55 protein-coding genes and 15 tRNA genes (1 of these 70 cut by a window edge) are annotated in these 57,671 nt (G+C 38.3%); 17 read left to right on the top strand and 53 right to left on the bottom strand.

Annotation, left to right across the window (positions count from 1 at the left end; translation table 11 throughout):
* The first annotated feature begins 21 nt into the window (after positions 1–21).
* Positions 22–1,614 (top strand): PucR family transcriptional regulator, encoded by a 1,593-nt coding sequence (locus IGJ90_RS01445; RefSeq protein WP_002355248.1) that lies wholly within the window; start codon positions 22–24, stop codon positions 1,612–1,614.
* Positions 1,589–2,401: an alpha/beta hydrolase gene (locus IGJ90_RS01440; protein WP_010707872.1), complete on the top strand. Its 813-nt coding sequence runs from the start codon at positions 1,589–1,591 to the stop codon at positions 2,399–2,401. The genes IGJ90_RS01445 and IGJ90_RS01440 overlap by 26 nt, the downstream gene beginning before the upstream one ends.
* 39 nt (positions 2,402–2,440) lie before the next feature.
* On the opposite strand, the gene IGJ90_RS01435 is transcribed toward IGJ90_RS01440, so the two are convergent.
* From IGJ90_RS01435 to IGJ90_RS01415, 5 genes are all read right to left on the bottom strand, one after another.
* A complete protein-coding gene (locus IGJ90_RS01435) occupies positions 2,441–3,652 on the bottom strand; it encodes an amidohydrolase family protein (protein ID WP_002392486.1) in 1,212 nt (403 codons plus the stop codon).
* Positions 3,653–3,703: 51 nt separating this feature from the next.
* The gene (locus tag IGJ90_RS01430) at positions 3,704–4,507 is read right to left on the bottom strand and encodes an ankyrin repeat domain-containing protein (protein ID WP_002366078.1); all 804 of its coding nucleotides are present in this window, start codon (positions 4,505–4,507) and stop codon (positions 3,704–3,706) included.
* 173 nt (positions 4,508–4,680) lie between these two features.
* Positions 4,681–5,727 carry a DUF4822 domain-containing protein gene (locus IGJ90_RS01425; RefSeq protein ID WP_438767448.1) on the bottom strand — a complete coding sequence of 349 codons (1,047 nt, stop codon included), beginning with the start codon at positions 5,725–5,727 and terminating at the stop codon, positions 4,681–4,683.
* Between the two features lie 218 nt (positions 5,728–5,945).
* Positions 5,946–6,911 carry a DUF4822 domain-containing protein gene (locus IGJ90_RS01420; RefSeq protein ID WP_438767446.1) on the bottom strand — a complete coding sequence of 322 codons (966 nt, stop codon included), beginning with the start codon at positions 6,909–6,911 and terminating at the stop codon, positions 5,946–5,948.
* Positions 6,912–7,095: 184 nt separating this feature from the next.
* Positions 7,096–8,073 (bottom strand): DUF4822 domain-containing protein, encoded by a 978-nt coding sequence (locus tag IGJ90_RS01415; protein WP_002373189.1) that lies wholly within the window; start codon positions 8,071–8,073, stop codon positions 7,096–7,098.
* Positions 8,074–8,397: 324 nt separating this feature from the next.
* Between IGJ90_RS01415 and IGJ90_RS01410 the strand changes: the two genes are divergently transcribed.
* Entirely contained in the window at positions 8,398–9,741 is a 1,344-nt protein-coding gene (locus IGJ90_RS01410; RefSeq protein ID WP_002385380.1) for a sensor histidine kinase, read from the top strand.
* Positions 9,738–10,430 carry a response regulator transcription factor gene (locus IGJ90_RS01405; RefSeq protein WP_002355236.1) on the top strand — a complete coding sequence of 231 codons (693 nt, stop codon included), beginning with the start codon at positions 9,738–9,740 and terminating at the stop codon, positions 10,428–10,430. The genes IGJ90_RS01410 and IGJ90_RS01405 overlap by 4 nt, the downstream gene beginning before the upstream one ends.
* 51 nt (positions 10,431–10,481) lie before the next feature.
* On the opposite strand, the gene IGJ90_RS01400 is transcribed toward IGJ90_RS01405, so the two are convergent.
* The 3 genes from IGJ90_RS01400 to IGJ90_RS01390 all read right to left on the bottom strand — a co-directional run bounded on the left by IGJ90_RS01400 (position 10,482) and on the right by IGJ90_RS01390 (position 14,362).
* Positions 10,482–11,627 carry a cysteine desulfurase family protein gene (locus IGJ90_RS01400; protein WP_002355234.1) on the bottom strand — a complete coding sequence of 382 codons (1,146 nt, stop codon included), beginning with the start codon at positions 11,625–11,627 and terminating at the stop codon, positions 10,482–10,484.
* Positions 11,628–11,753: 126 nt separating this feature from the next.
* Positions 11,754–13,490 (bottom strand): septation ring formation regulator EzrA, encoded by a 1,737-nt coding sequence (gene ezrA / locus IGJ90_RS01395; protein ID WP_002355233.1) that lies wholly within the window; start codon positions 13,488–13,490, stop codon positions 11,754–11,756.
* 185 nt (positions 13,491–13,675) lie between these two features.
* On the bottom strand, positions 13,676–14,362 hold the full coding sequence (locus tag IGJ90_RS01390; RefSeq protein WP_002355232.1) for an HAD family hydrolase: 687 nt from the start codon (positions 14,360–14,362) through the stop codon (positions 13,676–13,678).
* Positions 14,363–14,548: 186 nt separating this feature from the next.
* On the opposite strand from IGJ90_RS01390, the gene IGJ90_RS01385 reads away from it, so the two are divergent.
* Entirely contained in the window at positions 14,549–15,901 is a 1,353-nt protein-coding gene (locus tag IGJ90_RS01385) for an aspartate kinase (RefSeq protein ID WP_010713599.1), read from the top strand.
* Positions 15,902–15,923: 22 nt separating this feature from the next.
* On the opposite strand, the gene IGJ90_RS01380 is transcribed toward IGJ90_RS01385, so the two are convergent.
* From IGJ90_RS01380 to IGJ90_RS01370, 3 genes are read right to left on the bottom strand one after another with little or no spacing between them, the layout of a single operon-like run.
* Entirely contained in the window at positions 15,924–16,460 is a 537-nt protein-coding gene (locus IGJ90_RS01380) for a haloacid dehalogenase (protein ID WP_002358362.1), read from the bottom strand.
* A 16-nt stretch (positions 16,461–16,476) separates the two neighbouring features.
* A complete protein-coding gene (locus IGJ90_RS01375; RefSeq protein WP_002358361.1) occupies positions 16,477–17,310 on the bottom strand; it encodes a DUF72 domain-containing protein in 834 nt (277 codons plus the stop codon).
* 49 nt (positions 17,311–17,359) lie between these two features.
* Positions 17,360–18,094, bottom strand: a complete 735-nt coding sequence (locus IGJ90_RS01370) for an acyl-ACP thioesterase domain-containing protein (RefSeq protein ID WP_002355227.1) — start codon at positions 18,092–18,094, stop codon at positions 17,360–17,362.
* Positions 18,095–18,368: 274 nt separating this feature from the next.
* Between IGJ90_RS01370 and IGJ90_RS01365 the strand changes: the two genes are divergently transcribed.
* The gene (locus IGJ90_RS01365; protein WP_002355225.1) at positions 18,369–18,953 is read left to right on the top strand and encodes a lytic polysaccharide monooxygenase; all 585 of its coding nucleotides are present in this window, start codon (positions 18,369–18,371) and stop codon (positions 18,951–18,953) included.
* Between the two features lie 42 nt (positions 18,954–18,995).
* Positions 18,996–20,042, top strand: coding sequence for a chitinase (locus IGJ90_RS01360; RefSeq protein ID WP_010713600.1), 1,047 nt, complete (start codon positions 18,996–18,998; stop codon positions 20,040–20,042).
* 95 nt (positions 20,043–20,137) lie between these two features.
* Here IGJ90_RS01360 and IGJ90_RS01355 read toward each other — a convergent pair whose 3' ends face one another.
* Both IGJ90_RS01355 and IGJ90_RS01350 read right to left on the bottom strand, forming a co-directional pair.
* Positions 20,138–20,449: a DMT family transporter gene (locus tag IGJ90_RS01355; protein WP_002355223.1), complete on the bottom strand. Its 312-nt coding sequence runs from the start codon at positions 20,447–20,449 to the stop codon at positions 20,138–20,140.
* Positions 20,446–20,802 (bottom strand): DMT family transporter, encoded by a 357-nt coding sequence (locus IGJ90_RS01350; protein WP_002386054.1) that lies wholly within the window; start codon positions 20,800–20,802, stop codon positions 20,446–20,448. The genes IGJ90_RS01355 and IGJ90_RS01350 overlap by 4 nt, the downstream gene beginning before the upstream one ends.
* A gap of 265 nt (positions 20,803–21,067) precedes the next feature.
* Here IGJ90_RS01350 and IGJ90_RS01345 point away from each other — a divergent pair, with 265 nt between their 5' ends.
* Both IGJ90_RS01345 and IGJ90_RS01340 read left to right on the top strand, forming a co-directional pair.
* Positions 21,068–22,042, top strand: a complete 975-nt coding sequence (locus IGJ90_RS01345) for a ring-cleaving dioxygenase (protein WP_438767443.1) — start codon at positions 21,068–21,070, stop codon at positions 22,040–22,042.
* 21 nt (positions 22,043–22,063) lie between these two features.
* A complete protein-coding gene (locus IGJ90_RS01340) occupies positions 22,064–22,684 on the top strand; it encodes a flavin reductase family protein (RefSeq protein ID WP_002373181.1) in 621 nt (206 codons plus the stop codon).
* A gap of 42 nt (positions 22,685–22,726) precedes the next feature.
* Here the strand turns inward: IGJ90_RS01340 and IGJ90_RS01335 are convergent, their stop codons facing one another.
* Complete coding sequence (locus IGJ90_RS01335; RefSeq protein WP_002358357.1) at positions 22,727–24,055, bottom strand: aminopeptidase C; 1,329 nt, start codon at positions 24,053–24,055, stop codon at positions 22,727–22,729.
* Between the two features lie 149 nt (positions 24,056–24,204).
* On the opposite strand from IGJ90_RS01335, the gene IGJ90_RS01330 reads away from it, so the two are divergent.
* Both IGJ90_RS01330 and IGJ90_RS01325 read left to right on the top strand, forming a co-directional pair.
* Positions 24,205–24,594: a GntR family transcriptional regulator gene (locus IGJ90_RS01330; protein ID WP_002362949.1), complete on the top strand. Its 390-nt coding sequence runs from the start codon at positions 24,205–24,207 to the stop codon at positions 24,592–24,594.
* The gene (locus tag IGJ90_RS01325; RefSeq protein WP_002366064.1) at positions 24,594–25,964 is read left to right on the top strand and encodes a DUF5808 domain-containing protein; all 1,371 of its coding nucleotides are present in this window, start codon (positions 24,594–24,596) and stop codon (positions 25,962–25,964) included. The genes IGJ90_RS01330 and IGJ90_RS01325 overlap by 1 nt, the downstream gene beginning before the upstream one ends.
* Before the next feature lie 43 nt (positions 25,965–26,007).
* Here IGJ90_RS01325 and IGJ90_RS01320 read toward each other — a convergent pair whose 3' ends face one another.
* From IGJ90_RS01320 to IGJ90_RS01295, 6 genes are all read right to left on the bottom strand, one after another.
* Positions 26,008–26,214, bottom strand: a complete 207-nt coding sequence (locus IGJ90_RS01320; protein WP_002355215.1) for a heavy-metal-associated domain-containing protein — start codon at positions 26,212–26,214, stop codon at positions 26,008–26,010.
* Between the two features lie 21 nt (positions 26,215–26,235).
* Positions 26,236–28,722 (bottom strand): heavy metal translocating P-type ATPase, encoded by a 2,487-nt coding sequence (locus IGJ90_RS01315; RefSeq protein WP_104659648.1) that lies wholly within the window; start codon positions 28,720–28,722, stop codon positions 26,236–26,238.
* Positions 28,723–28,737: 15 nt separating this feature from the next.
* Complete coding sequence (locus IGJ90_RS01310; RefSeq protein WP_002358353.1) at positions 28,738–29,178, bottom strand: CopY/TcrY family copper transport repressor; 441 nt, start codon at positions 29,176–29,178, stop codon at positions 28,738–28,740.
* A 128-nt stretch (positions 29,179–29,306) separates the two neighbouring features.
* Entirely contained in the window at positions 29,307–30,470 is a 1,164-nt protein-coding gene (locus IGJ90_RS01305) for a cation:proton antiporter (protein WP_002355211.1), read from the bottom strand.
* A 20-nt stretch (positions 30,471–30,490) separates the two neighbouring features.
* On the bottom strand, positions 30,491–31,858 hold the full coding sequence (locus tag IGJ90_RS01300; protein WP_078126881.1) for a TrkH family potassium uptake protein: 1,368 nt from the start codon (positions 31,856–31,858) through the stop codon (positions 30,491–30,493).
* A 131-nt stretch (positions 31,859–31,989) separates the two neighbouring features.
* On the bottom strand, positions 31,990–32,580 hold the full coding sequence (locus IGJ90_RS01295; protein ID WP_002386047.1) for a dihydrofolate reductase family protein: 591 nt from the start codon (positions 32,578–32,580) through the stop codon (positions 31,990–31,992).
* Positions 32,581–32,778: 198 nt separating this feature from the next.
* Here IGJ90_RS01295 and genR point away from each other — a divergent pair, with 198 nt between their 5' ends.
* The 3 genes from genR (at position 32,779) to genA (ending at position 36,505) form a co-directional block, all read left to right on the top strand.
* Positions 32,779–33,540, top strand: coding sequence for a transcriptional regulator GenR (gene genR / locus IGJ90_RS01290; protein ID WP_002366060.1), 762 nt, complete (start codon positions 32,779–32,781; stop codon positions 33,538–33,540).
* A 173-nt stretch (positions 33,541–33,713) separates the two neighbouring features.
* Positions 33,714–35,048: a PTS sugar transporter subunit IIC gene (gene genB, locus IGJ90_RS01285; RefSeq protein WP_002355207.1), complete on the top strand. Its 1,335-nt coding sequence runs from the start codon at positions 33,714–33,716 to the stop codon at positions 35,046–35,048.
* A gap of 26 nt (positions 35,049–35,074) precedes the next feature.
* Positions 35,075–36,505, top strand: a complete 1,431-nt coding sequence (gene genA, locus IGJ90_RS01280; protein ID WP_002366059.1) for a 6-phospho-beta-glucosidase GenA — start codon at positions 35,075–35,077, stop codon at positions 36,503–36,505.
* A 36-nt stretch (positions 36,506–36,541) separates the two neighbouring features.
* Here the strand turns inward: genA and IGJ90_RS01275 are convergent, their stop codons facing one another.
* The 4 genes from IGJ90_RS01275 to efp all read right to left on the bottom strand — a co-directional run bounded on the left by IGJ90_RS01275 (position 36,542) and on the right by efp (position 39,565).
* Entirely contained in the window at positions 36,542–37,678 is a 1,137-nt protein-coding gene (locus IGJ90_RS01275; RefSeq protein WP_002366058.1) for a cystathionine gamma-synthase, read from the bottom strand.
* A 13-nt stretch (positions 37,679–37,691) separates the two neighbouring features.
* Positions 37,692–38,609 (bottom strand): PLP-dependent cysteine synthase family protein, encoded by a 918-nt coding sequence (locus tag IGJ90_RS01270; RefSeq protein WP_002361143.1) that lies wholly within the window; start codon positions 38,607–38,609, stop codon positions 37,692–37,694.
* Positions 38,610–38,698: 89 nt separating this feature from the next.
* The gene (locus IGJ90_RS01265; protein WP_002355203.1) at positions 38,699–38,836 is read right to left on the bottom strand and encodes a hypothetical protein; all 138 of its coding nucleotides are present in this window, start codon (positions 38,834–38,836) and stop codon (positions 38,699–38,701) included.
* Between the two features lie 168 nt (positions 38,837–39,004).
* Positions 39,005–39,565 carry an elongation factor P gene (efp, locus tag IGJ90_RS01260; protein WP_002355202.1) on the bottom strand — a complete coding sequence of 187 codons (561 nt, stop codon included), beginning with the start codon at positions 39,563–39,565 and terminating at the stop codon, positions 39,005–39,007.
* 354 nt (positions 39,566–39,919) lie between these two features.
* Between efp and IGJ90_RS01255 the strand changes: the two genes are divergently transcribed.
* Positions 39,920–40,567 (top strand): FusB/FusC family EF-G-binding protein, encoded by a 648-nt coding sequence (locus tag IGJ90_RS01255; RefSeq protein WP_002361142.1) that lies wholly within the window; start codon positions 39,920–39,922, stop codon positions 40,565–40,567.
* Positions 40,568–40,606: 39 nt separating this feature from the next.
* On the opposite strand, the gene IGJ90_RS01250 is transcribed toward IGJ90_RS01255, so the two are convergent.
* From IGJ90_RS01250 to fabF, 3 genes are all read right to left on the bottom strand, one after another.
* Entirely contained in the window at positions 40,607–41,575 is a 969-nt protein-coding gene (locus tag IGJ90_RS01250; protein WP_438767439.1) for a dihydroorotate oxidase, read from the bottom strand.
* A gap of 144 nt (positions 41,576–41,719) precedes the next feature.
* On the bottom strand, positions 41,720–42,154 hold the full coding sequence (gene fabZ, locus IGJ90_RS01245) for a 3-hydroxyacyl-ACP dehydratase FabZ (RefSeq protein ID WP_002355197.1): 435 nt from the start codon (positions 42,152–42,154) through the stop codon (positions 41,720–41,722).
* A 1-nt stretch (position 42,155) separates the two neighbouring features.
* On the bottom strand, positions 42,156–43,394 hold the full coding sequence (gene fabF, locus IGJ90_RS01240) for a beta-ketoacyl-ACP synthase II (protein ID WP_002373165.1): 1,239 nt from the start codon (positions 43,392–43,394) through the stop codon (positions 42,156–42,158).
* Between the two features lie 297 nt (positions 43,395–43,691).
* Here fabF and fabI point away from each other — a divergent pair, with 297 nt between their 5' ends.
* Positions 43,692–44,444: an enoyl-ACP reductase FabI gene (fabI, locus tag IGJ90_RS01235; protein ID WP_002358338.1), complete on the top strand. Its 753-nt coding sequence runs from the start codon at positions 43,692–43,694 to the stop codon at positions 44,442–44,444.
* Between the two features lie 98 nt (positions 44,445–44,542).
* Here fabI and IGJ90_RS01230 read toward each other — a convergent pair whose 3' ends face one another.
* The 5 genes from IGJ90_RS01230 to IGJ90_RS01210 all read right to left on the bottom strand — a co-directional run bounded on the left by IGJ90_RS01230 (position 44,543) and on the right by IGJ90_RS01210 (position 47,767).
* Entirely contained in the window at positions 44,543–44,956 is a 414-nt protein-coding gene (locus IGJ90_RS01230; RefSeq protein ID WP_197081597.1) for a DUF4809 family protein, read from the bottom strand.
* 29 nt (positions 44,957–44,985) lie between these two features.
* On the bottom strand, positions 44,986–45,921 hold the full coding sequence (locus tag IGJ90_RS01225; protein ID WP_002355191.1) for a cation diffusion facilitator family transporter: 936 nt from the start codon (positions 45,919–45,921) through the stop codon (positions 44,986–44,988).
* Between the two features lie 142 nt (positions 45,922–46,063).
* Entirely contained in the window at positions 46,064–46,738 is a 675-nt protein-coding gene (locus tag IGJ90_RS01220; protein ID WP_192177133.1) for an HD domain-containing protein, read from the bottom strand.
* Positions 46,739–46,750: 12 nt separating this feature from the next.
* On the bottom strand, positions 46,751–47,263 hold the full coding sequence (locus tag IGJ90_RS01215) for a DNA-3-methyladenine glycosylase I (RefSeq protein ID WP_002355189.1): 513 nt from the start codon (positions 47,261–47,263) through the stop codon (positions 46,751–46,753).
* A gap of 12 nt (positions 47,264–47,275) precedes the next feature.
* Entirely contained in the window at positions 47,276–47,767 is a 492-nt protein-coding gene (locus IGJ90_RS01210; protein WP_438767436.1) for a methylated-DNA--[protein]-cysteine S-methyltransferase, read from the bottom strand.
* Between the two features lie 111 nt (positions 47,768–47,878).
* On the opposite strand from IGJ90_RS01210, the gene IGJ90_RS01205 reads away from it, so the two are divergent.
* A complete protein-coding gene (locus tag IGJ90_RS01205; RefSeq protein WP_016627741.1) occupies positions 47,879–48,472 on the top strand; it encodes a bifunctional transcriptional activator/DNA repair enzyme AdaA in 594 nt (197 codons plus the stop codon).
* A 17-nt stretch (positions 48,473–48,489) separates the two neighbouring features.
* On the opposite strand, the gene IGJ90_RS01200 is transcribed toward IGJ90_RS01205, so the two are convergent.
* The 21 genes from IGJ90_RS01200 to IGJ90_RS01100 all read right to left on the bottom strand — a co-directional run.
* Positions 48,490–49,233: an alpha/beta hydrolase gene (locus tag IGJ90_RS01200; protein ID WP_438767434.1), complete on the bottom strand. Its 744-nt coding sequence runs from the start codon at positions 49,231–49,233 to the stop codon at positions 48,490–48,492.
* Between the two features lie 137 nt (positions 49,234–49,370).
* On the bottom strand, positions 49,371–50,189 hold the full coding sequence (locus IGJ90_RS01195; protein ID WP_002358330.1) for a histidine phosphatase family protein: 819 nt from the start codon (positions 50,187–50,189) through the stop codon (positions 49,371–49,373).
* Positions 50,190–50,209: 20 nt separating this feature from the next.
* Complete coding sequence (locus IGJ90_RS01190; RefSeq protein ID WP_002366048.1) at positions 50,210–51,676, bottom strand: glycoside hydrolase family 1 protein; 1,467 nt, start codon at positions 51,674–51,676, stop codon at positions 50,210–50,212.
* Between the two features lie 122 nt (positions 51,677–51,798).
* Positions 51,799–53,229, bottom strand: coding sequence for a 6-phospho-beta-glucosidase (locus IGJ90_RS01185; protein ID WP_002355183.1), 1,431 nt, complete (start codon positions 53,227–53,229; stop codon positions 51,799–51,801).
* A 23-nt stretch (positions 53,230–53,252) separates the two neighbouring features.
* Positions 53,253–55,151 carry a beta-glucoside-specific PTS transporter subunit IIABC gene (locus IGJ90_RS01180; RefSeq protein WP_002361131.1) on the bottom strand — a complete coding sequence of 633 codons (1,899 nt, stop codon included), beginning with the start codon at positions 55,149–55,151 and terminating at the stop codon, positions 53,253–53,255.
* Between the two features lie 73 nt (positions 55,152–55,224).
* Complete coding sequence (gene licT, locus IGJ90_RS01175) at positions 55,225–56,067, bottom strand: BglG family transcription antiterminator LicT (protein ID WP_002355181.1); 843 nt, start codon at positions 56,065–56,067, stop codon at positions 55,225–55,227.
* Between the two features lie 242 nt (positions 56,068–56,309).
* Positions 56,310–56,381: transfer RNA gene (locus IGJ90_RS01170), tRNA-Glu, on the bottom strand.
* 15 nt (positions 56,382–56,396) lie between these two features.
* Positions 56,397–56,484 (bottom strand) — tRNA-Ser (locus tag IGJ90_RS01165).
* Positions 56,485–56,494: 10 nt separating this feature from the next.
* Positions 56,495–56,568 (bottom strand) — tRNA-Ile (locus IGJ90_RS01160).
* Between the two features lie 13 nt (positions 56,569–56,581).
* Positions 56,582–56,652, bottom strand: a tRNA-Gly gene (locus tag IGJ90_RS01155).
* A 14-nt stretch (positions 56,653–56,666) separates the two neighbouring features.
* Positions 56,667–56,739: transfer RNA gene (locus tag IGJ90_RS01150), tRNA-Phe, on the bottom strand.
* A 5-nt stretch (positions 56,740–56,744) separates the two neighbouring features.
* A tRNA-Asp gene (locus IGJ90_RS01145) sits at positions 56,745–56,818 on the bottom strand.
* Positions 56,819–56,866: 48 nt separating this feature from the next.
* Positions 56,867–56,940: transfer RNA gene (locus tag IGJ90_RS01140), tRNA-Met, on the bottom strand.
* A 33-nt stretch (positions 56,941–56,973) separates the two neighbouring features.
* Positions 56,974–57,063 (bottom strand) — tRNA-Ser (locus tag IGJ90_RS01135).
* 12 nt (positions 57,064–57,075) lie between these two features.
* Positions 57,076–57,147: transfer RNA gene (locus IGJ90_RS01130), tRNA-Glu, on the bottom strand.
* A gap of 14 nt (positions 57,148–57,161) precedes the next feature.
* Positions 57,162–57,235, bottom strand: a tRNA-Ile gene (locus IGJ90_RS01125).
* 9 nt (positions 57,236–57,244) lie between these two features.
* A tRNA-Gly gene (locus tag IGJ90_RS01120) sits at positions 57,245–57,315 on the bottom strand.
* A 1-nt stretch (position 57,316) separates the two neighbouring features.
* Positions 57,317–57,393, bottom strand: a tRNA-Asp gene (locus tag IGJ90_RS01115).
* 38 nt (positions 57,394–57,431) lie between these two features.
* Positions 57,432–57,505, bottom strand: a tRNA-Met gene (locus IGJ90_RS01110).
* 33 nt (positions 57,506–57,538) lie between these two features.
* A tRNA-Ser gene (locus IGJ90_RS01105) sits at positions 57,539–57,628 on the bottom strand.
* A 33-nt stretch (positions 57,629–57,661) separates the two neighbouring features.
* Positions 57,662–57,671 (bottom strand) — tRNA-Ile (locus IGJ90_RS01100) (it continues 64 nt past the right edge of the window).

Here is a 57,671-nt window from a genome sequence, read left to right as displayed (position 1 = left end):
AGAGGAAAAAAGGAGAAAACGATGAAATTAAGAGAGTTATTATCGATAGGTGACTTAAAAAAAGGTAAAATTTTGACGAAAGAGATTGGTTTAGACAATGAAGTTGATTCGGCAATGGTCTTAGAAGCGATTGATATCGAGAACTGGAGTAGAAAGAATCAGTTAATTTTGACTTCTTTCTACGCATTGCATGATTTACCAGAAAAAGAGTTGGAAAATTTTTTCGTAAAGATGCGCCGAATTGGCATCAGCGGCTTAATTTTGAAAACAGATCGATTCATTAAAATGATTCCAGAGTGGTTTATCGAATTATGTTTCAATTATGAAATTCCTTTAATTAAAATCACACAAGACATTAGCTATGAAAAAATTCTATTTACGATTTACGAGCCTTTGTTGAATTATCAGTCGCATGTCTTACGTACGTATTACGATGTGCGCCAACGTTTCACCAAATTAGAGCGCCACTACCCAACGGTTGAGACGATTATGCAAGAATTTTATGACATCATTAAATTACCCTTCGCTTTAAAAATGTTGGATAAACATCTGGAAATTAGCGATGGCGACTTACCCCATGATGCGATTGTGCTCTCAAGAGAAAAACTAAAAAACAGTGAGTTCACTAAAAATGATTACTCTCTTTTAACACTTTATTCTCATGCCAACCCCAAAAAACAGTTGGCACTAGAAGTTTCTATTTTCAATAGTTATTCCACTAATTGTTTACTTCTGGTTTATTTACAAGATGAAAAGGTTAAAGAAACGGATTTAGTGATTATCGAAAATGCGATTGATGTCTTACAAGAAAAATTCAATACCGAAAATTTGTTAAAAAAAGAACGGTATACTCGTTTGAACAACTTAGCAGATGCTATTTTACAAAATACACCGCAAAATCCTGACGAGCTAAACAGTTTGCTTCGTGAAGTGCAAATGCAAGAGCTAGATTCTTACCAAGCGATTGCTTTTTCTACCAAAGACACCAATACACAACTCATGAAAGAACGAATTATTGCCTTACTTCGTACCCTGCGTGTGAAATCCATCTTCTTTGATCAGCTAAATTATTCGGCGGTCCTTTTTAACTTCAATGAAAGTGATGGAAAAATTACAAAGCTGCAATTAAGTCGTTTATTAGCTGAACTTTTAGAAGAAAACGACACGCTTACCGTTGCCGTCAGCAGTTTAAAATCACGAGAAGGGATTAAAGAGCTACTGATTGAATGTCTGGACATTCTGCGCTTTAATGAAACTTTTTATAACGGACCAATTGTCACCTTAGCCGATATTGGGGTATTTAAAAATTTTATCCGCGAAGACCAATTGGAAAATTTAGACGAATTAATTCCTCGCGCACTTTATCAATTAGCCGAAAACAACTACGATTTATTTGAAACTTTGTACAGTTTTTTCCAAAATAACCGCAACTATAAACAGACCTCTGAAGCGATGTTCCTCCATTCAAAAACGATTCGTTATCGTTTAAACAAAGTGGAACAACTTCTTGATATTGACTTAGCCAATCCCTTGCAATTGTTAAATTATGAAATTGCCACATACATTATAAAGATGAGGAGACGTGCACTTGAAAAACAATCAAACACTCGCTAATGGCGCAACAGTTACTATCTACCCCACTACGACTGAACCAACGAACTATGTCGTCTATTTACACGGTGGCGGGATGATTTATGGAACCAAAAGTGATTTACCAGAAGAACTGAAGGAGCTGTTTACAAGCAATGGCTATACCGTTTTAGCACTGGACTATTTGTTGGCTCCAAATACAAAAATCGATCACATCTTAGGGACGCTAACAGAAACCTTCCAATTGCTAAACGAAGAGATTATTCAAAACCAGCCCTTTGGTTTGTGCGGGCGTTCCGCTGGCGGTTATTTAATGTTACAGTTAACCAAACAATTACAAACACTAAATTTGACGCCACAATTTTTAGTCAATTTTTACGGCTATACAGATTTAGAATTTATTAAAGAGCCACGAAAATTATTAAAGCAAGCCATTTCCGCTAAAGAAATAGCTACCATTGACCAAACAAAGCCTGTTTGGGATGATCCTTTTCTTTCTCGCTATCTGCTGTATCATTACAGTATTCAGCAAGGGCTATTGCCGCACTTTTACGGATTACCAGAAAATGGCGACTGGTCTGCTTACGCACTGTCAGACGAAACATTAAAAACTTTTCCCCCTTGTTTCAGTACAGCTAGCAGCTCAGACGAAGAAGTGCCGTTCCGCTATAGCAAAAAAATCGGACGGACCATTCCTGAGAGTACCTTTAAAGCGGTTTACTATTTAGAACATGATTTTTTAAAACAAACCAAAGATCCTTCGGTCATCACTTTATTTGAGCAATTGGATAGCTGGTTGAAGGAACGATAAGCATAACAAAAAAGAAGCGAGAAATCTCGCTTCTTTTTGTTATTTTTGATAAAGTGTGGTTCCTTTTACCACACTGATTTCCACCGGTGTCTGACGAGCGACAAAAGCCGCCGCACATTCTGCTTCAGTGAGTAAGTAAGTTGCTTCAGCACCAACTTGCGGCCAATTTGCTTGCCCTTGTTCGTCTAAAGTTGTGACACCATCTGTCACTAAGCCCAATAATTGGGTTAAAGCATCTTGATCTTTCACATTAAAAAGTTCACCTAAACGAGCCAATTTTTCTTGTAATGAGCCATCACCATAAGGAGACCAGCAATCGTAGATATTGTCACAACCAAGATGGACATTGACTCCATGACGTAACAATTCCATAATTGGCGGAATCGTGTTAGGTGTGATTGGCACGCTGGAATTAATATGAATTTTTTCTGCTGCTAAAGCATCATAAACTTCATCACGTTCTTCACCAATGAAATCATTTAACCCGAAGGCATGGCTGATAAATACTTTGTCTTGTAGGCCATATTCTTTCGTTAAACGGATAATTTCTTTAATCGTTGTTGTCCCAGCTTCGTGACGGTCATGTAAATGAATATCTACACCGACACCATGTTTATCTGCTAAGCGGAATGTTTCAGCCAATGATTTTTTGTAATCACCATCTAGTGAATAAGGATCCACGCCACCAATAAAATCGGCACCTTTTGCCAATGCTTGATCAACTAATTCAACGGAATCTGAACGTAGTAAGCCGTGCTGTGGAAAGACGACAATTTCTACCGCAAATGGTTTCGTTTGGGCCAATGCTTGGACTTCATCAAAATAACGTAAGTCTGTCATCGGTTCCACGTCGACATGTGTTCTGAAGGCTGTCGCGCCATGTGGTAATTCTAAGTCAATTAAATGGTTGGCGCGTTCTGTTAAAGAAAGTTCTAAACTATCTAAATAAGGGATTTCTGCTTCGACACGTTCCACAATTGACTTCGCTGGCGTCACCGGATACCACGGAACACCTAGTTTACTTTTATCAAAGTGACAATGTTTTTCAATCAAACCTGGTAAAATCAATTGATGGTGACCATCAATAATTGTCAACCCAGGTTCTTCTACCAATTCTTCATTGGGGATGATTTTCGTAAATACTCCATCTGTTACTTCAATTGCCACTTCTTTGGTTACTGTCCCAGATAACCAGTCACCTTCTTTTTGATACCCTGTTTCAATTCGAACATTTTTTAACCAATAATTCATGCTTTCCTTCACTCCTACCTGTATTTATTCCTTCCCGAAAGGACACAATACTTAGTTGTACTGTGCTAAAATTTTACTAATTTCCGTATAACCTTTTTGATTGGCATAGTCCATTGCTGTTCGACCAGAATTGTCTTTAATGGATTGATCCGCACCATTTTCCATTAACAATTTTACAATACCTTGGTAAAGTTGGTTCCCTTCACGTAACCCCACTGCCTCAATCAATGCGGTATAGCCAAAGTCATTTTGGAAATCTATGTCTTCTCGTCCATCTTCTAACAAGAGCTTCACATTGTCAATATGTCCTTTTTCAGCTGCCGGAATTAACGCATTGCCACCGTAACGGTTATGCTTATTTAAATCTGGGGTCGCATTTTTTAACATATACGCTAAAATCTCCGTACGTCCTTGCGCTCCCGCATAAAGATAGGGACTATCACTAATGCTATTTTGCAGATTAATATCGGCACCCCGATCAATCAACGCTTTTGCAATCTCAATGTCATTATTGTGAACAGCGATATTGAGCGGTGTGTTGCCTTCTGTGTCGACTTCATCCACTTGATAAGTAGTATCTTGTAAAATTTCCTTGACCTTCTTCGTATCTCGTTGATTGGCTGCTTCTAAAAGCGCACCCACTTCATAGGTCTTCATCGGTTCTTTCACTTCCTCTTTTGATGTTGTTTGAGCTACCGAACGGGTTGTACTGGTGCTTTCAGTTTTTGCACTACTTTGAGTAGTCACCGTTTGACTATTTTTTGACGCTGCGGAGGGTGTTTCTCCTCCTTGACACGCAGCAAGTAATGGAATGGTCACGACACTTAATAGCCCCATTAAAATTTTTTTGTTCATTGTGCTCAACTTCCTTTCCTCGAGAGAAATATGAGATTTTTCTCCAGTGGTTCTAATCTAACGAATCTTTTTTTATTTGTCGATTAAAACGCTTTCTCTGTTTTTCTATTTTAAAAAGAGAGAAACCAAAAGAAGTCGAAACTTTTTTTGGTTTCCATTCGTATGTTTTGTTCTTAAAAGGTAAATTCAGGATCAAAAGTTCCTTGGTATGGTTCATGTTCCACATAGACTTGGATATCGTTTCCTTCGTTATCTTTACCCATTCGTGTGTACGTAAAACGATTATCATTCAATTCTGTTAATTCTAAGACAGCGCCATAGCGATTGGTTCCAATGGACACATGGGCACGGAATTTATTTTGATTTCCTACTTTAAAGTAGCCATAGTCGCCACGGGTTTCACCCGTTTGTAAATTGAAAAATTCATATTTGCTGCTGTCTTGGTCAAATTTCGCTAAGCTAATGAAGTTTTGATTAGCCGATGTTACATCATTGCCATCTTTATCCACTACTTTCGTGCCGTTCCATAAGCGCTCAGGCGTACCATACAACCAAGATGTTTTTCCAAGAATCTCATCACCAGGTCGATTAATATCGATTGCCCCTGTTTGTTCTGTCATGGCACGGCGTCCATTCGTGAATTCTAGTGTTCTGGGACGATTATTGGGGTATGGCTGCGGACGACCATAAACTGGTCCTGAGGTTGCTTTGTTTTCTACGAAAACTTCAATATCATTTCCGTTTTTATCTTTCCCCATCTGTCTATACGTAAAAGTATCTTGGTATAAAGTTCTAAGTGGGTATACACCTTGATAATTTTTGGTTTCAGAAATAATTACAAGACGGGAAACATCTGTAATACCAGCGGTCATAAAGAAGGTTCCTTCATCTCCTGTTGATTCTCCAGTCTCTTTATCAAAAAATTCATAGAAACTAGTGGTTGCATCAAATTTGATTGCATGTAATAGGTTTTGATTTTCATCTGTTAAGTCATTCCCGTTTCGATCATAAACGCGTGTTCCAGCCCAATCTTTTTCTGATAATCCTTCATCTTGTCTAATACCAACTGAACGTAAATACTCAGGTAAATCCCCTAAATTATTGGGATTGTCTACGCTTTGAGGAACGTATGCTTCTGCCGTCAAAGCCCCTCCTGCTCCACCAACTAATAACGCACTTAAAGCCAACAACGTAATTGTACCAACGATTTTTTTCTTCATAAACGACTACTCCCTTTCCTTTTGATAATTTAAGGATAGCAAGTAGTTATTAACTCCACCTGTCCATAATATGAACAAATTATTAAATAATAATCATTATAATTATCTTAATAATAATATTTAATTATAACTAATAACAATTTATTTATAGAGGAAGAGAAAACAAAAGAACGTTGGGGGACGTTCTTTTGTTAAATAAGAGAGAAGACAAGAGACTTTTAGAAAGTAAAGGCTGGATGATATGTGCCTTGGTAAGGTTCATGTTCCACGAACACTTGAATATCATTCCCAGCATTATCTTTACCCATTCGAGTATACGTAAATCGATCATTGTTTAGTTCCGTTAATTCTAGCGCTACACCGTAGCGATTCGTACCAATAGATACATGAGCCCGGATCTTGTTATTGTCCACCACTTGGAAGTACCCAAAGTCGCCGCGGGTTTCACTCGTTTGTAAATTGAAAAATTCATATTTACTTGTGGTTGGATCAAATTTCGCTAAACTAATGAAATTTTGATTGGCCGCTGTCACATCATTACCGTTTTTATCTACGACTTTTGTGCCATTCCACAAGGTTGTTCCTAAAATTTTATCCCCTGATTTATTTGTCACAATTTTGCCAGTTTGATTGGTTAATGCTTCACGTCCATTTGTAAAAGCTAATTTTTTCCCATGATAAGGGATGTGTTCCACGTAAACTTCAACATCATTCCCCAGTTTATCTTTCCCTAAACGCTTGTAAGTAAATTTGTCTTTACTCACTTCGGTTAAATCCACTACGGCTTGATAATTTTGTGTCCGCGAAATTAAAATTCGTTTTGTGCCATCACCTGTCACAAAAAATGTTCCTTCGTCACCACGGGTTTCCCCAGTGTTTTTGTCGAAAAACTCATAAAAACCGGTTTCACCATCATATTTTGCTAAACCAATAAAATTAGCATTTTCTGCCGTTAAATCATTACCTGCAGCATCATAAACTCGGGTTCCTTGCCAGTCCGTGCCAGATAAAATCTTAGTCGCCTTATCGCCTCTTGTTTGGCCATTGTTTTGATGTTTGCCTAAATTTGCTGTAGCACTATTTGGATTGGCTGCATGACCTGCAAATGCTGGACTTGCATAACCTGCTATAAGTAACGTACTTAATGTTACTAAAGTAATCGAACTTAATACTTTCTTTTTCATAAAGCATCGCTCCTTTTCTTTGATAAACCAATCTTAACAAACGATTCTAAACTACCACTGTCAGAAAAATGAACAATTTATAAACGATTAAAAACAACTATAAACTATTTTTTTGTTAAAAATGAAGCGGTCAAAAGAATCCTTTACTTCCTTTTGACCGCTTCATCCACTCGTGATTGACTAATTAGAACGTGAAGTCTGGCGTAAAGTCGCCTTCATACGGTTCATGTTCCACAAAAACTTTAATTTCTTTGCCGTTATTGTCTTTACCCATTCGTGTATACGTAAAACGTTTATCATTTAATTCTGTTAATTCTAATGCAGCTCCATATTTATTGTCACCAATTGAAACGTGAGCACGGATTTTGTTATTATCAATTACTTGGAAGTAACCAAAATCTCCACGTGTTTTACCCGTTTCTAAATCAAAGAATTCATATTTACTTGTTTTATTATCAAATTTCGCTAAACTAATAAACATTTTATTTGCTTCAGTAACATCGTTACCGTCTTCATCTAAAACTTTCGTGCCATTCCATAATGTGGCCCCTAAAATGTCATCCCCAGGTTCATTGGTAACAATTTTGCCAGTTTCTGTTTCTAAATCTTTACGACCGTTCGTAAAGGTTAACTTTTTATCAGAATAAGGGACATGCTCTACAAAGACTTCTACATCTTTCCCATCTTTATCTTTCCCCATTCGCTTATAGGTAAATTTATCTTTCGTTACTTCCGTTAAATCAACCACTGCTTGATAGTTTTGTGTATCCGAAATTAAGATACGCTTTTCGCCATCATCTGTCACAAAGAATGTGCCTTCATCGCCACGGGTTTCACCTGTTTCTTTGTCGAAAAATTCATAAAAACCTGTTTCACCATCATATTTTGCTAAACCAATAAAATTAGCATTTTCTGCTGTTAAATCATTATTATTTTTGTCGTAAACTTTTGTGCCTTGCCAATCAGTACTGGATAAAATTTCTGTTAATTCTTGTCCTTTTGATTGCTCTTTAGCTGCTTCTGCTGAACTAGAGACTGCAGTGCTTGAGCTAGCTGCACTTGATTTATCTGTTGCAGAGTTGGCTCCGCCAGCACAGCCTGCGATCAACAACGTACTAAAGGTTAATAAGGTAATCGTACTAAAAACTTTTTTCTTTTTCATAGTTGGTAATCCCCTTTTTTCTTTTTGATATACCTAGAATAGCAAAGCCTTATAAACTCCTACTTGCCGAAAAATGAACAAATTATAAACAAATGAAAAAAAGTTAATAACAATACTAGCTTTTTTTTGTTTACTTGTAATACACTATAAGTAAGAAATAGATTAAAACCACTAGGAGGGACGCTTTTGACCATTAAACGCCGCTTTTTTATTTCTTATATTAGTGCCATCATTATTACTTTAGCCTCTGTTTTAGCTGTTTTATCCTTAGCTTCTTACATCACATTAGGAACTGTCCCCAGTTTGCCCCAAGCTTACCGAATGATGAATAAGCAACGACCATTGACCGCTAACGAAGAAGAAAGTTATTTAGCCTTAGATCAATTGTTAAAAAAGTCACCGAAATTACTAGATACGCCTTTAAGTAAAGAATTAAAGGAAACGATTCAAACAATTGAGGCAAAAGGATTAAGTGTGATTATTCGAAAGAATGCACGGTTTCCTTATTATTCGGATAATTTAGTAGAAAAATCTTTGTCTGTACATATTCCAAACTACGAAATGAATAATATTATGCCAACTGGCACACTGGATAATGCAGGGCGTCTATATCATTATGTCAAATCCGATTTTCATTATTTAGATGGTTCTAACGGGAGCTTTATTGTCTTGAAACGCGAAAGCAGCCTTTTTGAATTCTTCACACGCTGGATTATCTGGATGATTTTGTTAATTATCCTTGTAGCAATTGCGGCAGCTTGGCTCATTAATAAGCGCTTAACCAAAACCACTATCGAGCCATTAGAAGCATTAGAAAAAGCGACTAAAACATTGGGTAAGGATGCCCAAAAAGAAAATCCATTTACACCAACTAGCCACCAAACCGTCTCAACAGAAGTCAAACAGCTCCAACTTAGTTTTGAACAAATGTGGCAAGATTTAGAAGAAGCCAATGCGGAACGCGAAAAATATGAAGCTAATCGGAAAGAATTAATTGCAAATATTTCTCATGACTTAAAAACACCAATTACTTCTATTATTGGTTACGTTGAAGGTTTGATGGATGGTGTTGCCAATACTGAAGAAAAAAAACAGCGCTATTTAACGGTCATTCATGAAAAAAGTTTAGGCCTCAATGATTTAATTGAAGAATTATTTTTGTATTCTAAATTAGACCTAGACCGTGCTGTCTTTACAATGGAAAAGACCAATTTCACTCGTTTTATTGCACATATTCTTGAAGAATACCGTTTGGAACAAGAACTCGTGATTACTTCTGTACTTCCCACCGAAGCTTTATACGTTCAAATGGATCCCACGCAGATGAATCGCGTGATTACCAATCTAATTCAAAATAGCATTAAATTTGCGGATCCCACTAAAGAACAACTAGCCTTTACGATTTCTTTAACGCATAATCAAACAGACTTAGTTTTAACCATTACAGATAACGGCATTGGTATCGATAAAAAAGAATTACCTTATTTATTCGAACGCTTCTATCGTGTAGACAAATCTCGAACCCCAACAGTTAAAGGAAGCGGCTTGGGATTAAGTATTGTCAAACAAATTATTGACTATCATCAGGGAACAATCACTGTCACAAGTAAAAAAGGAGACGGCACCAACGTGATAATTACGCTGCCGTTGTTGGAGGATGAAAAATGAAACCACATGTATTAATTATTGAAGATGATCCAAGCATTGCTGATTTGCAAAAAGATTATTTAGAAATTAACGATATGACTGTCACAATTGAACATGATGGAAAAAAAGGATTGGAAGCAGCTTTAAATGAGCCCTTTGATTTAATTATTTTAGATGTGATGCTGCCAACTATGGATGGTTTTGAAATCTGTCGTGCAATTCGGAAAAAAAAGCAAACGCCGATCATGATTGTTTCGGCTAAAAAAGAAGATATTGATAAAATTCGTGGGCTTGGCTTAGGTGCGGATGATTATATAATCAAGCCGTTTAGTCCCAATGAATTAGTCGCTCGAGCAAAAGCCCATATGAACCGTTATCAATTGTTAAGCAAAGCAGAACAACCACCACAATTACTAAAAATCAATGAAATCGCTGTCGACACTGCCGCCCACAAAGTGTTTGTTTTAGAAAATGAAGTTATTTTTACAAGCAAAGAATACAAATTGTTGGTTTTCTTGATGGAACATCCTAACCGTGTGTGGAATAAAGAAGAACTTTTTGAAAGTGTCTGGGGGTTTGATGCCTTAGATACTGAGGTTTCGACTGTCGTTGTTCACATTAAACGGATTCGGGAAAAATTAAAAAAAGCCAATCTTTCTGACTCTCCAATTGAAACACTCTGGGGAAGTGGCTACCGCTTCAATCGATAAAGAGAGCAAAAATAAGTCGGAGCCTATTTCTAGGCTCCGACTTATTTTTTATTAATTTACACGAGAAAATTTTTGATAAAGTTGGTTGAAAACAATCATAAATTGTTCAATTTCTGCCATTGTATTGCTTTCATCTAAACTAATGCGCACAGCGGAAGTCGCTAATTCCCCTGGCACATGCATGGCATACAAGGTGCTGCTAGCCATTTTTTTCCGGCTAGAACAAGCACTCGTAGTCGAAATATAAATCTGTTTTTCTTCCAATGCATGGACCAGCACTTCGCCACGAATCCCTTTCAAAGCAAAACATAAAATGTGTGGCGCAAAATGTTCATTATCTTGTGAAAAAACAGTCACATTTTGAAATTCTTCTAGCGCCTTTAATAAATAACTCCTTAATGTCGCCACATGTTGCGGCCGTTGTTGTTCGTTCTCTAAATGCAAGCGTAACGCTTTGGCCATTGCCACAATTGCTGGTACGTTTTCTGTCCCACTGCGTTGGTTGTTTTCTTGCCCACCTCCTGTTAAAAGCGGCGCTAAACGTTTCCCTTGTTTCCAATACATAAAACCAATGCCTCGTGGTCCATGAAATTTATGTGCAGAAAACGTTGCAAAATCCACCCGATCCGTTAACCACTCTGAGTAATTAACTTTTCCAATTGCTTGAACCGCGTCTACATGAAAATGAATTTTAGGAAACTCCGCTAAAACCTCGCTGATTTCTTTAATTGGTTGAATCGTTCCCACTTCATTGTTGACTGCCATAACAGAAACCAAAATCGTTTCTTTTCTAATTAATTTCTGTAATTCCTCGACTTTTACACGACCTTCTTTATCCACTGGCGCATAAGAAAGTTCAAAACCTAGTTCGACTAATTGTTCCGCTGTTTCTGTAACTGCTGGATGTTCCACTGCAGAAATAATAATATGATTACCAAATTCTCGTTTTTCGATTGCCGTTCCTTTTAAAACCCAATTATCTCCTTCAGTTCCGCCACTTGTAAAATAGATTTCATTTGCTGAAACATTGATTAGCTCCGCAATCTGCTTCCGTGCTTGTTGTAAGAGCCGATTCGCTTGGTTGCCTAAGTCATGCAGACTAGACGGATTGCCAATAATCCGCTGACTGGTTTTTACATATGTATCTAAAGCCTGGGGGTAAATCGGTGTAGTTGCACTATTATCAAAATAAATCATTTGTCACCCTTCTTTTTTAAAATTCTTTCCCATTATATACTTTCTAAAGTATCACTTCAAGTCACCACCACGCCATAAAAAACAGAGGCTTGTCTGTCGACAAACCTCTGTTTAGTGATTGTTTAATTAAATTGCTGTTAAATTAGGGTTATTGATATTTTTAAAATAAAAATCTTCGATTCGTTTGAACGCCCCTGGCTCAACAGCTTCCAATGCCGTTCCAATTTCATCTAATGCATCTTGATAACGGAATTCTGTCGAGAATAAATACATGCTTTTATCTAAAGCCGCTCGGATGTTCTCGTGAGTATGACGATAGCGGTTTGCATATTGCATCATTTGTTCTGTCAGAGCTGCTGCATTGACTAAATCTTTTGTTTTCTTATCTAATAACTCTAAATCATCTTCGCATAAGTCACATAAACGATTGATTTCATCCATGTTAATGCGCATTTTATTTAAGGCTCGGCTTAAATCTTCAATTCGATCCGTTGCCACATAGAAAAATTCTAAGTAATCAGCAGACAAACCTGGTAATCGTTGCTTTTCAACATACCGTTTGATACTCCGTAAACGGAATTCGTATTCGTCAACTTTTTCTTGGGCGACTTTTTCGCCTTTTCTTAGTTCTTTCAATGAAGCATCGATTTCTAATTGTTGATTTTCAATATCATCTAAAATCTTATAGCATTCTTTATAGAACGCTTGAATTTCAGAGTAAGGAACGGTATGTTCTTTCATTCGAGGTTCCAAGTCTTTTTGACGGCGGATAATTTCTTCAATTTCCGTTTGGAAACCACGACTACGTCCTAACTCGTTGTTGTTTAAGGTGTAGCTTTGTGATACATGGTCCAATTCAATCATTAATTGACGGTTATTTTTTAAGGAATGAGAAATATAATCGTCAATAATTTTTTGATTGGTTACGACATATTTCTTCGCTTCAATTTCACGTTCCATCACTTCATATAATGCATCAATCGCCGTTGCTGTGTCGCGATTTGCGACCTCTACTGCAGCAATCTCTGTTTTCTCTAAATCAGCCATTGAATTCTCGACACGTTTTTTCGCATGTTGAATTTCTTCAGCAAAGTTTTGTTCAGGGAACACGTAATCGTCAGCTAATAATTGGTTGTAGCCTTCTTCGATTTCTTTTAATTGATCTGGGAAAGTTTCATTTAATTCTTCATACATTGGTGGAATCCGTTTCATTAAGTCTTCCAATTCATACGTATGACGTTCCGCATCTTCTAGGACTTCTCGAGCCTCGATTGGGTCCCCCGATGTATTTAGTGTGACAAATTGTGTGAATTCAATTTCGACGTTTCTTAATTGTTTTTGGATTTCGGAGTAAGCTGGACCAAAGCTAGCTTTATCATCTTTTAGTGATTTACTTAATTCTTCATAGACATCCAAAGCTTTTTGAACTTCCAATGAATTGCGCTCTTCACTTTCACGTAATTCTTTCAAGCCATTACGAATGACTTCCACTTCGGCTTCCATTTCGGTCATCGTTTCATTCGCTTCCACGACTGCTTTCTTCGCTTTCATGAAACGGAAAATTTCATTTTGATTTTCGACTTCATAAATTTGACTCTCTAGTTCGGCGAAAGAACGCGTCGATAGTTCTACCCAGCGTTGATTCCATTCACGGAAACTATTTTGACTCTGTCCAACTAGATGCATTTTTTTAATGTCATCGATTTCTTCAAAGACTGGCAAGTCAAACAGGGCTTCTTTACGAACTTCTAATTCATCTAATTGTTCTTGATTTTTTTTGCGCATAAAATAACCAATTAAGTATAGCACCGCAGCAATAATAACGATTACTAGTACTAAAATGATAATCCAATTATTCTTCATTTTGGCTCCTCCGATAATTTTTCTATAATAAAAGAAAGGTTGTTTGTTCTCTTCACACGGTTATCTATTGTTCCTGACCCTTGAAAAAGGGCATTCTTGCAGAAATACCTATAGAAAATTATAGCACAAACTGTATATTCATTCACTAGTTATAACAAACTTTTTTAAGAAAACCCGCGATCTTCTTACGAAGGGGTTGATTCACTGCTTTCATCGATCCGATTTTCACTAATTTTTTTACAAATATCACTTAGTTGTGTTAAGAAGGCATCCGCTTGACTTTGATCCATCCCAAAGTGTTCATCGCGCATCGCCCAAACTTCTAGCCCAGCTTCTTTGGCAGAGGCAATGCCTTTTTCTGAATCTTCAATGGCTATACATTCCTGTGGCGCAACAGCTAATTCTTGTAACGTGTGCAGATAAATATCCGGCGCCGGTTTACTTTCTTCGAAATCTTCCCCACTCACGACCGCATCAAAATAACTACTTAATTGCCCCACTGTCAAAACCTCTTCAATTGCGTCTTTTGTGGAAGAAGAAGCTAATCCGATTTTATAGCCTTGTCTTTTTAAAAATTGTAAAACACGTTTCGCATTTTCATCAAGCACAGCTAAATAATCTATCGGATGCGCTTTTTTATAGGCTATGTATTGTTCATTTAAAAAAGCAATATCTAGCTCTTTTTTGTTGACTTGTTCAATCTTTTGCCATAATGAACGCATATCCGCACCGACTAATTCTGGCAAGGTTAGGCCCTCAATAGTCAAATCAAATTCCGCTAAAAATGCTTTACGTCGCTCATAATAATAAGCTTCGCTATCTACTAGGACACCGTCCATATCAAAAATAATGGCAGTTTTGGATTCTGTCATACTATTTAACTCCTTCGTTACGACTCATATCTTTACAGTTTAACAAAATTTTAAGGAAAAATGAAGAACAAATATTTTCATGATTTCCTAACTTTCTGAAAATAAGTGGTTGCTTTTCTAAATGTTTTTCGGTATCCTTTTACTAATCTACAAATGAGAAAATAATTAAAAACAGGAGTGATAAACGTGAACGTAGTTAAATTCGGCGGTAGCTCGCTAGCATCAGCACCACAGTTACAGAAAGTCTTACAAATCGTCAAGGAAGAGCCGCGCCGAACGTTTGTCGTTGTATCCGCTCCTGGAAAGCGAACCCCGCAAGATATTAAAGTGACTGATTTATTGATTCAATACTATCAGCGCTACTTAAATAATGAGGAAATTGAATCGACAATCTCTGCCATCATTCGTCGTTATGAAGATCTTTTTGATGAATTACACTTGGATAAAGCAGTTTTAGCTGATATTGCTATTTCGATTCGCCAATTAGCCACTTTACCAAAAGAAAACAATGCTTTTTTATTTGACTATTTTTTAGCTAGTGGCGAGGACAATAATGCAAAAGTTGTTGCCAGTTTTTTCAATCAGAATGGCTTAGATGCTCGCTACATTAGTCCAAAAGAATTAGGTCTCCTGGTGACACCTGAACCAGGCAATGCTCGCATTTTACCAAAAGCTTTAGAGAAAATTAGTGCCTATCGTGAGACTCAACAAATCTTGGTTATTCCAGGTTTCTTTGGTTATACAGAAGCCGGCGAAATTTGTACTTTTTCTCGTGGCGGTTCCGATATCACAGGGTCCATTGTTGCCGCAGGTGTTCAAGCAGATTTGTATGAAAACTTTACCGATGTGGACGGAATTTATGTCGCCCATCCTGGAATTATTGAACAGCCTCAAACGATTCAAGAATTGACCTACAGAGAAATGCGGGAGTTAGCTTATGCAGGATTTGCCGTCCTCCACGACGAAGCTTTAATGCCTGCCTATCGCGCAAATATTCCAGTCGTTATCAAAAATACTAACAACCCACATCATCCTGGCACCCTAATTACCACTTCTCGCAAAGTGAAGCATGCCCCTGTTGTAGGAATTGCTAGTGATCAAGGGTTCGCAAGTATTTACATTAGTAAGTATTTAATGAATAGAGAGTTAGGTTTTGGGCGACGGCTCTTAGAAGTACTAGAAAAATTAGCCTTGAGCTATGAGCATATGCCCTCAGGAATTGATGACATCACGATTGTTTTAAGAGAAGACCAGTTAACAACTGAAATTGAAAATCAACTGATGGCCCAACTCCAAGAAGTTTTAGCGCCTGATGAGTTACGCATCACGCATCACCTTTCCATGATTATGATTGTCGGGGAAGGCATGCGCCAACGAATTGGGGTTACTGCTGAAAGTACAATGGCGTTAGCCAAAGAAAAAATCAACTTAGAAATGATTAACCAAGGATCTTCGGAAGTAAGTATTATGTTTGGTATCAAAAAAGAACAAGAGGAAAAAGCCATCAAAGCCTTATATCGGACGTTCTTCCATGATTAATGAAAAAGACGAATGAGTTTTCTCATTCGTCTTTTTCATTGGTTTCAGTAATTTTCAATTGGCGTTGAATTTCCGCTTTAATTTTAGCTTCTGGCGCAAAATCTTGTTCCCAATTTTCAGGTTTTAATACTTTATTTGTTTCCGGATCATAATGTGGCTGCCCATCTGGAAATAATTTCCCCATATTGGCTTGATGAACGATTTCAATAATTTTTGTTGGATTGACGCCCATTAAGCAAAACGAACCATAAGTAAAATACAATAAATCGACTAGTGCATCCACTTCCTCCACTAAAGGATCAGATACTGGTTTGCCTTTCGCCAAGACTTTCTGCTCTGCTTTATCGACAGATTTTTTTAATCCGTCGACCAATTGTTGAAAAAGCACTTGGTCATTATTAGCAGCACTATATAAAAATTCCACAAGTTCTTCGACTTTAAACTCTGCTCGTCGACTGGCTAGCTCTGGCGAAAAAGCAGTTGGTTGCTCTGGTTGTTGTGGATTAAAAACCTCGTGGAAGGCACAAGCCATTTCATAAGGGGATTGCTTTTCAGACATTCAGCTACCTTCTTTCTCAAAATAAATCTAATTGTTTTGGATTCAAATCATCGTAACTCAAATTCAAGACTTTTTGCATCTGTAGAGCGTTTTCTGCGGCATCGCCGCCAGAATTATTATTAAAAATTACGCCCACTTCTTTAGCTTCTTGCGACATTTTTAAAACAGCTTCGCTTAAATCAGCGATTTCCTGCGTATTATAATGATAAAGGGTTCTTTTTTTTCGCCACTCTGCATCATTGGCTAACCAGCCAGCCGCATTACGTCCGTGAAACCGGAAGAGCACGAGATTAGGATTCGTTACATACGGATAAAAGGGCACTGGATTCGTAGGAATCTGCGGTTCATCTACAATCACAAGTGAAAATTGATTTTCTTTCATAAATTGCAACATTTGTTTTACAAAGTTTGGTTGATACCATGAATTATTTCGTAATTCAATGGCGATGGGTAGGTCTTTAAACCAGTGACGAATTTTTTGCAAGTAAGCGACATTTTCTTTCGTACAACCAAATGTTCCTGAAAATTGTACCAGAAAGGCAAATAATTTTTTACTTTCAATTAATGGGGCCATACTTTCTAAAAAAGCGGTGATCATTTCTTCTTCACTTGCATAATAGGTCTGCCACTCACCTTGACAACTGATTCCACTATAAACTTTCATGACAAAGCGAAAGTTTTCGGGAACTGCTTTGACCCATTCAGCTACTCGTTCTTTGGGAGGAATCCCGTAATACGCCGTGTCCATTTCAACTAGCGGTAAATGACTGGCATATTCATAAAGCGTGGCCCGTTTTTTTCCAGTTAAATAGTCGTGTTCACTAAAAGATGTTAATCCTAAGCGAATCATGTCCTCCCTCCTCTGCGTAACTTTTTATTTTCTAAATCGTCATCTTAACTTAATTTGTCCAATCGATATTCGCTTCACAATAGGTTTGACCATCAATCCGAATCTCATGGCGTGTTTTCAACTGATTTTCTTGTTCGACAATTTCGTAATGACTTTCGACTTCTTGGCCATATTCTACTTCTTTATCAAATTTCACAAGAATTTTTTTCGGTTGATGCGTTGTTAAAAAGTCATACCCTAACACATCCAATAACCAATTAAAATAAATCGCATTATTAACATGTTGATTGCCATCAATATCAAAAAAACGCACACGATAAGGTAAAAAGTTCCCCTCTGTGACCTTTTCAATTTTTTCATGGCGATAAATTTTAGTGATTTTTTCAGAATCAAAAGGTGCAATAATTTCTGGTAATACACTACTGATTTTCCGATTTTTTTGATCCATTAAGACAAAGGTTGATTTCACAAAGACACATTCATTGCCTTCTTCATCATGAACCCAAAAGTTACGATAACAAAAATATTTGTTATAACTCATAGCTTGCGTTGTAATTGCTACTTTTTCACCAACTTTTGGTAAGCGGTGAATCTCTATTTCATAGTTGGTGATGACCCAGCCTAGGCCAAATTGGGCGACATAAGCCGCATCTCTTCCTAGTAATTCTGTTTGTTCTTCTGATACTTTAATGACAACCGCTAACAAAGCCGGTATCTTCATTGCACCAGTAAAATCGCCGTCATAGTAGGCAACTTCATAAGAGGATGTATGTTTTTTTCCCACGAAATAATCTCCTTTTTCCAATGGCTACTTTCGTGTCATTGTTTCTTCTTAAAAGTATACCACGTGATTTCTTCAATTGCGATTCCGAATGAAAAATTAACAAAACTTTGAAAAACACTATTATTTATATTATTTAAAAACATTCTTAATATTACTTAAAAAATATTGTTTTATTTTTAAAAATAACATTTCTTATTATTTGTATCCAAAAGATTATTATGTTATATTCCTATCTGTAAGCGCATACAAAATAATTTTTTAGGAGGTTTTTTTCGTGAAAAAGAGTTTATTAACAATCGTCCTGGCTTTTAGTTTTGTTTTAGGTGGCGCTGCATTGGCCCCTACTGTTTCGGAGGCTCATGGTTACGTAGCAAGTCCTGGAAGTCGTGCTTTCTTTGGTAGTTCTGCTGGTGGTAACTTAAATACAAATGTTGGTCGTGCACAATGGGAACCTCAAAGTATCGAAGCGCCCAAAAATACGTTTATTACTGGTAAATTAGCCAGTGCAGGTGTCTCAGGTTTTGAACCTTTGGATGAACAAACAGCTACTCGTTGGCACAAAACAAACATTACCACAGGTCCCCTTGACATCACTTGGAACTTAACTGCCCAACATAGAACTGCTTCTTGGGATTACTATATTACTAAAAATGGCTGGAATCCCAATCAACCATTAGACATTAAAAACTTCGACAAAATTGCTTCAATCGACGGCAAACAAGAAGTTCCTAATAAAGTTGTTAAACAAACAATTAATATTCCGACAGACCGCAAAGGTTATCATGTCATTTACGCTGTTTGGGGCATTGGTGATACGGTGAACGCCTTTTACCAAGCGATTGATGTGAACATTCAGTAAAAACACTCACATCTTAAACTAAATTAAAGGAGTTCTCAAAAAATGAAGCTAAAAAAAATAATTCCTGCTTTTCTGCTTCTTTCAACCGTTACAGTTGGCTTGTGGTTAACGCCTACTCAAGCTTCTGCAGATGCTGCGGATACGATGGTAGATATCTCTGGCAAAAAAGTGTTGGTTGGATATTGGCATAACTGGGCCTCAAAAGGACGCGATGGTTACAAACAAGGAACATCAGCATCACTGAACCTTTCAGAAGTAAATCAAGCCTACAATGTCGTACCGGTTTCCTTCATGAAAAGCGATGGCACGATACGGATTCCTACGTTCAAGCCTTATAACCAAACGGACACTGCCTTCCGACAAGAAGTCGCACAATTAAATAGTCAAGGTCGCGCAGTTTTATTGGCACTTGGTGGAGCAGATGCACATATTCAATTAGTCAAAGGCGATGAACAAGCCTTTGCGAATGAAATCATTCGTCAAGTGGAAACATACGGCTTTGATGGTTTAGACATCGACTTAGAGCAATTGGCGATTACTGCTGGCGACAACCAAACCGTTATCCCTGCTGCGTTGAAAATAGTCAAAGACCATTATCGAGCACAAGGAAAAAATTTCATCATTACGATGGCGCCAGAATTCCCTTATTTAAAACCTGGTGCCGCTTATGAAACATACATTACTTCCCTAAATGGTTATTATGATTACATTGCCCCACAATTATATAACCAAGGCGGCGACGGTGTCTGGGTTGATGAAATTATGACTTGGGTTGCTCAAAGCAACGATGCTCTAAAATACGAGTTCCTCTATTATATGTCTGATTCATTAATCCATGGCACACGCGGCTATCTACAGATACCAAACGATAAATTAGTCCTTGGTTTACCAGCAAATCGGGATGCTGCTGGTAGTGGCTATGTTGTTGAGGCTACCCCTGTAGCCAAAACTTTTGATCAGTTAGCAAAAGACGGTAATCCTATCCGTGGCTTAATGACTTGGTCTGCAAATTGGGACGTTGGTCAAGATGTCAACGGCAAGTCCTACAACAATGAATTTGCGACACGTTATAGTAACCTCGTAAAATAAAAGCTATTTTGAGACAGAACACCGCATTTGGTTCTGTCTCTTTTTAAATTTTACTCACCGGTCTTTCAATAATCCAAACAATGTTCTCTCGCTTTCTAACCAATTAATTTTAAACCAATCACAGAAACAATGATTAAAAAAATAAAAAATATCCGGCGTAGGTCTTTTGATTCACCTAAGAGCATTCCTAAAATAGCGCCTCCTGCTGTACCAATTCCTGTCCAAACTGCATAAGAAACGCCCATCGGCAATTGTCTCATCCCTAAATATAAGAATAAGAAACTACCACTAAACGCTAGAATTAAAATTAACAATGAACGTAAGTCTTTTTTTGTTGTAAATAATTTAATTGAACCTACGCCAAAGATTTCAAAACAGCCTGCAATGACTAAGTATAACCAACTCATCTTGTTTCCTCCTCTTTATTTCCAGTTACCATTTTTAAGCCAATTACACCTATTAATAACAGCAACAAAAAAAGAACTTTTCCTATGCCCAATGGTGTGTGGAATAAAAAATGATCTGTTACAATAGTTCCAGCACTACCTAAGCCGACAAATACAGCATAGGCTGTGCCGACTGGCAATTCCTCTCCTGCTTTAATCAGCGCATAAAAACTGATAAAGATTGCGATTACTGTCCCTAAAATCTCCCACCATGTTGTACTATGCTTCATGCCAATGACCCAAATCACTTCACAAAAAGCGCCAAAAATAACTTTTAACCAAGCTTTACTCATCTTGTTTTCCTTCCCTTCCAAACAAAAAAAGTGCCAACAAACAGTTCAGCTATGGCCTAAGAACTGTTCATTAACACTTTAGTCGCAAGCATCCGGCGATGTTTACGAAAGTTTATGTATTAAAATATCTCAGGCTATTATATTCTTATTTTTTTTAAAAATCAACTAAAAAATAATAGTTCGAATTCGAGACATTTCTTTTGCATTTTTAGGACTAATCATTTAAACTTACTTTTAGTAAGTTAATTAATCAAAAAATTATTTTTCTTTTAGGAGGATTTTTATTATGAATACACAAATTTTAGGTTTACACCACGTCACTGCCATGACTTCAAGTGCCGAAAAAATTTATCACTTTTTCACCGATATTTTAGGTCTACGTTTAATTAAAAAGACTGTTAACCAAGACGATATTGAAACATATCATTTATTTTTTGCTGATGATGCCGGCTCTCCCGGAACAGATATGACTTTCTTTGACTTTCCAGGCTTACCTAAAGGAACCAAAGGAACCAATACAATTTCTCGTACTTCCTTCCGTGTAAAAGATGATGCTGCTTTGGACTACTGGGTATCTCGCTTTAATGAATATGCAATTGATCATGGAGAAATTCAAGAGCGTTTTGGTAAAAAGTATTTAGAATTTGAAGATTTTGACAATCAACGTTACCAACTTATTTCTGATGAAAAGAACCAAGGTGTTGCAGCTGGCACGCCTTGGAAAAAATCTAACGTCCCTAGTGAACATGCTTTAATCGGCTTAGGTCCAGCCTTTGTAACTGTCGAAAATTACGAACATCTGCAACTAGTTTTAACTGAAGTTTTAGGGTTCAAATTGATTGATGCTGAAGGTAGTTTCCATTTATTTGAAGTTGGCGAATGTGGGAATGGTGCCAGCATTATCGTAGAGCATCGAGAAGATTTGCCAGCGGCCCAAGAAGGCTACGGCAATGTCCATCACTTAGCCTTGCGCGTTGCCGATGAGGAAGCACTACGTTTCTGGATTGAAAAAATTAATCGTTTGGAATTTCCTAATTCTGGCTTTGTGGAACGTTTTTACTTTAAATCTGAATATTTCTTGGCAGCAACACATGTTTTATTTGAACTGGCAACCGATGGTCCTGGATTTTTAGAGGATGAAACCTATGAACACGCTGGCGAAAAATTATCATTACCGCCATTTTTAGAACCAAAACGGGCAGGGATTGAAGAATTTGTGCGTCCTTTCGATACTTCAGATGCGAATGTTCAAAGAAATTAGTATTTTTTCTAGGAGGCTCCTATGATTCATTACAATAGTAACGAGTTATCTGCAAAAACAGCGTATAAATTTTTATCAGGAAGCATTATTCCTCGACCAATCGCTTGGGTTACGACACAAGATACAGCCACAGGTATCGTCAACGCTGCCCCCTTTAGTTTCTTTAATGCAGCGGCAGCTGAAATTCCTTTAGCAACGTTGTCCATTTTACGACCAGACAAAGAGCCTAAAGATACGGCACGAAATATCTTGGCTACTAAAGAGCTTGTCATCCATTTCGTTAACGAAGAAGTTCTTACTCAAATGAATCAGACTTCGGCGTCTTTAGCACCAGAAATCAGTGAAATTGACACATTTGGTATTGAAACCATTGCCAGCCAGACTGTTGCTGTTCCAGCAATCAAAGCCGCGCCAATTCGGATGGAAGCTCGCTTACATCAATATGTACCTATTGCTAACCATGAAGGTCAAATTATTACGGATTTATTCATTGTAGAAATTACCGATTTCTATTTTGATTCAGCCGTTTTCGATGAAGAACATCAGTACATTTTACCTGAAAAACTCCAACCGATTGCTCGTTTAGCAGGCAATGATTATACAACATTGGGCGAAATCCGTGAAGTTCGCCGCCCAACGTAAAAAGAAGGCCCCGCCATGACGGCGGGGCCTTCTTTTTCTGTTTTATGCTAATGCTCCCATTGGATCCCAAGGTGCCAAAACAGTTGGCGCTTGTTCCCAAGCTTTTTTCTGTTCATCAGTTAATAAATCTTTGTGCACAACGATTTGATAAGTGTATTCGTCCATCCACGCATCGCTCATAACGAAGAAGCCATTTTCACCGACTTTTTCGCCCCAGCTATTTTCCACTTTCCATTTTGTTGTTTGACCATCAACGATATCAACACCTGTTAAAACCATGGCGTGTGTCATTAAGCTTTCACCAAAGTCTAAACGTTCTGCTTTAGTCATCGTAAAATCAATATCAAAAAGATCGTTCATATCGTAAACGTCTAATGCCATAATTCCTGTGTCACGTGTTGAAGATTGTCCGACATCACAACCAAACCAAACAGATTCGCCTTGTTCCAATTGTGCAGCAGCTAATTTTTTGAAAGCAGCCATTTCTACATTTAAATATTTAACTTCTTTGCCGCCGACAACATTCCCTAACATTTCAACAGTGTATGTTTTGTTGAAGGGTTTATCTTCTGTAGGAGCATTAATAATACTTACATAATCATGTAAATTAACGCCAACGTATTTTTCAAAGAATGTTTGCGGTGTTAGATTTTGATCCAAATGATAATTTTTTTCTTCGTCACGGTATTCAAAATCAAAGGTTTCTGGCGGTGTTCCTAAAGAGATTGCTAAGAAATTATAAATTTCTTGTAACATTGCTTCTTTGTTTTTTTGGACTTCTTCAGCAGAAGCGCCTTTTTCAATTAAACTACGTAAAATTGTTGCATCTTTGCGTAATTTTTTATTTAAATAGTTGTTTAAATCACGTGAATTGGAACTGTTGCTGCTTTCAGGCATTGCCGTTTTAGGCACTACGCCATATTTATCAAAAATTGAAACGATCATATCCCATTGCCCACCATCTTGTTGTGGTGTCGCTAATAAAAAGGCCACTTTACGACTAGTCAACGGTTGATCGGCTGTTGCAATAATATTTTCATAGAAATAGTTTGATTTTTCATATTTATCCCAGAAAAATGTATAGTTTTGTGATAATTCAAAATCTTTTAATTGAAACGCATTTAACATTCTATGTCTAAATGTATTTAATGCCGCAAACATCCAGCAGCGACCGCTTTGTTTTTGATTGGCCACTTTTCCAGTAGCTAAGTCGACTGAAAAGACGGGTACGTTATTCACGGCTCCTTGTACAGATTCACCTGAAGCGCTGATACCATTTTTTACTACACTACGTTGTAAGGCATTTTGTTTATTATTGTTCAAGAAATCTTGATGGAATTTCTCTGTTAATTTTGGTTCAATTGCTGTCATATTTTCATCGTCCTTTCATTTTACGTTCTTCTTCATTATATGCTTCTCTTTAAACAGAAACAACCATTTACTCTAAATTCCTTGCTTTCCAACTCTTTTTGTATTAGTATATATAATACAAATAACACAAATAAGACAGGAGTGATTCGATGCTTTTAGAAATAGATGAACAAAGCGAACAGCCCATCTATCAGCAACTCATTGATCAAATCATTGTAGGCATTGCCAAAGGTGAACTGGTTCCCAGTGAAAGTTTGCCTTCTATCCGACAATTGGCGGACGAAATCGGGGTCAATATGATGACTGTTTCAAAAGCTTATAATAAGTTAAAGCAATCAGGTTATATTGTGACTGACCGTCGTAACGGCACCAAAATTGCCGCAAAGTTACCTGCTACCGCTGTTTGGCAACAGCAATTGCATGAGCGTTTAGAACTTCTGTTGGCTGAAAGTTTTTTACATCAGCAATCCGAAGCAGAAATCCAAGCACTTATTCAGAAAATTTATCAAAATTTTGATTCGAAAGGGCGTGCATTATAATGGCGGTATTCTTTTATTTCATCCTAGTTTCTGTCGCTTTTTTTATGGCATTTACTATGGGGATTTATGCAAATCCTCACAAAAATATTATTTTGGAAAACACTTTACCAGAAGATAAACTACAAGATCCCAGCGTTCAAGCAATCCGGAAACGTTATAAAAAACGCTTGGTTCAACTAGCAGCCGTTTTTAGTGTTCTTAGTTTACCTTTGTTATTTATTCCTTATGATTCGATTTTATTGTTCCTTTTTCTGTTACTTTTATTTAGTTTTATTGGCAGTGGCTACTATCTGCAAATCGTTTATATTCGCAAAATGGCCGCTTTAAAAATGCAAAACGGCTGGTTGCTACCTAAGCGTCCTCTCTTAATCGATACGCAATTAGTTTTAAATAAAAACCAGAAACTTATTTCATTTTGGTGGTTTTTACCTGCAATTATTCTTACTTTTGCTGGGGGCTTTTATTCCTTGCAAACGGCGATTGGTTCCTGGATTCTTTTCTTAATTACTGTTTTGATGTTAAGTTTGTTCATTGGCGGCTATTATTTTATTGCGCGCTTACCTGTCAAACCGCTAACTAGTGACTCAAAAATTAATCAGCAAATCAATGATTTATTTCGGCATCATTGGTCTGTTTTAATGGTTTTATCCGCCTTAGTTTTTGCACCGCTAACCATTTTACCAACTTTCACAATTGTAATTGATTATACGGTTGCGATGGCCCTTACTTTTTGTTATTTTATTCTTTTGTTTGTTTATGTAGGCTTTCTCTTCTACTACCTATTTTCAATGCGCAAAAAACAAGATCAATTCGTTTTACAGGCTGGCGATTATCGCTATGGGGATGATGATCAATATTGGCGGTATGGGATTTATATCAATCCAAAGGACCCCAAAATCATGGTTCCTGATCGCATTGGTATGAATTTATCTATTAACCTAGGACGGCCTGCTGGGAAAATTATTCTAGCCGCTACTGGTATTTTAACGATTGCGGTGCTGTTCTTTGCCACAGTGCCGATGTTTATAAATGATTTTTCTAGTCATGCCTTTCAAGCAACTATTGAAAATAAACAAATTGAGTTATCTGCCCCATTAGCAAAAACAAGGTCAATTCCTTTTAACCAAATCACTGTTGTTTCTTTGATTGATGACTTACCTCAAGAACGCATCCGCACAATGGGTGCTGCGACAGATAGTTACTTAACAGGAGAATTTAAAGTCGCTGGAAAACCTGCTTATTTACTAATTTATACAAAAAGTCATCCGATTCTGAAAATAGAAACGCGGGAAAAAGTTTATTATTATACTGCGCGTGATGGTCAAGAAACGACTAAGATTTATCAGGAAATCAAAGCCAAACTTCCATAACAAAAAAACAGGGCCTACTCATGATGGTAGGCCCTGTTTTTTGTTATTCGCTGACAACCTTGAATTTTGTATCTGCCAACGTGGTATTCAGTTCATCTTGGCTTACTTCACGATCTGCTGTCACAACGGCTGTTTGATCTGCCAAGTGAACCGCAACATTCGTTACGCCGTCAATTCCACTAAATTTTTCAGTGACCGCTTGAACACAGCCATCACATTTCATCCCATCAATTTTTACTGTTTTTTCCATTTCACTTCATCCTTTTCAATTTTATTTTTGACTTCCACTAGTTCTTTTCACCGCCGAAGGTTTAAATCCTTTTAAGCGTAAGGCGTTTAGTAAGACAGAGACTGAACTAAAACTCATAGCTGCTGCTGCAATCATCGGACTTAACAAAGGTCCACCAAATAAGTGTAACACACCCATAGCCACTGGAATACCTAATGTATTATAGGCAAATGCCCAGAAAAGATTTTCTTTGATGTTTTTGATGGTCGCTTTACTTAATTCAACTGCTGTAGGCACATCCATTAAATCACTACGCATTAGCACAATGTCGGCCGATTCCATTGCAACATCTGTGCCTGAACCAATAGCAATCCCCACATCTGCTTGGGCAAGTGCTGGTGCATCATTAATACCGTCACCCACCATCGCTACTTTTTTGCCTTCTGCTTGTAGTTTTTTCACTTCTAACGCTTTATCTTCTGGTAAAACTTCACTTAAGACACGATCGATACCTACTTGTTTTGCAATCGCCTCGGCAGTACGTTTGTTGTCTCCCGTAATCATCACGGCTTCGATCCCCATTTTATGCAAACGTGCAATGGCTGTTTGACTGCTATCCTTCACAGTATCTGCTACCGCAATGATACCCGCAAACGAACCATCTTTTGCCACAAACATTGGGGTTTTCCCTTCTTCTGCCAAACGATCCGCTTGTTGAACAAACGTTGATAGCTCAATGGCTTCTTCTTTCATTAATTTTATATTGCCCAAAAGTAGGACTCGTTCGTTGATTGTCACACGGATGCCGTGACCTGGAATCGCTGAAAAATCGCTTCCTTCTACTAATGGCAATTGACGTTCTTTAGCCGCTCCCACAATTGCTTCACCTAGAGGATGTTCTGATCCTTGTTCTGCAGAAGCTGCTAATGTTAGTAACTCAGCTTCTGAAAGTGCTGAATCAGCAACTAAAATATCTGTAACCACCGGTTTGCCTTCTGTAATAGTTCCTGTTTTATCAAACACGATTGTTTGAATTTTGTGAGTGGTTTCTAAAGCATCCCCACTTTTAATTAAAACGCCATTTTCAGCGCCCTTACCTGTCCCCACCATAATCGCAGTCGGCGTTGCCAAGCCGAGCGCACAAGGACAAGCAATCACTAACACAGAAATGGTAATTGTCAAAGCGAAAATCCATGACTCTTGTCCTAAAAAGAACCAAGCCAAGCCAGAAAGAACAGCCAAACCAATAACGATTGGGACAAAAACACCCGAAATTTTATCAGCTAATTGTGCAATCGGTGCTTTTGAGCCTTGCGCATCTTCCACTAATTGAATGATTTGGGCAAGGGCCGTCTCTTTTCCCACTTTTGTTGCCTTGAATTGAAAGCTGCCATTTTTATTGATGCTAGCACCAATTACTGCATCACCGACTTTCTTTTCAACAGGCAAACTTTCGCCCGTTAACATGGCTTCATCCACAGAACTACTGCCTGAAACAATCACTCCATCAACAGGGATTTTATCTCCTGGGCGAACAATCACAATGTCATCCAACTGAACAGCATCAACTGGCACTTCAATTTCTGCGCCATCACGTAAAATATGGGCAGTTTTCGGTGCTAAACCCATTAATTTTTTTATCGCATCTGAGGTTTTCCCTTTTGAAACAGCTTCGAAATATTTTCCTAATGTAATTAAAGTTAAAATAACACCCGCTGATTCATAATAAAGAGCCATTGTAAAACTTGTGTCTCCTAAAAATATCATGACTGTGCCATATAAACTATACACAAAAGCAGCACTGGTTCCTAAAGCTACTAAAGAAAACATATTCGGATGTCCTTTAAATAATGCTTTAAAACCGACTGTGAAAAATTCTCTGCCGACATATAGGACGGGTAACGTCAAAATCAATTGAACCATTGCAAAGGTCGTCGCATGTGTCATTGGATTCAAAAAATCCGACAATGGTAAGCCTACCATATGTCCCATCGCAATATAAAGAAGGGGTACTGTAAACACCGCTGAGATCCAAAAACGTTGCCACATCTCAGCAATATGTTTTTGTTTCTTTTCACGATCTTGGTCCGCTGTTGCACCTGCAGCGACTTCTTCTGTCGCTTGATAACCTGCATCCGTAACTGCTTTGATAATTTTAGCACTCGTTACTTGATGGTCGTCATAACTAACCACCAGTTTTTCCGTGGCTAAATTAACAATCGCTTGTTGAACACCAGATAATTGGTTCACAGCTTTTTCAATCGTTTGGGCACAGGAAGCACAACTCATTCCTTCAATCGCAAACGTTCGTTGCTGGGCTGGGCTAATCGCCTTGTAGCCAGCATCTGACACAGCTTCCTTAATTTCTTCTTCTGTGACTTCCGTCTGATCATACGTGACACTTAATTTTTCCGTAGCTAAATTGACACTTGCCTTTGCCATCCCAGGTAACTTCGCCGTAGCCTTTTCAATCGTTTGGGCACAGGAAGCACAGCTCATCCCTTCAATATCAAACGTTTTACTTTCCATTTTTTTCACTCCTTTTTAAATTAAATGACATTGGCATTGACCAGGAATACAGTTACAAGGGACAGATTCAACCGCCGTCTTGCGCTTCTCTTTCAAGAGTTCCTCTAATCGATCCAAATCGTCATAACTCAACTGACTCTCTGTTAAAATTGTTTCTACCACGGAACCAACTTTACGGCTGCACACCTTAGCTAAAAGTTCGTCTGCCACCGTTTCAACGCTCCGACGTTCTTCTACTAGCGGATAATAAATATATTTATTGCCTGCTTTCTCCGTTCCAACTAACCCTTTATCTGTTAAACGACTTAGTAACGTCTTGACGGTCGTTGATTTCCATTCTTTCTTCTCATTTAAAAGTGTATGCACTTCACGACTCGTGGTCTTGCCTTGGGTCCAAATAACCCGCATGACTTCCCACTCTGCATCTGTAATTGTCGCTAATTTATCTTTTGCCATACTCGTTAAATTCCTCCTTCATCAATAAAAAAAGAGTTCAAGGTTATCGACTACAAATGTAGTCATCCGTCTTGAACTCATCATATAGCTATTTTATTTTTTTGTCAACAACTTCTGCTCATCTTTTTTTATTGCAACGCAGATTCTTGTTTTTTAACAAAGTATTTCAATAAGAACGGTGCAACTAAGGTCGTTAAGATAATTACCACAATCATGCTCGTATAATACGCTTCTGAAAGTAATTTAGATTGGTAGCCAATTTGCGCAATGATTAATGCCATTTCCCCACGCGAAACCATCCCAGCACCGACCATTAAAGAACTTGTATTGGAGAAACCAACCATTTTCGCTCCCCAGGCGCCGCCCAGTAATTTCGTTAAAATCGCCATAATCGTCATTACCAAAATAAAAGGTAAATCTTTTCCTAACGTGTTAAATGTCACTGATAAGCCAATGCTGGCAAAAAAGACGGGAATAAACACGGCATAGCCAATAGCTTCAATATTGAAATCAATTTCTGTTTTTGCATCCGTTTGTCCCACAGCAATCCCTGCAAAAAAGGCACCTACGACAGAACTTAAACCAACTAAATCAGCCAAATAAGCCATGCCCAAACAGATAATCAATGACATGATAATAACAGACGACCCAATGTTCATTTTTTGACTTAAACGTAGTAAATAGGGAGCAATAAAGCGGACCAAAAAGAAAATCCCAATAAAGAATAAGCCTTGTTCAATTAACTTAACAATAAAGCTGACTTCTGTATTGCCGCCTGTACTTGCACCAATCATGCCGACAGCGACACTTAAAATAATCACGACCACGATATCGTCAACGACGGAAGCCCCAAGAATCGTTGCACCTTCTTTACTACTTAAAACATTCAACTCTCTTAATACTTCTACTGAAATGCTGACCGACGTTGCTGCTAAAACTAACCCAAGGAAAAAAGCTTCTTTCCAAGAAAAAGCAAACAGCTGACCAATCAACATAGTAAAACCAACCGGTAAAACGATGCCCAAAATAGCAACCATGACACTAGGTTTCGCATATTTTTTCAATAATTCCAATTCACATTCCATTCCAGCAATAAACATCAACATAATGACACCAATTTCTGAAAAGTCATGCACAAACACATCTTGATGCACAATATTTAACATCGCTGGACCTAACACAATCCCTACTAGCAATTGCCCAATTACCGCAGGAATTCCTACTCTTTTACAAGCAACACCTGCTAAAGTCGTTGTAATTAAAATCAAACATAAAATACCTAAAAATTCCATTCTATTTCCCTCTTTCTCTATTAACCAATCATCACTGATTCTTTTGGATATTGAACTTTCGACTGACTTTCCAAGCCTTTCTTAATTAATGACAATAACACCGTGTACACACCCACACGACCGACGAACATTAGAAAAATAATCACTAGTTTACCAAAAACAGTTAAATCTGGTGTTAACCCCATTGTTAAACCAACCGTTCCAAATGCAGAAACCACTTCAAAAACAATATACTCAATCCCGTTTTTTAAAGGTAATGTTTCTGTAAACGAGAGAATAACTGAAGCAGTTACACATAAAAAAGTTGCCAAGAAGAACAAAGTAAACGCTTGGAGCACTACTCGCTCAGGAATTGTGCGTTCATGGAATTCCACTCGCTGTTTCCCTTTAAAAATTGCACGAAATTGTAAAAATAACACACCAAACGTAGTGGTTTTCAAGCCGCCAGCGGTTGATCCTGAAGTGCCACCAATAAACATCCACAAAATCGTGACAATCAGGCCTGGATTACTCATTTTCAAATAATCAACTGAATAAAAGCCAGCCGTTCTTGGTGTAACCGACAAGAACCAACTGTTGACAAGACGCTGCCAAAAAGACATGTCAGCTGGAAAATGGCGATATTCTGAAATGTAAAAAATAACGGTCCCTAAGACTAAAAAGGTGGCGGTCACCGTTAAAGCAAGGCGTGTATGAATACTAACACGGTGCTTAATTTTATTTTTATAACCTTTAATCATTGCAAAAATATCGCGCCACACAATAAATCCTAAGCCACCAGCTATAATTAAAAAGCTAATGACTAGTAAAAGATAAGGCGAATTTTGATAAGGAACCATACTATCCCCTAGCAAATCAAAGCCAGCATTACAAAATGCCGAAACGGCATGGAAGAGACTAAAAAACAACCCTTTTTTCCACCCAAATGTTGGCACAAATTGAAAGGACAACAAGAAGGCTCCAAGTAATTGAATAATGGCCGCAAACTTCATAATATATTTCATTAAACGAAAAACTCCGGAAACTTCACTAACATTTAACGCTTCTTGATACAACATCCGTACACTTAGTGACGCTTTTTTCCGTAGCAAACTAAAGAAAATCGTGGCAACGGTTAAAAAGCCTAAGCCGCCTAATTCAATCAAAATCATAATAATAACTTGCCCGATAGGACTCCAATGTTCCGCCGTATTCAAAGGCGAAAGCCCTGTAACACAGACGGCGGAAGTTGCCACGAAAAAAGCATCAATCCATTGCGTTTTTTGTCCAGCTTGTGCAGAAAAAGGCATCATTAATAAGATTGTGCCTACAACAATTAATAAAAAAAAGCCTAAGACAATTGTTTGAACAGGTGAAATATACAACCTTTTTTTGATCTGATGTTTCATTTTTTTCTCCTCTACCATTTCTTTGTCAATCAAAAACAACACAAACGGCTAGACAACTGTTGCTTTGTTCCTCTCGCCCTATGAGAAACTCAAAACCTTGAAAGCAACTTGCCCAACCGAATAATTATTTTTTAATTTTTGTTTTCACGTTGATAAATCGAATAAACCAACTCATTTTTTTGATAAACCTGTTTTAAACGAACTGGAATTGATTGAGCCATTGTCTCGTATAGAGCAATGCCCTCACCCAGAAACAGTGGTATTGTCGTCAAAATGAAGGTATCAATTAAATCAGCTGCCAAAAGCGGTTGAACCACTTTTGGGCCTCCAACAATCCAAATTCCCGCGCCGTCTTCTTCTTTGAGACGACGAATTAATGTGACTGGATCTTCCTTGGTAAAAGTTCTTGAAGCAGTTGATGGTTCTGGATGAGAGGTAATGATATAAGAATGCTTGTCTTCATAAAAATACACATCTGGGGACAATTCTTGTGTCACTTGATCATAAGTAGTCCGCCCCATTACCACAGTGTCTATTTTTTCATACATTTCATCGTAACTACGATCTTCTTCATCGCCACGAATATTCTCTTCTAACCAAGCAACACCGCCCGCTTTGTCCGCAATGAAACCATCAATACTCGCTGCAATAAATAAAATTACTTCCCGTGCCACATCAACGCCTCCTTTTCTCTTCTTATCTATTTTAGCTTGTTTTCTCAAAAAACTCTAGGGGTGCGCATTGTTATTTTTAAAAGAAAAAAGAGAAAAACTAGGATAATTGGGCTACTTTTTGTAAAATAGGAAATAAGAAACTTTTTATTGAGTTATTTTACATTTTTTTCAAGAAAAATAAGAATTGGTTTATTTGATTTACACAAAAAAATAACATATTCAGTTTTTATATAAAGGAGGATTACTTTGTTTGATTTAGAGAAGGTTCAGACCTTGAATGAATTAGAAATGCTCGTTTACCATTATGTATTGGAACACCTGCACCAAATCCCTCAACAGACCATTCGCCAACTGGCTACTTCCTGTCATGTCTCCACCTCAACGATTCTACGATTTTGTAACAAAATGGGCTATGCTGGTTTTTCCGAATTAAAATATGCAGTGAAAGAAGAAGCCAAACAAACACAAACGTTTGAAAATTTTTATGATGCCACGGTTCACGTCGATGCTTTTTTAAAAAAATTAAACCAAGAAACCTATTACGAAATGCTTCGTCCAGCAATCCAAATGATTGTTCAAGCACGTCACGTTGCCTTTACTGGCATTGGTACTAGCGGAATTTTAGGTAGTTATGGCAGTCGTTATTTTGCCAACTTAAATATCAATTCTTACAGTATTGCTGATCCCTTTACGCCTATCCCCAAGCGCGGATTTGAAAATACATTAGCCTTGATTCTGTCTGTATCTGGGGAAACCAATGAAATGATTAAACAAATGACCGATCTTAAAACAGCTGGCGCCAAAGTGCTAAGCATTACCAACAATCAACATTCAACTATTGCCCGCTTGGCTGACTACAACATCTCCTATTATATGCCCGACGAACGTTCTCCATTTGCAGATAAATCAGTCAATACAACCACTCAAATCCCTGTCATTGCTTTAATTGAACTCCTAGCTCATCAAGCAAGTCAACTTTTAAAGGAACTAGATGAAACACCTTTCTAGTTGTTTTTCACAAAAGCTCATGCTGTTTTAGACAGCATGAGCTTTTTTGTTTTTTTTCTTGGTACATGTTTCTCATTCAAGCAAAAGTCTATTTTTTCTTCAAATAACCTTATATAGTAAATATGTAAACGGATACATTTGCATTTATATTATTCTTCAAAGGAGAGATTTTTATGAACGAATGGATTAACGAGAAATTATTACCTCCAGTACTAAAATTCGTCAATACCAAAGCAATTACTGCCTTACGGAACGGGATGCTTTACACGATGCCTTTTACCATTGTTGGTTCCGTATTTCTTCTATTAGCGAATTTCCCAGTTACAGCTATTTCTGAATGGGTTAACGCAAGCGGTCTGGCTGTTTATTTCAATCAAGCATATGGGGCATCTTTTGCGATTATGTCGTTATTTGCGGTCATCGGTATTGCCTACTCATATGTAAAAAGCGAGGGATTTGAAGGCCTCCCAGCGGGCATGATTGCCATGGTGGTTTTCATTTTGTTTATGTCATCTGAAGTCAAAGATGCGGTTTCTGGCGCAGTAGTTGGCAATGTCATCAACAAAGATTGGACAGCTGGCAAAGGGATGATTACAGCTATTATTGTTGGTTTGTTAGTCGGCGTTGTATATAGTTGGTTTTTACGTCATGATATTCGTATCAAATTACCAGAAGCTGTACCAGAAAATGTGGCCAATTCCTTTACTGCGTTAATTCCTGCCAGCGTTATTGTAACTGGTGCAATGCTAATTTTCATTCTTCTAGATAAAGTCTTCAATACGACATTCTTTGACTTTATTTACGAAGTGCTACAATCACCACTTCAAGGAGTCACAGATTCACTAGGTGGCGCATTACTATTAGGTTTTGTCATTCCGCTCTTTTGGTTTTTCGGTGTTCACGGGTCAACAATCGTTGGCGGTATCATGGGCCCTATTTTACAAGCAAACTCTTTGGAAAACACCGAAATTTTGAAATCTGGAAAAGACTTAACACTGGCTAATGGTGGCCATATTGTTACACAACAATTTTTAGATCAATTTTTAACGGTCACTGGTGCGGGCATGACAATCGGGTTAGTCGTGTTCATGGTTTTCTTTGCCAAATCAGCTCAGTTTAAGCAATTAGGTCGGCTTTCAATTGGGCCAGCTGTTTTCAATATTAACGAGCCAATTGTCTTTGCTACACCTATCGTGATGAACCCAATCATGGCTGTGCCATTCATTATCACACCGATTGTTTCTTCTGTTGTGACATATTTTGCCTTGTACACAGGACTGGTTCCTCTCTTTACTGCGGTACAAGTTCCCTGGACTACTCCTCCAATCATTTCTGGACTTTTAGTTGGTGGTTGGCAAGCAGCGTTGCTTCAAGTAGTAGTACTGACGATGAGTTTCTTTATCTATTTACCGTTTGCTAAAAAAATGGATGCACTTAATTACGCAGAAGAAACCAATCAACCGATTACTGAAGAAACCCTTGAAAAAGTCGAAGCACAAAACGTATAAAAATTTGAACAAAGGACTGAAACGATATGTCAATTTTGAAAAATGATTTTCTTTGGGGCGGCGCTGTCGCTGCTCATCAATTAGAAGGAGGCTGGGACCAAGGCGGTAAAGGGGTGAGCGTGGCGGATGTAATGACTGCCGGTGCACATGGCGTCCCTCGTAAAATTACCGCAGGCGTTTTACCAGATGAACACTATCCTAACCATGAAGCGATTGATTTTTACCATCGCTATCAAGAAGATATTCAACTATTCAAAGAACTTGGTTTAAATTGTTTCCGAACCTCTATTGCTTGGACACGAATTTTTCCTAACGGAGATGAAGAAACGCCCAATGAAGAAGGCCTTCGTTTTTATGATGCACTTTTTGACGAGTGTTTGAAAAATGGTATTGAGCCAGTCGTGACACTGTCTCACTTTGAAATGCCTTATCATTTAGTCACAAAATATGGCGGCTTTCGCAATCGCCAGGTCATTGATTTTTTTGTCAAATTTGCTGAAGTCTGTTTCACTCGTTACCAGAAAAAAGTCAAATATTGGATGACCTTTAACGAAATTAACAACCAAGCCAATTATGAAGAAGATTTTGCACCTTTTACTAACTCTGGTATTGCTTACCAGAAAGGAGAAGACCGCGAAGCAATTATGTATCAGGCTGCTCATTATGAACTAGTCGCTAGCGCACGTGCAGTGAAAATTGGCCACGCTATCAATCCCGACTTCCAAATTGGCTGTATGATTGCGATGGTGCCTATTTATCCTTATTCTTGTAATCCTGAGGATATGATGATGAGTGTTAGCGCAATGCAAAAACGTTATTGGTTTACCGATGTTCATGTCCGCGGTCATTATCCAAGTGCAATTCAATGCTATTTGAAACGAAAAAACATTTCATTAGATGTCACAGAAGAAGATTTAACTGATTTGGCTAATGGCTGTGTTGATTATATTGGCTTTAGCTATTACATGTCGTTTGCTGTAAAAGGTGCAGAAAAGGCCCCTACTTTTGACTACAATGAAGCAAAAGACTTGGTGCGAAATCCTTATGTAGCAACATCTGATTGGGGCTGGCAAATCGATCCTATGGGCTTACGCTATGCAATGAATTGGTTCAATGATCGGTATGAATTACCACTTTTTATTGTCGAAAATGGCTTTGGTGCTATTGATGAGCTAGAACCAGACGGAACGATTAACGACACTTACCGAATCGCTTATTTACGTGAACATATTGAGATGATGAAAGAAGCCGTTGCGTATGACGGCATTGATTTGATGGGCTATACACCTTGGGGATTCATCGATTTAGTGAGCGCTAGTACAGGCGAAATGAAGAAACGGTATGGCTTCATTTATGTAGATAAGGACAACGATGGTCACGGAACGTTGGAACGGCGAAAGAAAAAATCGTTTGCTTGGTATCAACAAGTGATTGCTACGAATGGAGAAGAATTATAAACAAAAGGCCTTCGTCTAAAGACGAGGGCCTTTTGTTTATGCTTGTAATCCCTTTTCTAAATCAGCCAATAAATCTTCGACTGCTTCAATTCCTACAGATAAACGAATGAGTCCATCTTTAATTCCCACAGCTTCACGATTTTCTTTGGGAATAGATGCGTGAGTCATAATGGCAGGTACTTCAATTAAACTTTCTACGCCACCTAAACTTTCCGCTAAAGTAAAAATTTCCAACGCTTCTACGAAAGGAACGACTTGCTCATCCTTGGCTAATTCAAAAGAAATCATACCACTAAACCCCGACATCTGTTTTTGCGCAGTTTCGTGACCAGGATGACTCGCTAGTCCTGGATAATACACCGTTGCCACCGCTGGATGCGCTTCTAAAAATTCTGCAATTTTTTGAGCATTTTGGGCATGCGCTGCCATCCGGACGCCTAATGTTTTTAAACTACGTTGGACCAGCCAACTATCATGTGGTCCTAAAACAGCACCAATCGCATTTTGTAAAAAGGCAATCTTTTCTGCGCTTTCTGGATGATTCGTTACGACTAAACCAGAGACTACATCACTATGGCCCCCTAAATATTTTGTCCCGCTGTGAACCACAATATCAGCACCTAACGCTAACGGCCGTTGAAAATAAGGCGTCGCAAACGTATTATCGACAATGGTTAACAACTGATGTTTTTTAGCAAGCTTAGCTGCCGCTTCAATATCTGTAATTTTTAACAGTGGATTACTTGGTGTTTCCAAAAACAAGGCTTTTGTATTTGGCTGAATTGCGGCTTCAATTGTTGATAAGTCGCTGGCGTTTACAATCGTGTAGCTTAACCCATTTGCTACAAATACTTTATCCAATAAACGGAAACTCCCCCCATAGACATCGTCACCTAATAAAATATGATCTTCGGGTCCAAACATAGAAATGATTGCATGAATACCAGCTAAGCCTGAGCTAAACGCAAAGCCATGGCTCCCACCTTCTAACTCAGCGATTAAGGTTTCTAACGCGTGACGTGTGGGATTACCTGAACGAGAATATTCATATTCTTTTGGCTGGCCCACGCCATTTTGTTCAAAGGTTGACGTTTGATAAATAGGAACACTCACTGCACCTGTTGTTGCATCTTTACTAATGCCGCCATGAATTAATTTGGTATTGAATTTCATAAAAGTTTTCCTCCTAAGAATAAATATTTTTTGATAAATAACGGTCACTACCGTCAGGAAAAATAGTTACAATTGTGCTGCCTGCTGGTAAGCGGCGCGCCTCTCTTAATGCCGCCGCAAACGCTGCGCCGCTGGAGCTTCCCACCAGCAAAGCGCTTTTCTTGGCTAATTGTTTGACCCAGAAAAAACCATCCTCGTCTGAAATGGTATAAAAGCCGTCCACAGGAATCTGTTTAAGAAAAGGCGGCACGAACTCCACGCCAATGCCTTCGATTTCATGTCCGTGTGCAGGTCCGCCATTTAAAATTGAACCTTCTGGCTCCACGCCCCATAATTGCGTCTTACTATTTTGTTCTTTGAGATATCTGCCAACACCAGCAAACGTTCCACCACTGCCTAAACCTGCGACAAAGCTAGTAATCTTCCCGCCTAGGTCTTGAACAATTTCAGGTCCTAATCCTTCGTAGTAAGCAGCAGGATTATCCGGATTTTCAAATTGTAACGGCACGTAACTATTAGGAATTTCCTTGGCTAAGTCTTGGGCACTAGTTATCGCTCCGACAATCCCTTGCTCTGTTGGCGAAGGGACAATTTTAGCACCTAACGCTTGCATCAGCTGTTGTTTTTCCTGACTAAATTTTTCTGGCACAACAAAGATTGTCTTGAGGCCCAGTTGACTGGCTGCTAATGCCAGGCCAATCCCTGTATTCCCCGCCGTCGGTTCAATAATTGTTGTGGCTTGATTTATCTTTCCCGTTTTCATTGCTTCTTTGAGAAGATGCACACCAAGCCGATCTTTGACGCTGCCACCTGGATTCAAATATTCTAGTTTCGCATAAATTTTAGTGCCTTCTGGCATAGGATATTGTTCACTTGTAAATTCAAATAATGGTGTTGCTCCGATTGTGTCTAAAATTGACTGAACAATCATAGCGAATTCCTCCTTCTAATACATGTACATAAAACAAAAAGGTGCTGATCGCATCAGCACCTTTTTTGTTTATTTCTGGTTGTCTAGATTCAGAGAGGAATCGTGTTAGGCAATTTTTCAGAAATAACGGAGGTTTTCCCCATCACAAAAGAGTATGCTGCACTATTTTGCACCATACAACAACAGCTTTCCGTTTCTAAAAAAGGGCTAGCTTGTTTTTTCGTCATGGTTGATTTCCTCCTTCGTCATGTGTTGACCAAACTATACCATTTCCCATTTTCTAGTGTCAACGATTCTAACGATTGCTATTTCCTATCACACCAATGGTTTTCTTATAGGTAAAAGAATTAATAGACCAAAAAAAACAGAAGGCTAGCCTTCTGTTTTTCTGCTACTTATTTAGCACGTTTTAAATACGTACCTTCCGCAGTATTGATTTCTAATAATTCGTCTGCTTCAACAAAATCTGGAACGTTAACAACTAATCCTGTTTCCATTGTAGCGGGTTTACCAGAACCAGTTACTGTTGCGCCTTTGATTGAAGGTTGTGTTTCAGCAACACGTAAGATTACCGTTGTTGGTAAAGTTAAACCAATGACTTCTTCACCATAAAATTGAATTTTTACTTCCATATTTTCTAGTAAATATTTTAGTTCTTCTTCAATTAAAGCAGTTGGTACTTCATATTGTTCATATGTTTCTAAATCCATGAAAATAGCCATATCATCTTGGCTGTATAAATATTGAACCGGTTTTGTATCGATGTGCGCTTTTTTCACTTTTTCATCTGGGCGCATTGTTGTATCTGTTGTTGAACCCGTACGAACATCTTTTAATTTCATACGCATAACCGTGTTACCTTTACCTGGTTTGTGGTGGCTAGCTTCCATTACTTTAATTAATTTGCCGTCTTGCTCAAAAGTCATACCGGCTTTTAAATCGCTTGCTGCAATCATTGTAATTTCTCCTTTTCTCTGGTTAATTCTTCATTATTGTAGCAAATAACCTAGGATTAATCTAGGAAATCACGTATCTTTTTTAGAAGTTTATCACTCCCCAGACATTGAATTGGGAAATAAAACGAGTTTAACTTGCCTTTTTTCTTGAATTGCGTTAGAATTACCAAGCTTTCATCAATTATTTTCACTTTTTACATAGAAAAAATCAATCATTAAAGGGGGTGATGATATGATACGTCAAACGCTATCTTTATCAAAAACACATGAGGTTGTCTGTCACTAAACATACGTTGGTGAGACAAATTGCCTTTCAGCGTATGTACTCGGTCTATTTGAAAGGAATTTAAAATCATGAACCCAACTATTCAACCTTACCAATTTAACATAATTAAAGAACAAGTCGCTGTGTTACTAAACACCTATACGTCTGTTAACGATGCTACGACTGTCAAAACTGTCCAGGCCCTATGTGTCGAAAAAATCAATGGGTTATTTCCAGAAGAACACCCTGCTGTTACGATTTTGTTGGACAAAGTGATGGATCGTCGTTTAACACGCGCACGTGCTGAAAAATATTTAGATGAATTAAAAGAAACCGTGTTGCCCTTTAAAGAACCTTCAACACCACAAGTCACGAAAGTCTTTCGCAAAGTGAAAAAGTTAAAGATTCCTGAGTGGGAAAACATGGATTTACGGAACAATACCTATGTCGGTTGGAACGACGCTGGGACTCAGAAAAAATTTATCTTAGCGTATCGAGAAAATAAATTAATCGGCGTCCACGGCACCCTTTCACCCACCATTGTTAAAGGTGTTTGCTCCATCTGTCAAACAATCACGAATGTGTCTATGTTCCTAGCTACCACCAAATCAGGCGGCGACGGAACCTACACGAAAAAAGGCAATTACATTTGCCATGATAGCGACACCTGTAACCAACAATTAACACAACCTGAATATTTGGAAGCCTTTATGGAAAATGTTAAGGCTGTGAAATAACAAAAAAACCGTCAAGAAAATTTCTTGACGGTTTTTTTGTTACATCTCTTTCAATTTCCCACGAAATTCTTCAATACTTTCATAACCTTTTGCTGCCATGATTTCTTGTAATTCTTTGGCTAGACGCTCAAAAACTTGTGGACCTTCTTGATGCAATTGTGTGCCGACTTGTACTAATGTCGCACCACATAAAAGATGCTCAAAAACATCTTTTCCACATGTAATACCGCCCGTTCCAATAATTTTGATTTCTGGTTTCAAACGTTGCGCAAACGCACGAACATTGGCTAACGCTGTTGGTTTGACATATTCGCCGCCCAGTCCACCGAAACCTCCTTTTGGTTTAATGACCACTTCTTCCTTGTCACTGTCAATATATAAACCATTACCGATGCTATTAATACTATTCACGTATACTAAAGGGAATTTATTTAAAATTTCAGCCATTGCGTCAAAATGTGCAATATCAAAAAATGGGGGTAATTTTACACCTAATGGTTTAGTAAAAAATTGGAAAACTTCTGTTAAAAGCTTTTCTGTTAATTCAAAATCATAAGCAATTTGCGGTTTACCAGGCAAATTGGGACAAGACAAATTAAATTCTGTCACTCCTGTGTATTCACTTTCTTGCACTTTTTTTAAAATAGCGATATTTTCCTCATAATTCATACCAGATACAGATAAAAAGCGTAACTCCTCAGGAAATTCCTTTTGACGTGCAATCTGATAATCTAAATAATAATCAATCCCTAAATTAGGCAAGCCCATTGAGTTAATACTTCCTAATGGTGTATCAAAATACCGAGGCTCCTCATTGCCCTGACGAGGATTAGGTGTTGCCGTCTTAGCGACAAAAGCACCTGATTGAGAAGCCGCTAACTCGTCCATTTCCTTAATTGTCATACAATGAATGCCTGATGCGTTCATTAACACATTCGCCAATTTATGTCCCGAAAACTCTACTGAAATATCCAAAAGAAAAACCCTCCTGTAAATTGTTTTACTCATAAGCTTACCACCTTCACGTAAGCTTTTTATGATTATAGCATGTTTTTTTGCGTTAGTGTTATTTATATAAATTTAAAAAGGAATAAGCCAATGTGACTTATTCCTTTTCTTAGGGAAACTAACGTATCCAAAATTGATTGATTCTTATCGTCCCACAATAAACGTCAATTCACATTCGCAGACCTTTTTATCTTCCACATAAGCAGTCGCTTTGCCGATGCCGACAAAGTCACGTAATTTGACGATTTCAAAATGTAATTTCAAGACATCACCAGGGACCACTTTTTGACGGAATTTGGCCTTGTTGATACCGCCAATATAGGCCGTTTCACCTTCAAATTGATCCATTTTTAAGATTAAAATCGAACCTACTTGTGCCAATGCTTCAATAATCAAAACGCCTGGCATTGTTGGATTTCCAGGGAAATGTCCTTGGAAAAATTCTTCGTTAATTGTCACATTTTTTGTTGCAATAATCTTTTCATTTGGAATAATTTCATCCACATAATCAATATAACAAATCGGATAGCGATTAGGAATCATTTCCATAATTTCTGTTGCAGTCATTACTTTTTTCATACTAGTTTTCCTCCCATTTCTTCAAGCAAATTACACCATTATGGCCACCAAAGCCAAACGAATTACTAATTGTATAGTCCGCTGTAATGTCACGTGCACCTTCTGTGACATAATCTAAATCACAATCTGGATCAGCTACTTGGTAGCCTACTGTCGGATGAGCTTTTCCTTCTTGCAATGTTTGCACACAAGCGATCGCTTCGATACCGCCAGCCGCGCCCAATAAATGTCCAGTCATACTCTTTGTACTTGAAATTGGAATTTGCGATGCTCGCTCACCAAAGACACGCTTGATGGCCGTTGTTTCCGCAGCGTCATTCGCTGGGGTTGACGTACCATGAGCATTGATATACCCAATTTGTTCCGGCGTAATCCCTGCTTCCGCAATCGCCATTTCCATCGCAGCCGCCGCGCCACTACCGTCTTTTAAAGGAGCGGTCATGTGGCTAGCATCACAGTTGCTGCCATAGCCAACAATTTCGCCGTAGATAGTTGCGCCACGTTTCTGTGCATGCTCGAGTTCTTCTAAAATCAGCATTCCTGCGCCTTCACCCATCACAAAACCTTTTCGTTCTTTATCAAAAGGAATCGAAGCCCGAGTCGCATCTTCTGTTGTATTTAAAGCATTTAATGCTGCAAAACCGGCAATCCCAATTTCACATACTGTGGCTTCTGTCCCACCAGTTACCATCATGTCCGCTAAACCATATTTAATCGTGCGAAAAGCTTCACCAATCGCATTCGTCGCAGAAGCACAAGCAGTCACGATAGTTTGAGAAGGTCCTTTTGCACCTAAACGAATCGAAATATTTCCCGCTGCCATATTAGCAATTACCATGGGCACGAAAAATGGTGTTACGCGTTTTGCGCCTTTTTTGTCCATTACCCGTACTTGGTCTTGTAAGGTAGTCATCCCGCCAATCCCACTACCGACAATCACACCTAAACGAGTCGGGTCAATCGTTGCTTCTGTTAAACCACTCATTTCCCACGCTTCTAAAGCAGCGACCAAGCCATATTGAGAAAATAAGTCCATTCTTTTTTGCTCTTTGCGTTCTAAAACAGCACTTGGGTCAAACTCTTTTACTTCACCAGCCAAAGCCACCCCAGTATCTTCAGAATCAAATTTAGTAATTTTGCCAATTCCTAGCTTGCCATCCACTAGATTATGCCAAAATTCTTTTACCGTATTGCCTAATGGTGTTACGGCACCCATGCCGGTTATGACCACTCTTTTCATACTGTACCTCCGAGTTTATTTTGATTATCAAACTATTATTTCATACGGTTTCCAGCACTTTTTCTTAAAAAATAAGAAAAATAGTTTGACTTTCAAAGTATTTTGGTTAATAATTCAGACATCAGGAAAAATGTCTGTTTTTTTCAAGATTAGAAAATTGAGAAGATTTTGTTATCATTCTCACACAGATAATACCAGTTGAAATTTTATTCGTCAACTCAATAAATGTAACTTTTACATTTTGATGAAGAAAAGCCTATTCTATCAACAAAAATTTTTTATTAAAGGAGATTTTATATGTTTTTACAAAATAAGAATGTCGTCGTAATGGGTGTTGCCAACAAAAAAAGTATTGCTTGGGGCTGTGCAAAAGCATTAAAAGATCAAGGGGCCAATGTTATTTATACGTATCAAAACGAACGCATGAAAAAGCAAGTGGTTAAATTAGCAGATGAAAATGATTTGTTGGTGGAGTGCGATGTTGCTTCTGATGCGTCCATTCAAGCAGCCTTTGAAACAATTAAAAATGAAGTGGGCACGATCGATGGACTAGTCCATGCGATTGCTTTTGCCAAAAAAGAAGAATTGTCTGGAAACGTTAGTGACATCACTCGTGATGGTTTCCTATTAGCACAAGATATTAGTAGCTACTCTCTTTTAGCAGTCACTCATTATGCGAAACCTTTGTTAAATCCTGGTTCAGGAATTGTCACATTGACGTATTTAGGTTCCGAACGTGCGATTCCTAACTACAATATGATGGGGATTGCTAAAGCATCTTTAGAAACTGCCGTGAAATATTTAGCTTTTGAATTAGCTGCAGATAAAATTCGTGTCAACGGAATCTCCGCAGGAGCGATTAAAACATTGGCTGTGACTGGTGTAAAAGACTACGATCAATTGATTAGTATTTCTAATGAGCGGACACCAGATAAAACAGGTGTAACCATTGAAGAAGTCGGAAACACTTGTGCCTTTTTAGTCAGTGAACTAGCTAGTGGTGTGGTCGGTGACATCATTTATGTCGATAAAGGCGTTCACTTAACTTAATCATTTTTTGTCTTTATTTTCTATTTATACATTAAAAAACAGAGATTGGACGATCTCTTTCACTCATTGATTGTCCAATTTCTGTTCTATTTTGTACTTTATTCTATAATAAAATTGACAGTTTCAATTCCAAAAACAGTTGTTAGGATTTGATTGACTTGTTCAAAAAGTTCTGGTAAATCTTCCAGTTTATTTTTAGATTGGATTTTTTCAGAACCGTTATCGTAGCTTAAATGATTGTACATTTCTTTAAAGGTTACTGCTGTGTCTTCTTTTCGATAAAGGATATATTCGTCATCTAGCATATCCATTTGCAGCTCCTGTTTAAATCCATTTCTGGCAACAACAGCAGAAACTAGATGAGCAACAGTCAAGCCATCTAACGGAATGTCCACTCCATTCATTGCTAATGTGTAGACGGTATCTTCCACTAAGCCACAGGCGTTGCAACCACCACTGGTTAAATCTACTGTACTTGTTATAATTGCCTCTTGCATCGTTTCTTCCCCCATATTGTTTTTTAAAGTTATTCTTTCATTTGTTATTTACGAACGTAATTCACATCATAATCGTCAACTTCAATATAGATATAGATTTTTTTATCAGGCATTTTACTGCGAATGTCTCGTTCAATCGCATTCACAACATCAGGTGCATCTTCTTCCATTGGTTCTACCACATCAATTTTTGCCGCTACTAAAATTTCAGTTGGGCCTAAATGAACGGTTTTTACATCAATTAGTTTTTCAACATCCGCCCGATCAAATGCGGTTTTAATTTTTGCTAAATCTGTAGCGGTCACACTTTCACCAATAATCAAACTATAAAATTCTTTCGCTAAGAAAATGGCTGCACACATTAATAGTAAACCAATCAGTAAGCCGCTGATAGCATCAAATGCAGCAATCCCAGTTACCATTGTTAAAAGGGTTCCCACCAAAGCTAAACACAAACCAATAACCGCACAAAAGTCTTCCGTAAAAATAATTAAAATTTCACTGTGACGACTTTCTCGCAAAAATTTTAAGAGCGATAACTTCTCTGTATTCAATTCTTTGATTTCTTTCATCGCTACACGCAAAGAGCTACCTTCCACAAGCAAACCAAAAATTAAAATACCAATGACAATAGCCACATTTTCTACTTCGTGAGAGGGATGCAGTAACTTCTGAATAGCCTCCATTACGCCTAACGCACCCCCACCAAAAAAGAGCATCGTTGCAACAATTGTACTAAAAAAGTATTTTGCACGGCCTTCTCCAAATTGATGTAACGCACTTTGTCCACGAGAAGCGCGCTTATTCCCAAAAAGTAATAACACCTGATTACTACAGTCCACGACACTGTGGATACTTTCATTCATCATAGCGGTACTACCACTTAAAGCAAAACCAACAAATTTACTAATCGCTACTAAAATATTCGCAATTAGTGCGGCAATAACTGCAAACATGCCACTCGATTTTTTTGTCTCCATAATTACCTCCTATATGTAACGTAAAACTAAGATAAACCACCCGTTTATTCATCCATCATTTTACCACTTCTGAGGTATTTGTAAAAAAAAGTTCTCTTAAAATTCAAAAAGAAATGTACTGACTGTTTTAGTTGGCCCTCATTTATCGGTATCCATCCCACTCTTGATAAAATTCCTCCAGATAAAGTTCCATAAATTGATGACGCTTTTCCGCCAATAAGCGACCATAATTTGTATTCATTTGTTCCTTTAACTTTAAAAGTTTCTCATAAAAATGCATAATAGCAGTATCTTCCCCATTCCGGTATTCTTCTTGGGTTAACTGTTCACGAGGTTGTTTGTGAGGATCGTGAATTAAACGGCCTTTATTTCCCGAATAAGCCATCACCCGTGCAATTCCAATCGCACCGATGGCATCTAATCGATCCGCATCCTGGACCACTTTTCCTTCTAATGTAGTGACTGTTTTCCCAGTATTTCCTCCTTTAAAGGACATATTAGCAATAATGGAAAGGATGTGATTCGTTTGCTCTGTTGATACGTTATTTGCTTCCAACCATTGTTGCACCTTTAGCAAGCCAGCCTCTTCACTTTCGTTAAATTTTTCATCGCCAATATCATGTAACAATGCTGTTAATATACATAAAAATAAATTTGCTTGTTCTTTCTCTGCAATTGTTTTTGCTAATTGTGTCACTCGATAAATATGCCACCAGTCATGGCCACTTGCTTCGTTGGCTAATTCTTGTTGAACATAACGCTCTGCTGCTTGAATAATTGTTTGTTCTTCAAAACTAAGAGATTCATTTTCAAACATCCTAACACTCCTTTATTCTGGATTTAAAATTTCCACCTGGATAATCCCGCTAGCTTTCAGAAACATATTGGTGACAATCGGACCTACAAAAGAAAATCCTCTTTTTTTTAAGTCTTTTGCTACGTTATCTGACAAAAGCTGTGTGCGTGGGACTTGGTATGCTTCTTCATAAATAGATAAAACGGGGACGTTTTTTACAAATTGCCATAGATAATTGGCAAAACTGCCAAATTCTTCTTGTACTTTTAAAATTGCTTGCGCATTTTTAATGGTTGCTTCAATTTTGCGCCGATTGCGAATCATATCTGGATCAGCTACTATTCGATCGACTTCGTCAGGCAACAGTGCGGCAACTTTTTCCGGCTTCATTTGGCAAAAATTTTTCATGAATGCTACTTTTTTCCCTGCTGCTGCTTTCCAACTTAACCCAACTTGAAAAACACCCACCGTCAACAATAAAAACAGCAAATCATCCTCTCTTGTCGGTTTTCCCCATTGTTCTGTATACCATTGATAGTTGTTCATCGCCGCCTCCTTTTAAGACTGTTCAAATGTTAATAATGCTTGTTTCATTGCTAAACCACCACGGTAACCGGTTAATTGTCCCTTGCTGCCGATGACTCGATGGCAAGGAATGACCATTAATAAAGGATTTTTCCCAATCGCTGTGCCAACTGCTCGAACCGCACGTGGACGCCCAATTTTTTCTGAAATTTCTTGATAGGTCATTGTCTCACCATAAGGGATTTCTTGCAACGCCTGCCAAACTTCTTTTTGAAAGGGCGTTCCTTCGATGTCTAGGGGGCAAGCAAACGTTGTCGAATGTTGGTTAAGATAACTTATTAATGCTTCTTTATAAGGCGCAGTTTTCTTTTCAGAAGCTTCTAATTGTGCTTGAGGGTACCAGTTTTTCAGCTCTTCTATCGATTGATTGGCTGAACCTACAAAAGCTAGTCCAGCGTCTGTCACACCAAGATAATAGTGATCGTTCTGCCATTCTTGTTGCGCATAATAAATCTTTTTTGCCATATGTCTACACTTCTTTCTCGTGTTTTTCTTATCTTCATTATAATTCTTTTGGCTTTCAAAATCTTGCGCTCCTATCACTTTTTACTTGTTTTTATTAGGGATTCTTTTACAATGAAGAAAACGGGAGGTGTGCTTACAATGAAAACAACGTATCGACTTACTCAGAAACGTTGGGAAGCCATTCAAAATAATAATACGCAATTTGATGGTGATTTTTTTTATGGTGTGACCACAACTAAAATTTTTTGTCGTCCTTCGTGCCCTTCCCGTGTGCCCAACAAGAACCACGTTTTGATCTTCAAAACGGCTCAGGAAGCTTTAACACTTGGTTTTCGTCCATGTAAAAGATGTCAACCAACCGGGCAAGTCGTTCCTAACGAGGAATGGGTTGCTCAAATTAAGCAATTTATTGATCGGCATTCAGCGGAACCTTTAAGTTTAGACTATTTAGCGCAAGCCTGCCACGGTAGTCCCTTTCATTTGCAGCGAACCTTTAAGGAACAGACAAAACAAACCCCGTCAGCTTATTTAACAAGTGTCCGAATTAGGCAAGCCCAAGAATTGCTTCTCCATTCACCCCTTACGATTCAACAAATCGCGAAAAAAGTTGGCTTCCAAACCGCAGCATATTTTGCCACCACTTTTAAAAAAGAAACAGGCGTAACCCCCTCTGTTTATCGCAGTAAAAATGAGCCGAAAAAATAACATTTCGGCTCATCGGATTATTTATTGGAGCGTGATTGTAGCCATGCTACAATCACTTGACTGATTTCTGTTTGCTGTTGCTCATTAGAAATTGTCGCTTTGTTGTCTCCTTTTTGGACACCGTAATTACCAAACCCTGCATGATTCCCACCTTCGATAGATACATACTGCGTATCTTTTGGCAAAAACTGTTTGGCTTTTTGGTAGCTAGTCCAATTTAAAACACCATCGTTTGTGGCTGTTATTGACAGAACCGGCAGATTTTGCTTGTTTAGTGCACCTTTTTCGTCAGGATAGCTAGCTAAATAAATCATGCCTTTGATTCGTTGCTCATTTTCCGCTACAAAACGGCTAGCCATCACACCACCCAGAGAATGTCCAGCCAAAACGAAGTTTTGTTGTGGATGATCCTTTATAATTTGTTCTGCAGCATTTGGTGCAAGAACCGCTAAATTCAAAGGAAAATGAACAATATAGACATCATAACCTTTCGTAGCAACTTCTTGCGCCCATTCACTATAACTAGCGGGCGCAACCAATGCACCTGGATAAAAAATCAGTGCTGTATCATTTTTTTGCCCGTTTGTGTAATAATCATAGTTTTTTTCTTGCGTGGCACTTTGACTTATTTTTAAGGCCGAATCGGTTGCTTGATACGTACTATTTTTAATAAAAATAGTCAAACCGATGACTAAGATTACTAAAAAAAGCCCAAGTCCTAGGACAATTTTTTTCCAGCGTGATTTTGTTCTATTTTTCATCTCATTTCCTCCCAATGAAAAAATTCTTCTTTCTGATTCTACCCTTAATAAAAAAAGAACACAACAATAGGAGTTGGTGAAGCAATCCTTCTGTTGCTCCACCAACTCCTAAATAGACTGTTTCTCGATGCCTTAGATTATTTTGATTCTTTTTCGCCTGCTTCTAAGTAGCTGACATCATTGACTTTATCCAAAGTATACTCGCCATTTTTGTAATGAATCGTTGTAACACTAGCATTCTTCAAACCGCCTTCTGGGACTTTAAAATCATCAAATAAAGTTGCTAACAACGCTGAAATACTCAAGCCATGAGAGACCACTAAAACATTGCCATTCCCGGGATTGGCTGATTCTGTGGCAACAATTTTATCTAAGCCTTTTTTCAAACGTTTGGTAATTGTAGCATAGTCTTCTGCAGGCCAGTTATTCTTGCTTTCCTCGCGCTGTTGATCCAGTTTAGCTACACTGTTGGCAAAAGATTCAGGGGTCATATTTTTCATAAATTCTTCTAAGGAAACACCTTGATCATCAGCAATATCCTGCCACATTGTCTTGTTTAAATCCCCTTCATAGCTACCAAAATTAAATTCACGTAAATCTGGGTCACGCACGACTTCAAGGTCTTTGCCTGCTTTATTTTGATCTAAAATAAGTTGAGCGGTTTGCAAGGCGCGGCCACTATCACTACTATATGCATTTTGAAAGGCAACATCTTTCAGGCCAATTCCAGTTGCGGTCACAACTTTTTCACCTTCTGGTGTTAAGACCGCATCTGACCATCCTTGTACGCGGTCCGTCGTATTTAACATAGTTTTTCCATGGCGCACAATGTAAAGAGTTAGTTCTTCAGGTTTTGTCTCTTTTTCTTTTGTCGTTGCTTGCTGATTTTTACCACAACCAACCATTACTAAAATGGCCAGAAAAAGCATCCCCACAATCGTCAATCGTTTTTTCATTTTTTATTTCCCCTCATTTTCTACTCAGTTGTTAAGTTTTCACCATTACTAGCGATAACTTGTTTGTACCAATTAAATGATTTTTTCTTAGTTCGTTTCAAGGTTCCCTGACCTTGGTCATCCATGTCTACATAGATAAAGCCGTAACGTTTTTTCATTTCGCCAGTCCCTGCTGAAACTAAGTCAATACAACCCCATGGCGTATAACCAATTAAGTTAACCCCGTCTTCTTCTACTGCGGTTCTCATGGCTTCAATATGTTGTTTAAAATAATCAATGCGGTAATCGTCGACAATCGAGCCATCCTCTTGCAATGTATCCACCGCACCGAACCCGTTTTCAACCACAAACAATGGCATATTGTAACGATCTGACAACTGACACAATGAAATTCTTAACCCTAAAGGATCGACAGCCCAGCCCCATTCAGATTCTTGCAAATAAGGATTTTTAACCGCAGGCATTTGGTTGCCTCCGACATATTTTACTTCTTCGGGATAAGCAGTCGAAACAGTCGACATATAATAACTAAACCCGATATAATCAACTGTTCCTTTTTGAATAATCGCTAAATCCTCTGACTCCATTTGAATTGTCATTCCTTCACGCTCAAATTCTTTGAGCTTATGCGCTGGATAATATCCCTTAGCCTGGACATCCATATAAAATTCTTGCTCTCGGTTAAATTGAACAGCTGCCATCACGTCCTCAGGTTTGCAGGACAAAGGATAACTCGGTATATAAGCCACCATCATACCAATCTGGAAATCTGGATTGATGGAATGTCCCAATTCAACTGCTTTCGCACTTGCTACAAATAGATGATGCGCTGCTTGATATTTACTTTGTTTATCATTATTGTGAATCCCAATTTGCGTCCAACTTCTTAAAAAATTAATTTCATTAAAAGTCATCCAATACTTCACTTTATCCTGATAACGTGTAAAAATGGTTTCGCAAAAGAAAACAAAGAAATCAATCACTTCACGATTTTTCCAACCATCATATTCATCGGCCAAATACATCGGAATATCAAAATGGTTAATCGTCACAACGGGCTCAATTCCATGGCGCAGCAAAGCATCAAAAACTTTATCATAAAAGGCTAAGCCTTCTTCATTAATCTCTTTTGTTCCATTTGGGCAAATCCGGCTCCAGGCGATAGACAGCCGAAAACATTTGAAACCCATTTCTGCAAATAAGGCGATATCTTCTTCGTAATGATGGTAAAAGTCCGTCGCTACATGACTAGGGTAGTATAACTCTTCATCGATATAGCCAATCGCTCCTTCGGGTAATGCTTGATCGCGCGTACACGAAGCTTTTTGGCCCTCTTTAGTTAAATACGTAATCCGTCGCGGTTCTGTTTGACTACCACCAGTAATTGCATCTAATGTACTCAGACCTTTGCCTCCTGAAAGATAGCCACCTTCATATTGGTTAGCAGCTGTTGCACCGCCCCATAAAAAATTTTCTGGAAATCCCATAAAATCCCTCTTTCCCTCTGTTTTTAGGCATCACAAAGAAACCATCAAGGGAATTGACGCTGGCAGAAGAGTCCTTGTTTTTTCTGCCAACGTCAAACGCCCTTTAATAGTTGCTGATTTTATTAATTACTTAAATCTTCACCATTTGTTGCGATTACTTTTTTGTACCAATCAAACGATTTCTTCTTGCTTCGTTTTAACGTACCATTTCCTTCGTTATCGCGATCCACATAGATAAAGCCATAGCGTTTTTTCATTTCACCTGTTCCAGCTGATACTAAATCAATACAGCCCCAAGTCGTATAGCCTAACAAGTCGACACCATCTTGTTCAACAGCATCTTTCATCGCTTGAATATGCGCTGCCAAATAATCGATACGATAATCATCGACTACATAACCATTTTCGTCTGGTGTGTCTACCGCTCCTAAGCCATTTTCAACAATGAATAGTGGTTTTTGATAACGATCATATAAATCATTCATCGTAATTCTCAAACCAAGCGGATCAATTTGCCAACCCCATTCACTAGCTTTTAAATAAGGATTTTTCACAGAGGCAAAGATGTTACCAGCTGTTTGTTCATTAATTTCTGGATCTGTTGATGTGACACGAGAAGAATAATAAGAGAACGAAATGAAGTCCACCGTATGTTCTTTTAAAAGTTCTTCGTCGCCTTCTTCCATTTCAATTTGAATACCTTTACGGGCCATTTCTTTTAAAGCATACGCAGGGTATTCCCCACGTGATTGGACATCAATAAAGAAATAATTTTCACGATCTGCTTGTCGAGCAGCGAAAACATCTTCTGGTTTACAAGTATAAGCGTAGTTGGAACCAGCCGCTAACATACAACCTACTTGGTTTTCAGGATCTACCTCATGAGCAATTTTTGTCGCAATTGCACTTGCTAGTAGTTCATGATGGGCCGCTTGGTATTTCACTTGTTCTTTGTTTTCGCCTTCTTCAAAGTATAGACCTGCTCCCATAAATGGTGCATGTAAAATCATATTAATTTCGTTAAATGTTAACCAATATTTGACTAATCCTTTATATCGGTTGAAAATTACACGGCAAAGATTTTCATAGAAACCTACTAACTTACGACTACGCCAAGCGCCATATTCTTCCACTAAGTGCATTGGGCAGTCAAAGTGTGTAATCGTTACTAGTGGCTCAATCCCATATTTATGACATTCTTTGAATAAGTCTTCATAGAACTTCAAGCCTTCTTCATTCGGCTCTGTTTCATCTCCCATTGGAAAAATTCGACTCCAAGCAATGGATAAACGGTATGTTTTAAAACCCATTTCACCAAACAAGGCGATATCTTCTTTATAGCGATGATACATATCAATCGCCTCTTGTGCAGGATAGAAATGTTCTTCATCAAAGTTAAACATTTTCTTTTCACCAGTGATTACTGGAAAACGATCTGGACCCGTTGGCGCTAAATCGACGTTTGCCAAACCGCGTCCGCCTTCGTTATAGCCACCTTCACATTGATTGGCTGCTGTTGCGCCACCCCATAAAAAGTCTTTTCTAAATGCCATAAATTCTCTTCCTCCACATCTTTTTATATTAAAGCGGTCAGCAAATCATCACTTGTTGAAACTTCATTACTGCCGACTTCCAAAATATCTAAATAATCCGCTGTATTCGTCACAACGATTGGAATTTGTGTACTAAACCCAGCTTTTTTAATTCCTTCTAAATCAAAGGTTACTAATGTTTGACCTTTTTTCACGCGGTCACCTTGTTTTACAAAAGCTTCAAAGCCTTCGCCTTCTAATTGAACTGTATCAATCCCAATATGAATCAATAATTCTGTGCCGTTATCTGAAATCAAACCTAATGCATGTTTTGTTGGGAATAGTGTGACAATCGTTCCATCAAAGGGTGCAACCACTTTACCTTCCGTTGGTTCAATCACGACCCCATTTCCTAATGCTCCATTTGCAAAAGCAGGATCCTCTGCATTTTTTAAAGATAACACTCGTCCTTTGACTGGACTTGTAATATTTTCTTTTTTAATCGTTGTTTTATCAATAATCACTTCTTCTTCCTCAACTGTATTGTCTTTCCAGAAGAAGAATGTTAGACCAAAACCAACGACCGCTGCAATGGCAATTGCAATAAAGGACTGGATCATCCCACTTGCATCATCACCATTGATAAAGTTTAGCACACCGAAAATTCCTAAACCACCCATTGTATAAGCTGTCACATTGTTGATCATCAAATATAAACCACCGACAGCGCCACCAATCATTGAATAAATAAATGGCCATTTTTTTGGTAAAGTGATTCCATAAATTGCTGGCTCTGTTACACCAAAAATACCAGAGATAATTGCTGGCGGACACAAAGCTTTTAACTTTTTATCTTTCAATTTGAAGAACATCGCTAAAACAACTGCTGTTTGCGCAAAACTAGCTGCAAATGATCCCGTTAATACTTGGCTTGAACCTTCTTGTGTCACTTGCATAATAGCTAATGGCACAACGCTCCAATGTAAACCAAAAATAACTAAGACTTGCCAGAAGAAACCAAGAATCAAACCATACAAAGCTGGTGAGAAACTCATTAATGCTGTAAAGCCAGCGCTTAATAAATCTGTTAGCATGCTAACGATTGGCCCAATTACTAAGAAACCAATTGGTAAGGCAATCAACAAGACGAAAAACGGTACTAAGAACGTTTGAACAACTTCTGGAATAATACGTTTAAACACTTTTTGAACTTGTGCCGCAAAAGCAATAATGAAGATGATTGGTACGACACTACTTGTATAGTTCGCACCGACCCAAGGAATCCCCATAAATGTATCATAGGCAGGTAAGCCGAATAAATTATACGGCGCTGCGGCTCCCGCACCCGCTGTTGTTTCAAAGGCCGTTTGTAATGCACTTCCTTGAATCGTTGGGTAACATAAAGCTGCGCCAATCACGATCCCTACCATTGGATGCAACCGGAATTTTTTAGCTGCTGTATAACCTAAAATAACTGGCATAAAGTAGAAAATTGCATCGCCAATCCCATTTAACATGGTATAAGTCCCTGACGTAGCCGTATAGAGCTTTAAGAAAACCAATAAGGCATTTAACCCTTTGACCATCCCAGCCGCTGCTAACGCCCCTAAAAAGGGTTGGAAACAACCACTTAAAATATCTATTAAGCGATCAAATAAATTCCCACTGGAAGCTTCTTCTTCACGTTCTCCTGACAAGCCTGCAATACTAACTACTTCTTCGTAAACGGCTGGAACATGGTTCCCAATAACGACTTGGTATTGTCCACCGCTTTTCATAACAGTTACCACACCGTCCATATTTTTTAAGACATCATCATTCGCTTGACTCTCATCTTTTAATTTGAAGCGAAGACGTGTGATACAATGTGTCAAACTATTAATATTCTCTTGCCCACCGACATTTTTTACAATTTTTTCTGCTAGTTCATGATATTTTCCCATCTTTTTTTCCTCCAAAAATTTATTTTCATTTGAAGGTTTAGCCAACTGAATGTCACTATCCAAAGTGGTGCGTTTATTGTTCCGTTGTTTGTACAATTCGTGCAATGTGAATCGTTAGGTACAAGCGTTCTTCATTTGAAACTTGATAGTCATAGTTCTCATTTAAATACAAGCTGATCTTTTCCACGCAACGATAGGCGTTGAGATATTTCTTTTTAATTACCGCATACAGTTCTTCATCATCATTTTCGACAACTTCACGTTGGTGTAATAAGCGATAACAGAAAAATTTTAAATGTGTGCTAAATCGATAAAAGTAGACAGAGTCTTCATCAAAACTTACCTTAAAATAGTATTTGACGATATTTGTAATCTCTTGCATCAACTTTGTCAATTCATAAATATTACCGACTTCTTCCTCCATCTCCGCATTCACCAAGTGCAATGCGATAAAACCTGCCTCATCCGTTGACAATTCCATTCCTACGCGCTTTTGTACCATTTTTAAAGCATTTACTCCTACTTCGTACTCTTCAGGAAAAAAACGTTTAATATCCCATAATAATAAATTCTTAATTGCAATTCCTTGTTTTTTTCTTTCTAAAGCTGTGTACAAATGATCCGTCAGAGAAATATAAATGGTATCATTCAAACTCTTTTTCAACGTTGATTTTGCATAAACAATAATGTCATCCGAGAGTTTCATCATCTCTAAAGGAATATTTCCTAACAATTCTTGAAACTTAAGTGATGTTTCTTGATTGGCTAAATAAAAAACTTGATCGATACTTTCATCAGGAACCCAATCACCAATGCGTTTCTTAAAAGCAATTCCTTTGCCCATAACAATTTGCTCTCGTTTATCATCATCTAATGTAATAACCACATTATTGTTTAAAATTTTGTGAATAATCAATGCCCCACCTCCTTTGTGTTTCGTTGAAAAAAGAAAAACCCAATTTCTTCAAAAAGAACGACACACCTGTCGCTTCATGAAAAAATTAGGTTTAGCTTGTCTTTAAACAATCACTATCCATCTATTTACTTATCCCTACATCCAAAGAATAACATATTTACAACAAATGTCAACGCTTTCAACGACATTTTTTTGTAATAAAAATAAAAAAAGCATACAAACATTGTTTGTATGCTTCACTATGACCCGTACGGGACTCGAACCCGTGTTACCGCCGTGAAAGGGCGGTGTCTTAACCGCTTGACCAACGGGCCATTAAAAAGAAAAAACGGAGAAGGAGGGATTTGAACCCTCGCGCCGGTTTCCCGACCTACACCCTTAGCAGGGGCGCCTCTTCAGCCACTTGAGTACTTCCCCAAGAAATAAATGGGCCTAAATGGACTCGAACCATCGACCTCACGCTTATCAGGCGTGCGCTCTAACCAGCTGAGCTATAGGCCCCAAATAAGAAAAAAGCGGGTGACGAGAATCGAACTCGCGACAACAGCTTGGAAGGCTGTGGTTTTACCACTAAACTACACCCGCAAATTTTTCTTGGATGGCGCGGGACAGAATCGAACTGCCGACACATGGAGCTTCAATCCATTGCTCTACCAACTGAGCTACCGAGCCAAAAACGGTCTGGACGGGACTCGAACCCGCGACCTCCTGCGTGACAGGCAGGCATTCTAACCAGCTGAACTACCAAACCAATTCGTTTTTGCTTTATGCAAATGTATGCTTTAAAAAATAAAAGCAATTGCGGGGGCAGGATTTGAACCTACGACCTTCGGGTTATGAGCCCGACGAGCTACCTGACTGCTCCACCCCGCGATAATTAGACTAAGGAAATTTGATTCCTAAGAAAGGAGGATAAGGGATTCGAACCCTTGCACGGTTTTACCCGCCTGACGGTTTTCAAGACCGTTCCCTTCAGCCGGACTTGGGTAATCCTCCGTAACAAAACTATGACCCGTACGGGACTCGAACCCGTGTTACCGCCGTGAAAGGGCGGTGTCTTAACCGCTTGACCAACGGGCCATTTTATAAAATTATGGGCCTAAATGGACTCGAACCATCGACCTCACGCTTATCAGGCGTGCGCTCTAACCAGCTGAGCTATAGGCCCAAAAAGAAAAGCGGGTGACGAGAATCGAACTCGCGACAACAGCTTGGAAGGCTGTGGTTTTACCACTAAACTACACCCGCATGGCGGTCTGGACGGGACTCGAACCCGCGACCTCCTGCGTGACAGGCAGGCATTCTAACCAGCTGAACTACCAAACCATACTTTTCTTTTTATGTGCTTTTGAAATCAAAAGCAATTGCGGGGGCAGGATTTGAACCTACGACCTTCGGGTTATGAGCCCGACGAGCTACCTGACTGCTCCACCCCGCGATAATTAGACTAAGGAAATTTAATTCCTAAGAAAGGAGGATAAGGGATTCGAACCCTTGCACGGTTTTACCCGCCTGACGGTTTTCAAGACCGTTCCCTTCAGCCGGACTTGGGTAATCCTCCATGATAAAAATAAAACTATAAACAACGTCACAATGGACCTTGT

Source organism: Enterococcus sp. AZ129 (assembly GCF_051714505.1).
Classification (GTDB): Bacteria; Bacillota; Bacilli; order Lactobacillales; family Enterococcaceae; genus Enterococcus; species Enterococcus faecalis.
The sequence above is the reverse complement of the archived record's forward strand: the minus strand, read 5'-3'. Positions and strand labels throughout refer to the sequence as shown.

Bases quoted from the DNA above. Each gene is read 5' to 3' on its own strand.
- IGJ90_RS01445 (WP_002355248.1), top strand. From the start codon at position 22: ATGAAATTAAGAGAGTTATTATCGATAGGTGACTTAAAAAAAGGTAAA.
- IGJ90_RS01435 (WP_002392486.1), bottom strand. From the start codon at position 3,652: ATGAATTATTGGTTAAAAAATGTTCGAATTGAAACAGGGTATCAAAAA.
- IGJ90_RS01430 (WP_002366078.1), bottom strand. From the start codon at position 4,507: ATGAACAAAAAAATTTTAATGGGGCTATTAAGTGTCGTGACCATTCCA.
- IGJ90_RS01425 (WP_438767448.1), bottom strand. From the start codon at position 5,727: ATGAAGAAAAAAATCGTTGGTACAATTACGTTGTTGGCTTTAAGTGCG.
- IGJ90_RS01420 (WP_438767446.1), bottom strand. From the start codon at position 6,911: ATGAAAAAGAAAGTATTAAGTTCGATTACTTTAGTAACATTAAGTACG.
- IGJ90_RS01415 (WP_002373189.1), bottom strand. From the start codon at position 8,073: ATGAAAAAGAAAAAAGTTTTTAGTACGATTACCTTATTAACCTTTAGT.
- IGJ90_RS01410 (WP_002385380.1), top strand. From the start codon at position 8,398: ATGAATAAGCAACGACCATTGACCGCTAACGAAGAAGAAAGTTATTTA.
- IGJ90_RS01405 (WP_002355236.1), top strand. From the start codon at position 9,738: ATGAAACCACATGTATTAATTATTGAAGATGATCCAAGCATTGCTGAT.
- IGJ90_RS01400 (WP_002355234.1), bottom strand. From the start codon at position 11,627: ATGATTTATTTTGATAATAGTGCAACTACACCGATTTACCCCCAGGCT.
- ezrA (WP_002355233.1), bottom strand. From the start codon at position 13,490: ATGAAGAATAATTGGATTATCATTTTAGTACTAGTAATCGTTATTATT.
- IGJ90_RS01390 (WP_002355232.1), bottom strand. From the start codon at position 14,362: ATGACAGAATCCAAAACTGCCATTATTTTTGATATGGACGGTGTCCTA.
- IGJ90_RS01380 (WP_002358362.1), bottom strand. From the start codon at position 16,460: ATGTCTGAAAAGCAATCCCCTTATGAAATGGCTTGTGCCTTCCACGAG.
- IGJ90_RS01375 (WP_002358361.1), bottom strand. From the start codon at position 17,310: ATGATTCGCTTAGGATTAACATCTTTTAGTGAACACGACTATTTAACT.
- IGJ90_RS01360 (WP_010713600.1), top strand. From the start codon at position 18,996: ATGAAGCTAAAAAAAATAATTCCTGCTTTTCTGCTTCTTTCAACCGTT.
- IGJ90_RS01355 (WP_002355223.1), bottom strand. From the start codon at position 20,449: ATGAGTTGGTTATACTTAGTCATTGCAGGCTGTTTTGAAATCTTTGGC.
- IGJ90_RS01345 (WP_438767443.1), top strand. From the start codon at position 21,068: ATGAATACACAAATTTTAGGTTTACACCACGTCACTGCCATGACTTCA.
- IGJ90_RS01340 (WP_002373181.1), top strand. From the start codon at position 22,064: ATGATTCATTACAATAGTAACGAGTTATCTGCAAAAACAGCGTATAAA.
- IGJ90_RS01335 (WP_002358357.1), bottom strand. From the start codon at position 24,055: ATGACAGCAATTGAACCAAAATTAACAGAGAAATTCCATCAAGATTTC.
- IGJ90_RS01330 (WP_002362949.1), top strand. From the start codon at position 24,205: ATGCTTTTAGAAATAGATGAACAAAGCGAACAGCCCATCTATCAGCAA.
- IGJ90_RS01325 (WP_002366064.1), top strand. From the start codon at position 24,594: ATGGCGGTATTCTTTTATTTCATCCTAGTTTCTGTCGCTTTTTTTATG.
- IGJ90_RS01320 (WP_002355215.1), bottom strand. From the start codon at position 26,214: ATGGAAAAAACAGTAAAAATTGATGGGATGAAATGTGATGGCTGTGTT.
- IGJ90_RS01315 (WP_104659648.1), bottom strand. From the start codon at position 28,722: ATGGAAAGTAAAACGTTTGATATTGAAGGGATGAGCTGTGCTTCCTGT.
- IGJ90_RS01310 (WP_002358353.1), bottom strand. From the start codon at position 29,178: ATGGCAAAAGATAAATTAGCGACAATTACAGATGCAGAGTGGGAAGTC.
- IGJ90_RS01305 (WP_002355211.1), bottom strand. From the start codon at position 30,470: ATGGAATTTTTAGGTATTTTATGTTTGATTTTAATTACAACGACTTTA.
- IGJ90_RS01300 (WP_078126881.1), bottom strand. From the start codon at position 31,858: ATGAAACATCAGATCAAAAAAAGGTTGTATATTTCACCTGTTCAAACA.
- genB (WP_002355207.1), top strand. From the start codon at position 33,714: ATGAACGAATGGATTAACGAGAAATTATTACCTCCAGTACTAAAATTC.
- genA (WP_002366059.1), top strand. From the start codon at position 35,075: ATGTCAATTTTGAAAAATGATTTTCTTTGGGGCGGCGCTGTCGCTGCT.
- IGJ90_RS01275 (WP_002366058.1), bottom strand. From the start codon at position 37,678: ATGAAATTCAATACCAAATTAATTCATGGCGGCATTAGTAAAGATGCA.
- IGJ90_RS01270 (WP_002361143.1), bottom strand. From the start codon at position 38,609: ATGATTGTTCAGTCAATTTTAGACACAATCGGAGCAACACCATTATTT.
- IGJ90_RS01265 (WP_002355203.1), bottom strand. From the start codon at position 38,836: ATGACGAAAAAACAAGCTAGCCCTTTTTTAGAAACGGAAAGCTGTTGT.
- efp (WP_002355202.1), bottom strand. From the start codon at position 39,565: ATGATTGCAGCAAGCGATTTAAAAGCCGGTATGACTTTTGAGCAAGAC.
- IGJ90_RS01255 (WP_002361142.1), top strand. From the start codon at position 39,920: ATGAACCCAACTATTCAACCTTACCAATTTAACATAATTAAAGAACAA.
- IGJ90_RS01250 (WP_438767439.1), bottom strand. From the start codon at position 41,575: ATGAGTAAAACAATTTACAGGAGGGTTTTTCTTTTGGATATTTCAGTA.
- fabZ (WP_002355197.1), bottom strand. From the start codon at position 42,154: ATGAAAAAAGTAATGACTGCAACAGAAATTATGGAAATGATTCCTAAT.
- fabF (WP_002373165.1), bottom strand. From the start codon at position 43,394: ATGAAAAGAGTGGTCATAACCGGCATGGGTGCCGTAACACCATTAGGC.
- fabI (WP_002358338.1), top strand. From the start codon at position 43,692: ATGTTTTTACAAAATAAGAATGTCGTCGTAATGGGTGTTGCCAACAAA.
- IGJ90_RS01230 (WP_197081597.1), bottom strand. From the start codon at position 44,956: ATGGGGGAAGAAACGATGCAAGAGGCAATTATAACAAGTACAGTAGAT.
- IGJ90_RS01225 (WP_002355191.1), bottom strand. From the start codon at position 45,921: ATGGAGACAAAAAAATCGAGTGGCATGTTTGCAGTTATTGCCGCACTA.
- IGJ90_RS01220 (WP_192177133.1), bottom strand. From the start codon at position 46,738: ATGTTTGAAAATGAATCTCTTAGTTTTGAAGAACAAACAATTATTCAA.
- IGJ90_RS01215 (WP_002355189.1), bottom strand. From the start codon at position 47,263: ATGAACAACTATCAATGGTATACAGAACAATGGGGAAAACCGACAAGA.
- IGJ90_RS01210 (WP_438767436.1), bottom strand. From the start codon at position 47,767: ATGGCAAAAAAGATTTATTATGCGCAACAAGAATGGCAGAACGATCAC.
- IGJ90_RS01205 (WP_016627741.1), top strand. From the start codon at position 47,879: ATGAAGAAAACGGGAGGTGTGCTTACAATGAAAACAACGTATCGACTT.
- IGJ90_RS01200 (WP_438767434.1), bottom strand. From the start codon at position 49,233: ATGAAAAATAGAACAAAATCACGCTGGAAAAAAATTGTCCTAGGACTT.
- IGJ90_RS01195 (WP_002358330.1), bottom strand. From the start codon at position 50,189: ATGAAAAAACGATTGACGATTGTGGGGATGCTTTTTCTGGCCATTTTA.
- IGJ90_RS01190 (WP_002366048.1), bottom strand. From the start codon at position 51,676: ATGGGATTTCCAGAAAATTTTTTATGGGGCGGTGCAACAGCTGCTAAC.
- IGJ90_RS01185 (WP_002355183.1), bottom strand. From the start codon at position 53,229: ATGGCATTTAGAAAAGACTTTTTATGGGGTGGCGCAACAGCAGCCAAT.
- IGJ90_RS01180 (WP_002361131.1), bottom strand. From the start codon at position 55,151: ATGGGAAAATATCATGAACTAGCAGAAAAAATTGTAAAAAATGTCGGT.